Source organism: Paenibacillus sp. CF384 (assembly GCF_900106745.1).
Classification (GTDB): domain Bacteria; phylum Bacillota; class Bacilli; order Paenibacillales; family Paenibacillaceae; genus Paenibacillus_Z.
In genome coordinates this window covers 1-57,671 of sequence record NZ_FNNV01000025.1, presented here as the reverse complement: position 1 = coordinate 57,671, position 57,671 = coordinate 1, and the positions used below count along the sequence as shown (strand labels likewise).

Annotated in this window: 48 protein-coding genes, 1 rRNA gene, 1 other RNA gene, 2 riboswitches and 1 other annotated feature (1 of these 53 running past the window's edge); of the genes, 34 read left to right on the top strand and 16 right to left on the bottom strand. The window is 53.2% G+C overall.

Features of this window, described 5'->3' with window-relative positions; translation table 11 throughout:
- The 3 genes from BLW29_RS28365 to BLW29_RS28355 all read right to left on the bottom strand — a co-directional run.
- Window positions 1–31 carry the beginning of a cysteine hydrolase family protein gene (locus BLW29_RS28365; RefSeq protein WP_090986040.1) on the bottom strand. 584 nt of this gene lie to the left of the window's left edge, so 31 of the gene's 615 nt are visible here — the first part of the coding sequence; it begins with the start codon at window positions 29–31; the stop codon falls past the left edge of the window.
- A 19-nt stretch (window positions 32–50) separates the two neighbouring features.
- The gene (locus tag BLW29_RS28360) at window positions 51–1,043 is read right to left on the bottom strand and encodes an ABC transporter substrate-binding protein (protein WP_090986038.1); all 993 of its coding nucleotides are present in this window, start codon (window positions 1,041–1,043) and stop codon (window positions 51–53) included.
- Window positions 1,044–1,094: 51 nt separating this feature from the next.
- Window positions 1,095–1,230, bottom strand: a riboswitch (guanidine-I (ykkC/yxkD leader).
- 377 nt (window positions 1,231–1,607) lie between these two features.
- Complete coding sequence (locus BLW29_RS28355; protein ID WP_090986036.1) at window positions 1,608–1,931, bottom strand: 2Fe-2S iron-sulfur cluster-binding protein; 324 nt, start codon at window positions 1,929–1,931, stop codon at window positions 1,608–1,610.
- Window positions 1,932–2,101: 170 nt separating this feature from the next.
- On the opposite strand from BLW29_RS28355, the gene BLW29_RS28350 reads away from it, so the two are divergent.
- Window positions 2,102–2,602 (top strand): CYTH domain-containing protein, encoded by a 501-nt coding sequence (locus BLW29_RS28350; protein WP_090986034.1) that lies wholly within the window; start codon window positions 2,102–2,104, stop codon window positions 2,600–2,602.
- Between the two features lie 44 nt (window positions 2,603–2,646).
- Window positions 2,647–3,306, top strand: coding sequence for an HD domain-containing protein (locus BLW29_RS28345; RefSeq protein ID WP_090986032.1), 660 nt, complete (start codon window positions 2,647–2,649; stop codon window positions 3,304–3,306).
- 64 nt (window positions 3,307–3,370) lie between these two features.
- On the opposite strand, the gene BLW29_RS28340 is transcribed toward BLW29_RS28345, so the two are convergent.
- Window positions 3,371–4,153: an exodeoxyribonuclease III gene (locus BLW29_RS28340; protein ID WP_090986030.1), complete on the bottom strand. Its 783-nt coding sequence runs from the start codon at window positions 4,151–4,153 to the stop codon at window positions 3,371–3,373.
- Between the two features lie 144 nt (window positions 4,154–4,297).
- On the opposite strand from BLW29_RS28340, the gene BLW29_RS28335 reads away from it, so the two are divergent.
- The 3 genes from BLW29_RS28335 to BLW29_RS28325 all read left to right on the top strand — a co-directional run bounded on the left by BLW29_RS28335 (window position 4,298) and on the right by BLW29_RS28325 (window position 7,942).
- Window positions 4,298–5,281 (top strand): MBL fold metallo-hydrolase, encoded by a 984-nt coding sequence (locus tag BLW29_RS28335; protein WP_143044474.1) that lies wholly within the window; start codon window positions 4,298–4,300, stop codon window positions 5,279–5,281.
- Window positions 5,282–5,308: 27 nt separating this feature from the next.
- A complete protein-coding gene (locus BLW29_RS28330) occupies window positions 5,309–6,229 on the top strand; it encodes a polysaccharide deacetylase family protein (RefSeq protein WP_090986028.1) in 921 nt (306 codons plus the stop codon).
- Window positions 6,230–6,373: 144 nt separating this feature from the next.
- Window positions 6,374–7,942, top strand: a complete 1,569-nt coding sequence (locus tag BLW29_RS28325; RefSeq protein ID WP_177186850.1) for a methyl-accepting chemotaxis protein — start codon at window positions 6,374–6,376, stop codon at window positions 7,940–7,942.
- A gap of 183 nt (window positions 7,943–8,125) precedes the next feature.
- Here BLW29_RS28325 and BLW29_RS28320 read toward each other — a convergent pair whose 3' ends face one another.
- A complete protein-coding gene (locus BLW29_RS28320) occupies window positions 8,126–9,700 on the bottom strand; it encodes a methyl-accepting chemotaxis protein (RefSeq protein WP_090986024.1) in 1,575 nt (524 codons plus the stop codon).
- A 227-nt stretch (window positions 9,701–9,927) separates the two neighbouring features.
- Window positions 9,928–10,431, bottom strand: coding sequence for a DUF5946 family protein (locus BLW29_RS28315; protein WP_090986022.1), 504 nt, complete (start codon window positions 10,429–10,431; stop codon window positions 9,928–9,930).
- Between the two features lie 147 nt (window positions 10,432–10,578).
- Between BLW29_RS28315 and BLW29_RS28310 the strand changes: the two genes are divergently transcribed.
- Window positions 10,579–11,505: an alpha/beta fold hydrolase gene (locus BLW29_RS28310; protein WP_177186849.1), complete on the top strand. Its 927-nt coding sequence runs from the start codon at window positions 10,579–10,581 to the stop codon at window positions 11,503–11,505.
- Between the two features lie 214 nt (window positions 11,506–11,719).
- Here the strand turns inward: BLW29_RS28310 and BLW29_RS28305 are convergent, their stop codons facing one another.
- The 3 genes from BLW29_RS28305 to BLW29_RS28295 all read right to left on the bottom strand — a co-directional run bounded on the left by BLW29_RS28305 (window position 11,720) and on the right by BLW29_RS28295 (window position 18,822).
- Complete coding sequence (locus BLW29_RS28305) at window positions 11,720–12,682, bottom strand: acetylxylan esterase (RefSeq protein WP_371264822.1); 963 nt, start codon at window positions 12,680–12,682, stop codon at window positions 11,720–11,722.
- A 33-nt stretch (window positions 12,683–12,715) separates the two neighbouring features.
- Entirely contained in the window at window positions 12,716–13,915 is a 1,200-nt protein-coding gene (locus tag BLW29_RS28300; protein ID WP_090986018.1) for an MFS transporter, read from the bottom strand.
- A 176-nt stretch (window positions 13,916–14,091) separates the two neighbouring features.
- Window positions 14,092–18,822 (bottom strand): DEAD/DEAH box helicase, encoded by a 4,731-nt coding sequence (locus tag BLW29_RS28295; protein ID WP_090986016.1) that lies wholly within the window; start codon window positions 18,820–18,822, stop codon window positions 14,092–14,094.
- A gap of 523 nt (window positions 18,823–19,345) precedes the next feature.
- Between BLW29_RS28295 and BLW29_RS28290 the strand changes: the two genes are divergently transcribed.
- Complete coding sequence (locus BLW29_RS28290; protein WP_090986014.1) at window positions 19,346–19,765, top strand: hypothetical protein; 420 nt, start codon at window positions 19,346–19,348, stop codon at window positions 19,763–19,765.
- Between the two features lie 117 nt (window positions 19,766–19,882).
- Here the strand turns inward: BLW29_RS28290 and BLW29_RS28285 are convergent, their stop codons facing one another.
- From BLW29_RS28285 to BLW29_RS28275, 3 genes are all read right to left on the bottom strand, one after another.
- Entirely contained in the window at window positions 19,883–20,380 is a 498-nt protein-coding gene (locus BLW29_RS28285; protein WP_371264821.1) for a C40 family peptidase, read from the bottom strand.
- 4 nt (window positions 20,381–20,384) lie between these two features.
- Window positions 20,385–20,544, bottom strand: a riboswitch (cyclic di-AMP (ydaO/yuaA leader).
- Between the two features lie 306 nt (window positions 20,545–20,850).
- Complete coding sequence (locus BLW29_RS28280; protein WP_090986013.1) at window positions 20,851–21,669, bottom strand: hypothetical protein; 819 nt, start codon at window positions 21,667–21,669, stop codon at window positions 20,851–20,853.
- A gap of 36 nt (window positions 21,670–21,705) precedes the next feature.
- Window positions 21,706–23,706: a M1 family aminopeptidase gene (locus BLW29_RS28275; RefSeq protein WP_090986011.1), complete on the bottom strand. Its 2,001-nt coding sequence runs from the start codon at window positions 23,704–23,706 to the stop codon at window positions 21,706–21,708.
- Between the two features lie 153 nt (window positions 23,707–23,859).
- Here BLW29_RS28275 and BLW29_RS28270 point away from each other — a divergent pair, with 153 nt between their 5' ends.
- The 3 genes from BLW29_RS28270 (at window position 23,860) to BLW29_RS28260 (ending at window position 28,192) form a co-directional block, all read left to right on the top strand.
- Entirely contained in the window at window positions 23,860–24,384 is a 525-nt protein-coding gene (locus BLW29_RS28270) for a YwhD family protein (RefSeq protein ID WP_090986009.1), read from the top strand.
- A gap of 182 nt (window positions 24,385–24,566) precedes the next feature.
- A complete protein-coding gene (locus tag BLW29_RS28265) occupies window positions 24,567–26,327 on the top strand; it encodes an ABC transporter ATP-binding protein (RefSeq protein ID WP_090986007.1) in 1,761 nt (586 codons plus the stop codon).
- Window positions 26,324–28,192, top strand: a complete 1,869-nt coding sequence (locus BLW29_RS28260) for an ABC transporter ATP-binding protein (protein ID WP_090986005.1) — start codon at window positions 26,324–26,326, stop codon at window positions 28,190–28,192. The genes BLW29_RS28265 and BLW29_RS28260 overlap by 4 nt, the downstream gene beginning before the upstream one ends.
- Before the next feature lie 616 nt (window positions 28,193–28,808).
- On the opposite strand, the gene BLW29_RS28255 is transcribed toward BLW29_RS28260, so the two are convergent.
- From BLW29_RS28255 to BLW29_RS28240, 3 genes are all read right to left on the bottom strand, one after another.
- Entirely contained in the window at window positions 28,809–29,504 is a 696-nt protein-coding gene (locus BLW29_RS28255) for an SDR family oxidoreductase (RefSeq protein ID WP_090986003.1), read from the bottom strand.
- A gap of 15 nt (window positions 29,505–29,519) precedes the next feature.
- A complete protein-coding gene (locus BLW29_RS28250) occupies window positions 29,520–29,975 on the bottom strand; it encodes a VOC family protein (RefSeq protein ID WP_090986059.1) in 456 nt (151 codons plus the stop codon).
- A gap of 1,132 nt (window positions 29,976–31,107) precedes the next feature.
- The gene (locus BLW29_RS28240; RefSeq protein ID WP_090986057.1) at window positions 31,108–33,138 is read right to left on the bottom strand and encodes a transglycosylase domain-containing protein; all 2,031 of its coding nucleotides are present in this window, start codon (window positions 33,136–33,138) and stop codon (window positions 31,108–31,110) included.
- A 299-nt stretch (window positions 33,139–33,437) separates the two neighbouring features.
- Here BLW29_RS28240 and speE point away from each other — a divergent pair, with 299 nt between their 5' ends.
- The 7 genes from speE to argS (BLW29_RS28205) all read left to right on the top strand — a co-directional run bounded on the left by speE (window position 33,438) and on the right by argS (BLW29_RS28205) (window position 40,744).
- Entirely contained in the window at window positions 33,438–34,265 is an 828-nt protein-coding gene (speE, locus tag BLW29_RS28235) for a polyamine aminopropyltransferase (protein ID WP_090985999.1), read from the top strand.
- Between the two features lie 19 nt (window positions 34,266–34,284).
- Window positions 34,285–35,154 carry an agmatinase gene (gene speB / locus BLW29_RS28230; RefSeq protein WP_090985997.1) on the top strand — a complete coding sequence of 290 codons (870 nt, stop codon included), beginning with the start codon at window positions 34,285–34,287 and terminating at the stop codon, window positions 35,152–35,154.
- Between the two features lie 298 nt (window positions 35,155–35,452).
- Entirely contained in the window at window positions 35,453–35,704 is a 252-nt protein-coding gene (locus BLW29_RS28225) for a DUF7667 family protein (RefSeq protein ID WP_090985995.1), read from the top strand.
- A gap of 62 nt (window positions 35,705–35,766) precedes the next feature.
- Complete coding sequence (locus BLW29_RS28220; protein ID WP_090985993.1) at window positions 35,767–36,285, top strand: DNA-deoxyinosine glycosylase; 519 nt, start codon at window positions 35,767–35,769, stop codon at window positions 36,283–36,285.
- Between the two features lie 73 nt (window positions 36,286–36,358).
- Window positions 36,359–36,660: a binding site (T-box leader), on the top strand.
- Between the two features lie 69 nt (window positions 36,661–36,729).
- Complete coding sequence (argS, locus tag BLW29_RS28215) at window positions 36,730–38,472, top strand: arginine--tRNA ligase (protein WP_371264823.1); 1,743 nt, start codon at window positions 36,730–36,732, stop codon at window positions 38,470–38,472.
- A gap of 92 nt (window positions 38,473–38,564) precedes the next feature.
- Window positions 38,565–39,023, top strand: a complete 459-nt coding sequence (locus BLW29_RS28210; protein WP_090985991.1) for a YwiB family protein — start codon at window positions 38,565–38,567, stop codon at window positions 39,021–39,023.
- Window positions 39,024–39,064: 41 nt separating this feature from the next.
- Complete coding sequence (gene argS, locus BLW29_RS28205) at window positions 39,065–40,744, top strand: arginine--tRNA ligase (RefSeq protein WP_090985990.1); 1,680 nt, start codon at window positions 39,065–39,067, stop codon at window positions 40,742–40,744.
- Between the two features lie 27 nt (window positions 40,745–40,771).
- Here the strand turns inward: argS (BLW29_RS28205) and BLW29_RS28200 are convergent, their stop codons facing one another.
- On the bottom strand, window positions 40,772–41,911 hold the full coding sequence (locus tag BLW29_RS28200; protein WP_256209008.1) for a S8 family peptidase: 1,140 nt from the start codon (window positions 41,909–41,911) through the stop codon (window positions 40,772–40,774).
- A 390-nt stretch (window positions 41,912–42,301) separates the two neighbouring features.
- Here BLW29_RS28200 and rpoE point away from each other — a divergent pair, with 390 nt between their 5' ends.
- The 17 genes from rpoE to BLW29_RS28115 all read left to right on the top strand — a co-directional run.
- Entirely contained in the window at window positions 42,302–42,877 is a 576-nt protein-coding gene (gene rpoE / locus BLW29_RS28195; protein ID WP_090985988.1) for a DNA-directed RNA polymerase subunit delta, read from the top strand.
- Window positions 42,878–43,089: 212 nt separating this feature from the next.
- Window positions 43,090–44,694, top strand: coding sequence for a CTP synthase (locus BLW29_RS28190; RefSeq protein ID WP_090985987.1), 1,605 nt, complete (start codon window positions 43,090–43,092; stop codon window positions 44,692–44,694).
- 125 nt (window positions 44,695–44,819) lie between these two features.
- On the top strand, window positions 44,820–45,218 hold the full coding sequence (locus tag BLW29_RS28185; protein WP_090985985.1) for a response regulator: 399 nt from the start codon (window positions 44,820–44,822) through the stop codon (window positions 45,216–45,218).
- 256 nt (window positions 45,219–45,474) lie between these two features.
- Window positions 45,475–46,329 carry a class II fructose-1,6-bisphosphate aldolase gene (fba, locus tag BLW29_RS28180; protein ID WP_090985983.1) on the top strand — a complete coding sequence of 285 codons (855 nt, stop codon included), beginning with the start codon at window positions 45,475–45,477 and terminating at the stop codon, window positions 46,327–46,329.
- A 184-nt stretch (window positions 46,330–46,513) separates the two neighbouring features.
- Window positions 46,514–47,761 (top strand): UDP-N-acetylglucosamine 1-carboxyvinyltransferase, encoded by a 1,248-nt coding sequence (locus BLW29_RS28175; RefSeq protein WP_090985981.1) that lies wholly within the window; start codon window positions 46,514–46,516, stop codon window positions 47,759–47,761.
- 186 nt (window positions 47,762–47,947) lie between these two features.
- Window positions 47,948–49,327, top strand: coding sequence for a transcription termination factor Rho (gene rho, locus BLW29_RS28170; RefSeq protein ID WP_090985979.1), 1,380 nt, complete (start codon window positions 47,948–47,950; stop codon window positions 49,325–49,327).
- Between the two features lie 66 nt (window positions 49,328–49,393).
- Complete coding sequence (locus BLW29_RS28165) at window positions 49,394–50,650, top strand: radical SAM family protein (RefSeq protein ID WP_090985977.1); 1,257 nt, start codon at window positions 49,394–49,396, stop codon at window positions 50,648–50,650.
- Between the two features lie 139 nt (window positions 50,651–50,789).
- A complete protein-coding gene (gene rpmE, locus BLW29_RS28160; protein ID WP_090985975.1) occupies window positions 50,790–50,987 on the top strand; it encodes a 50S ribosomal protein L31 in 198 nt (65 codons plus the stop codon).
- 83 nt (window positions 50,988–51,070) lie between these two features.
- Entirely contained in the window at window positions 51,071–51,460 is a 390-nt protein-coding gene (locus BLW29_RS28155) for a hypothetical protein (protein WP_090985973.1), read from the top strand.
- Between the two features lie 88 nt (window positions 51,461–51,548).
- Window positions 51,549–51,814: signal recognition particle sRNA large type (gene ffs / locus BLW29_RS28150), an RNA gene on the top strand.
- Between the two features lie 138 nt (window positions 51,815–51,952).
- Window positions 51,953–53,410: an ATP-binding protein gene (locus tag BLW29_RS28145; protein ID WP_256209005.1), complete on the top strand. Its 1,458-nt coding sequence runs from the start codon at window positions 51,953–51,955 to the stop codon at window positions 53,408–53,410.
- A 138-nt stretch (window positions 53,411–53,548) separates the two neighbouring features.
- The gene (gene dnaX, locus BLW29_RS28140) at window positions 53,549–55,342 is read left to right on the top strand and encodes a DNA polymerase III subunit gamma/tau (protein WP_090986050.1); all 1,794 of its coding nucleotides are present in this window, start codon (window positions 53,549–53,551) and stop codon (window positions 55,340–55,342) included.
- A 58-nt stretch (window positions 55,343–55,400) separates the two neighbouring features.
- Window positions 55,401–55,712, top strand: coding sequence for a YbaB/EbfC family nucleoid-associated protein (locus BLW29_RS28135; RefSeq protein WP_090985971.1), 312 nt, complete (start codon window positions 55,401–55,403; stop codon window positions 55,710–55,712).
- A 28-nt stretch (window positions 55,713–55,740) separates the two neighbouring features.
- Window positions 55,741–56,340 carry a recombination mediator RecR gene (gene recR, locus BLW29_RS28130; RefSeq protein WP_090985970.1) on the top strand — a complete coding sequence of 200 codons (600 nt, stop codon included), beginning with the start codon at window positions 55,741–55,743 and terminating at the stop codon, window positions 56,338–56,340.
- 174 nt (window positions 56,341–56,514) lie between these two features.
- Window positions 56,515–56,793: a DUF2508 family protein gene (locus BLW29_RS28125; protein WP_090985968.1), complete on the top strand. Its 279-nt coding sequence runs from the start codon at window positions 56,515–56,517 to the stop codon at window positions 56,791–56,793.
- Entirely contained in the window at window positions 56,790–57,053 is a 264-nt protein-coding gene (locus tag BLW29_RS28120; protein WP_090985966.1) for a pro-sigmaK processing inhibitor BofA family protein, read from the top strand. Before BLW29_RS28125 ends, BLW29_RS28120 begins: the two co-directional genes overlap by 4 nt.
- 333 nt (window positions 57,054–57,386) lie before the next feature.
- A 16S ribosomal RNA gene (locus tag BLW29_RS28115) occupies window positions 57,387–57,671 on the top strand; the annotation flags it as partial.

The window sequence follows — 57,671 nt, the reverse complement described above, 5'->3', positions numbered from 1 at the left end:
TACCGACAATCGTATCGATTTTCTTCTTCATGAGTAATCACTCCCGCTAATTATTTGTATAAAAAGGAATCCAGAATGTCGTCCGCTTTGACTTCCTTGTCGATCAGCTTACGTTCAAAGAAGAAGGAGGAATACTCTTCGGCTCGCTGAGCCAGCGTGCTGTCCTTGCCCGTCAACATCGTTTTGACTTCATCTTGATTCAGTAGTTTGACGCCGCCCATCATGGCGATGACTTCGTCCTTGGTCGTTTCCAGCTTCTTGGCCGCAATGTCAGCAGCCTCATCGGTATTGGAATAATAGAATGCAGTGCCTCGATCGATGGCTCCGACTAGCTTGCGGAGCGCTTCTTCATGATCATCAATCATGGCTTGAGGAGTCATGACCCCATCGATAATGAGATCCGGTGCATCTTTGGTGGAGTAGAGCAAGTTGCCGCCTCCTGTTAAAGCCTCCGAGAGATAGGGCTCCCAGGTTACAGCTGCGTCGACTTGGCCGGCAATAAATAAGGGGCCGGTTTGTTCGGGAGAAACATTGGATAACTTCACATCCTTCTCACTCAGCCCGGCAAGCTGCAGCGCATGATTAAGCAGGAAATGATTCACGGAGCCGATCGTTGCTGCCACGGTTTTTCCTTTAAGGTCCGCGATTGTCTTAATATCCTTCGAAGCGACGATTCCGTCTGCTCCCATGGATAAATCGGTAAAGCTGAACACCTTCAAATTCTGATCATTCAGCTCATTGGTTTTTACCATTACGGCCGTATCGAGTGTCGTGAGGGCAACATCCACATTGCCGCTTATTAAGGCTTGAGTGGCTTCGGTAGGGCTTGGAAATTGGATAAGATCAACCTTCACGCCGGCTTCCTCGAAGAAACCTTTGCTTTCGGCGACGAACAGTCCCGCGCTTCCTACCCAGAGGTTGTAAGCGACCCGCAGCGTAATATCATCTTTCTCCGAACCGGATGTGGACTTGCTGCAAGCGGAAAGCGTTAAGGCAGAAGTCAGCATGATCATGAGCAGCAGAAGCGGTAATTTCATTCTCATCTCAAACCCTCCTCTAAAATAAATAAAACCCGGGAGAATAGATGGTATCTACTCTCCCGGGTTTTTATCCCTCCGTGTAGCTGATGCAGCATCAGCCGCTTCCTCTCGGACCTGACCCAATCTATTTGTTAGGTTATATGACATATAACCTAACAAATAGATTGGCGGAACCCTAGAAAGCTGGTTATCATGCAGTTTTTAGTTTGAATTGTAGCTTATGGATGAATATTGTGTCAATAAATATTACATATATTTCTTGTTTAAGGTTGATTTGATGATTAATATAACATTAATCTGACATCGTTGTTGGTCAAAGTGACAACAACCGACAACTCCACTACAATATAGACAAATTAAAGCCTTAAAGGGAGGTTAGACGTTCATGTTTGTTCATATGTCGATCCATCATCCGAAGCCGGGCAAGAGCGAGGACCTGATTGCTTCCATGCACCGTTTCGGGAGGACGCTTCGGAAGGATTTTGGCTGAGTAAGGTGTAACACGGGGGAAATAGCAAATGGCGGCGCCGGAATTGAGGCACCGCCATTGTTAGCTAGCTGATCGGATTAATCTTGCGGACGCGTTCCCGGCTCCAAACCGGTCGATGCGGCGGTCTTGAGCACATTTACTTCAAGATCCCCATGCACCCGGATTTGACAGGAGAGTCGGACATTCGGGTCTGTGATCCCCTTAGCCTGACGAACGGCGGCTTCGGCTTCGCCCATTTCCCCGGCATCCCCGGCAAGTACTTCTACGCTGCAGGTGGTGCACTTGGCATTTCCTCCGCAGCGGTGTAGAATATCAACTCCATTGTCTTCGAGCACGAGCACAAGCTTCTTGCCTTCTTCTGCTTCGAACGTACCTCTTTCTTGAACTTGAACAGTTGGCATCTTAATCCCTCCTCTACCTCATCGTTGCCATAATAGCATCGGTTATACGAAAGTTATCCTATCATAAGTTTGCGCTTGTGGTCACTCAACCGATGATGCATAGATCAACACAGACAGCTATACTAGACCTATTGGGTTCAAGGCAGATTAACAGGTAAGGAGATGTCGTGATGGCTTTAGAAATTGAACGTAAGTTTTTAGTAACGGAATTCCCAGAGGCGCAAATGGGTACCGGTGAGTTACGGAGAGTCTCAGAGCATCGAATCGAGCAGACGTATCTGGCGCTTGATGGCCCGCAGGAGCTGCGAGTCCGCAGAATCGTCGATCTGGCTACAGATGAAGTGAGCTACACGCATACTTTCAAATCAGGCCATGGTTTGGCGCGTGAGGAGATCGAATACAACATCTCGCAAGGGATTTACGAGCAGGTTATCCAAGCATTCGGCGCTGTTCCATTGACGAAGAACCGCATAACCGCACATTGGGGCGATCAAGTCGTGGAGATTGATATCTACGATCAAATTCAGCTCATGGTGCTTGAGGTGGAATTCGATTCCGAAGCAGCAGCTGTGGCGTTCGCGCCCCCGGCATGGTTCGGCAAAGATATCAGCACAGAGAAGCAATACAGCAATAAGAAGGTTTGGCGTGAGCTGCAAGAACGCGGCAACTAATACGAAGCAAGCAAGCAGATACGATGAAAAAGGAGGTTGTAAACATGAAGCGCCAACTTGGCGAGAAGCAGCACGTTATTGAAGAAGCGGAACGATTCGCCCGGGCCGAGCTGGAGCATGATGCCACCGGCCATGATTGGTGGCATGTGCACCGCGTCGTTCAGATGGCGGAGCGCCTCGCACTGCGCGAAGGTGCGGATGCGGAGATCTGCATCATTGCGGCACTGCTGCATGATGTGGCGGACGAGAAGCTGAACGAGTCTAAGGAGAGCGGCCTGCGCAAAGTGAGCGACTGGCTCGCGAGCCAGTCGCTATCGGAGGCGGAACAGGCGCATATTATGGAGATTATCGCCACGATGTCGTTTAATGGCGGCGCCAATCCGCCGATGCGGACGCTGGAAGGCAAAGTGGTGCAGGATGCAGACCGGCTGGATGCGATCGGGGCCATTGCAATTGCACGATGTTTCCTCTACGCAGGATGGAAAGGTGATCCCATCTATGACCCGAAGCTGCTGCCGCGCGATGAGATGAGCGCCGGTGAATACCGCAACGGGAAAAGCACGGCGATTAACCATTTCCACGAGAAGCTGCTTAAGCTGAAGGACCGAATTAACACGGAGTCGGCCAAGGAAATTGCCGAGGAACGGCACCTCTATATGAAGGAATATGTGGAGCGTTTCATGCAGGAGTGGAATGGAAATTAGCGAGCAGCTTGATAACTAAGAAAGCCGGGCAGTCTCCGCGATGGAGAATGCCCGGCTTTTCTAATTACTCTACTGCTGTTGTAACGCTGCTTAAGTCGCCTGTAGTCAACACCACCGGGCAATGGTCGCTGCCCAAGATGTGGCAGTCGATTTGCGCATCGAGCAGTGCCGGCGCAAGTCTGGAGGAAACAAGGAAATAGTCGATCCGCCACCCCACGTTCCGCTCTCTGACCTTCGGCATATACGACCACCACGAATAGACATCGGCAAGGTCCGGATAGAAATAGCGGAAGGAGTCGGTAAAGCCGGATGCGAGCAGATCGGTCATTTTGCCGCGTTCTTCGAGCGTGAAGCCGGAATTGCCCATATTGGGCTTAGGATGCTTCAAGTCAATCTCTTCATGGGCGACATTCAGGTCACCGCAGACGATGACCGGCTTCTTGGCATCGAGCTCCAGCAGGTAGCTGCGGAACCGATCCTCCCATTCCATTCTGTAGTCGAGCCGTGCCAGATCGCGTTTGGCATTCGGCGTGTACACGGTGACGAGGTAGAAGTCATCAAATTCCAGCGTAATAAGGCGGCCTTCAGGCTCATAATCCTCTTCCATGCCATAGCGCACGGATAGCGGTTTGATTTTCGTGAATACAGCCGTACCGGAGTAGCCCTTCTTCTCCGCATAATTCCAGTAGCTCTCGTAGCCTTCACCAAGCTCGAGCTCGATTTGGCCCGCCTGAAGCTTCGTCTCCTGCAAGCAGAAGATATCTGCGTTCATCTCCGTAAAATAATCCATAAACCCTTTGGTCACGCAAGCGCGCAGCCCATTTACATTCCATGAGACCAGTTTCATCGGCTAGTTCTTCTCCTTGCTGCTTATCGTATGAATTACTACCAGTTTAGCACAGAAGACTGCGCTCATGGTGGCTGGGTACCGCTTTGCACTATAATGGGAATAACAAGGAAGATTTGGACAATAGAAGGGGCATGATCGCGAATGGCTTCCACCCGGCAAAATAATAAATTCGTCAACGCCATAGAAACAAAGATGGATATGAGTTTCAAGGCGATCGTCAGCATGCTTCGGGATCAGTTCAAAGGCAGTCCGAACCGTCAGCCGGCTCAGGCGATTCCGTATAAGAAGCTGACACTGCCAGCTCAGCCTCAGGCAGAAGGCATTCAAGTTACCTGGTTCGGGCACTCCGCATTTCTGCTAGAGATTGAGGGGAAAAGGCTGCTGTTTGACCCGATGTTCGCGGATTCGCCGTCACCGGTATCGTTCTTTGGCGGCAAGCGCTACAGCGGGGGGATTCCGCTGCAGGCGGAGGATTTTCCGAAGATTGATGCCATTATTCAGTCGCATGACCATTTCGACCATCTGCACGAAGGCACCATTCGCAAGATGAAGGATAAAGCAGCGCGTTTTATCGTGCCTCTAGGTGTAGCGAAACGGCTGCGTAAGTGGGGCGTAGATCCGGCGAAGATATCCGAGCTTGATTGGGGCGATGAGGTGCGGCTGGCAGGGCTTACGCTTGCCTGTATGCCGGCAAGGCATTTCTCGGGCAGAGGCTTGTTCGACCGAAACTCGACGCTGTGGTGCTCGTGGGTAATCGCCGGTGAGCGCAATCGGGTGTTCTACAGCGGGGACAGCGGCTACGGACCGCATTTCAAAGAGATCGGCACGAAGTACGGGCCGTTTGATCTGACGCTGATGGAATGCGGTCAATATGATGAGCGCTGGTCGTCCATTCATATGATGCCGGAGGAAACGGTGAAGGCGCATGTGGATGTGCGGGGAAGCCTGCTGATGCCGGTTCACTGGGGTGCTTTTACGCTGGCCTACCACGATTGGACGGATCCGGTTGAGCGTGCGGTAGAGGCGGCACATAAACAGGGAGTTGCAATTGCAACACCGCAGATTGGAGAAACCGTTACGGCAGGCAGTGAGGAGTATCCTACTGCAGCTTGGTGGCAGGGGTAGCCCGAGAGAGGGAGGGGAGTGCGCGTAATGAAGGGGAATGGGAAGTATCTCATCATCAATTGTGATGACTTTGGCCAAAGCGCCCCGATGAATGCGGCCATTATGCATTTGCTGGAGGAATCGCGCGTGTCGTCGGCGACGATCATGGCGCCGGCGCCGGGCTTCGAGGAAGCGGCCGCATGGTGCAAGAAACGCGGGCAGTCCAATATTGGGCTGCACCTGACGCTGACTAGTGAATTCGATGCGCTGCGGTGGGAGAGTTTGACCGGTCATCCTTCCCTGCATGATGCAAGCGGGCATATGTATCAGACTGTAGAGGCGTTCGAACGAGGTGCCAATACTGCAGCGGTCGTGCAGGAGCTGGATGCTCAGTATGAGCGGGTGCGCCAAGCGGGCATCGTCATTACGCATGCAGACAACCATATGGGCAGTCTGTATGGAATTGCGACAGGCCGCAGTCACATTCCGCAAGTCTTGATGAAATGCGCCAAGTGGAAGGTGCCGTTTCGACTGTTCCGCCACGTTCATCCGGAGGATATGATGGCCGCGGTTCCCGGCGTGGAACGTGCAGTAGGCAAGGCTTCGGCGCTCGCGGGTACACTCGGCGTAGCGATACCGGACTATCTGTTGTCGCATCCTTTCGAGATCGAAGAGGGGGAGACGTACGAGTCCTTCAAACAATCCATCATCGCCAAAATGTATCGCCTGCCCGAGGGCATCAGCGAGACGTACATTCATCCCGCTGTAGAGGATGCCGCGATGCTGGCGGCGATCCCCCACTGGGAGAAACGGGTATGGGAATACCGGCTCATGCTCGATGATGATTTGCACGCTGCATGCAAGGACGCCGGCGTCACGCTGACGGACTATAATTTCATTCGGCAGCATGGCCGCGCATCGCGCCTTCGCTCCGTTTGGGCGCTGGGTGCGGAGCTGCTGCGCAAGTAGTTTGTTTGACGGATAAACAAATACTCTGCAAATAATTAGCTTCGATTTAGACGGTACTAACATTAATCAAATGACTGGCCCCATAATCCTTTAATGACTATTTGCTATGATTGGGCAAATAAGGTCATTAGGGGTGAAATTAGCGTGCAAATCGCAAAGATGCTCAAATTTATCAGTGTATTGTTCATGGTGCTCTCCGTATTCCTCGTCGCATCCGTCATCCTGCTAAGCAAGAACTACGAGAACGTGAAAGAAGCGACGCATCGCCAAGCAGAATTCAAACAATTAGGTATTGATTTGGCCAATTCCTCGGTGCTGCTGAGTAATGAAGCGCGTCAATATGTTCAATTCGGTGACCGTACGCACTATGACAACTACTGGCGGGAAGTGAAAGAAACCAAGACGGGAGACCACGTCGTCGCCAGGCTCAAGGAAATGGATGCTCCTCAGAGCGAGCTCGATCTCATCCAGCAAGCAAAGGATAACTCCGATGCGCTGATCGCGACAGAAGAGGCAGCGATGAAGGCGGTAGAGGCAGGCGATTTCGAATCGGCCAGACACTTGATGTTCGACGCCAAGTACGAAGCCAATCAGAAAATCATCATGGATCCGATTAAGCAGTTCCAGGACAGGATGAACACGCGGGCTGAGAATGAGAGCGCTGCTGCCGAAAGCAAAATGTACACCTACATTTACCTTGTCACGGCCAGCATCATTATTGTTTCACTGACCATGCTGGGATCGGTGTTCATTCTGATTCGCAAGATCCGCCCGCTTAAGTTAATCGTATCGAAGCTGCATGAACTGGCTGATAATAAAGGGGATTTGACTGCACGATTACCAGAGGGCAGCAAGGATGAAATCGGACAGCTCGCCGCGTCCTTCAACCTCATGCTGGAGAATTACCGCCAATTCGTCAGCGGGCTGCTGATTTCCGCGCGCAATATGGCTGAAGTCGCCAGACATACGACGAAAACATCGGAAGAGATTGCCGCCGGAAGCGACAGCCAAGCCGCAGCTTCGCAGGATATCAGCACGCTTATGCAGGAGCTTACCGCAGCGATGGAGTCGGTGGCCTATAATGCCGAGAGCGCAGCTGATCTAACGGAAGAGGCAACCGGGCTTGCGAATAACGGCAACGTCATTATTGCCAACTCTCTGGATGGCATGAACCGGCTTAACGAACGGGTATCCATCTTGGTTGACGATTCCGTCAAAATCAATCAGATCATTGAAGTGATCGATGATATTGCGGAGCAAACGAATTTGCTGGCGCTGAACGCAGCCATTGAGGCGGCACGTGCAGGCGACCAAGGCAGAGGCTTCGCAGTCGTAGCCGAGGAAGTGCGGAAGCTGGCAGAACGAAGCGGCGCGGCAACCAAGGATATTTCCGTCATCATTAAATCGATGCAGAACAACATGGCCTTAAGTGTGGAAGCAGCGAAGGAAAGTGCGGCTGTGGCAGTCGAGAGCGGTACAACGTTCAAAGCCATCGTGAAGCAAATCGGCAGTGTATCCGCCAAGGTGACTGAGATTGCGGCGGCGACCGAAGAGCAGAGCGCGCAGTCGAGCAATATTTTGGACTCGGTGCAGACCATAGCCGCAGGCAGCCAGCAGTCTGCGGCAGGCAGCCAGGAAGCCGTAGCCTTGATGCGCCGAATGAGTGACATCGCCTCCAAGCTGGAGCAGTCTGTTTCAACCTTTAAGCTGTAGCGATAGTGTAACCTTGCAAGAATCTCAGTCAGGAGCCGTCCCGAGAGTATGACTTTTGGGACGGCTTTTTGTATTGTTATGCATGGAGCCATGCTGCGCAAACGGCAACATTTCCTCTAGGTAGAGGACGAGATGAGAAAAGGCGTCACAGCTAGGAAACCTAGCTGTGACGCCTCATATAACTTAGATGCGGAATCGCTTTACCATCGTATTAAGCTGATAAGCGAGCGAACCGAGCGACTGGGAGGAGCTTGCCGTCTGCTGTGCAGCGGCGGCTGCTTCTTCGCTGATGGAAGCAATGGATTCAATCTGTTTCATGACTTCCTGCGATTGTGAAGCTTGGCTGACGCTCGCAGAGGCGATTTCTTCTGTCTGCTCCGCGACCTCGCCGACCCGGCGCACGATAATGCCAAGCGCATCACCGGCTTGTTGATAGAGTTTTTCGGTGGTCGTCATGGCCTTCACACTCTCTTGCGTACTATGCTGCATGCCTTTAATAATGTTGGCAATCTGCTTCGTGGCTTCGCCGCTTCGTTCCGCCAGTTTGCGTACCTCGTCTGCCACGACCGCGAAGCCTCTCCCTTGGTCGCCGGCCCGCGCCGCTTCGATTGCGGCGTTCAGTGCCAGCAAATTGGTTTGCTCGGCAATGTCGTCGATTACACCGATAATGTTGCCGATCTGATTCGAATCCTTCTCCAATTCATTCATTCGCTGCGAGAGTAGATTCATGCTGCTGAGTGATTCTTGTACGGTATTGCCGCAAGCGATCGCATCTTTGTTGGTGTTGATGGTGAGATGCGTCGCTTCCTTGGCGCGCTGCGATACGGTACGCACGCCTTCTGAAAGCTTCGTAACGACCTCTGAAGCGGTCTGTGCCGACTCCGCTTGATACAAGTTGCCTCTGGCAACTTCATCGGTTGTTGCGGAGATTTCTGCGGCTGCCGTTGTGACGGCTTCTGCAGATACCAATACTTTGCTAATCAGTTCCCGAAGTCCGTTTGCCATGACATCTATGGATTCTGAGATTGTACCGAGCTCGTCCTTATAGTGAGCAGCTTGGCCTTCATTCAGCAGATTACCTTCTGAAACCTGCCTTACTCGATGCAAAATATGATCCACAGACTTCGTGATGCGACGAATGATACCAAAACCGGTGATGCCAATAACCAGCGCGCATAAGGCGATGATGATATAAATGAACCAATGCATGCTTACATTGTTTTTCTGAATCAGTTCTGCTTGTTGAACAGCGGTAGCATCAAGAAACTCGCCCAGCTCATTCAAGCTCTCTCTAGCCGTGTCAAAATCTGCGATATCGCTTGTGCCTGCAGCTGTCTTATCGGACCATGAGGCAAAATGGGTTTGGAATCGATCGAGGTTCTGCTGTACGGTTATTTGGGTCTTCTCGTGCTTCTCAGCAAGAAGCCCGTTCTCAGTCATAATGTCGCGGGCCTTGCCGACACGTTCCATAATTTGCCCGATATTGTCGCTCAAGTCCTGCTTCTGCTGCTGCAGCTCAGCACCGGACAATTGGCTGTTTCCGATCGTTTGGTAAGCAATCTGGGCTTGATACATGTCACGGTCTGCATTAAGAATGAGTGAAGTGGTTTGTGCGCTGACGTCGTACATCATGGTTTTCATGTGACTCAAATCGGCATTGTTTCTCTGAATCAAATATAGACAAACGACAACAAAGAGCAGCAACGGAATGGCGAGCAGGCCACTCAACTTCTTTTTTAACGAAATATTATTAAGCATCCGGACAACCCCTTTAGTCTTGGTGCAAGCCAGCTTTGTCAGCTTTGGAGCCCATTATAAAGGAAAGATGTTTAGGAAGTTTTACAGTAAATGTTTAAATTGTGTTTGATTTTGAGCAGTACGCTAATAAACGGTCGTATATTTGAGCGTGGACACACAGAAAATAGTAGAACAGTGAAAGAAAGGGTCCCTTCTAAGCAGCAGCTGCTTGGAAAGGACCCTTCTGGCTATTCGGCAGGAAGGAGATGCTGAGCGGCTTCCTTCACCCAATGATGGGCATGTGCCCAGCTGCTCCAAACCTCGCGAACCCATTGGCGAATCATCGCATCCCGAGGCTCACCGGCTTCCGCTTGAAGCACTTCTTGAATGGTAATGGCGGAGCTCGTTTGCGGTGGGGTGAGCGCGGGCCAAGTGATCTTAGCACGACCTAACTCCATATGCGCTTGTTGCACTTGTTTGCCTGTAAATCCATGCTCTACGACCAGATAGAGACCGATCAGCGAGAAGGCGGTCGTAATGGAACGCGTGAACCCGCCTGAATGCTGCGCACCGTAGGCGTCTAATGCCAGCTGATGAATAAATTCGGGCTGTCCATGTGATACCGTGTAGTAAGATAACTGATTAAACAGCTCCATGCATTCGCCGGACGCATGAAAACGCGAGGGCTCCGAAAAGTACTGATTGGGCAGCATCAGACCGCACCCGGGACATTTGACGATCGATTGTTTCATGGATCTTCCGCCTCCTCTATTAGATTAACTGCGTCCGCTGCAACTTCAAGCTTCGGCAAAATGAATCTCATTCATCTGAATAATCGGCCATACGACGGACCTCACAACCTACAACACTACAAGATGCGCCGCAGAGGAGGGCACAGGTTGAAGAACAAGAAAAGCTATACCCTTCACAGCATCGTCTCCAAGGATGGAACGGTCATCGGTTACCGACAGTCGGGCCATGGCCCCGGTCTTGTCATCATTCATGGCGCCTTCGTCTCCGGACATGAGTATGAGAAGCTGGCACAGGAGCTCTCTGACACGTTTACCGTGTATGTCGTCGATCGACGCGGGCGTCTTTACAGCGGTCCGCAAGGCATGCAGTACAGCATAGAGAAGGAGTGCGAGGATGCCTTGGCTGTTCTACAGGCAACGGGGGCTCCTTATGTGTTTGGCCACAGCTTTGGCGGGCTGATTGGGCTGGAGCTTGCGCGGACGCCCTGGTCGGCGATGGAGAAGCTAGCCGTGTATGAACCGGCCGTCTCGGTCGACGACGAGTTTCCTTCGGATTGGATGCCTGCCTATAAGCGCCAGATGGAGAAAGGGAAGGACCTGGATGCTTTTGTTACCTTCCTCAAAGGAGTAGGCGTATCAGAGCAGATGGTTAAGCTGCCGCGCTGGCTGATCAAGCTGATGCTGCTTCCTTCCTTGCTGTTCCGGGAAGGGCGTAAGCTGCGTGAGAAGCTGCCGACACTCATTAAAGAGATGGATGAGGTGTTCCGCCTCGACTCCACTGTACACAACTACAGTGCCATTCGAGTAGAAACTCTCATTATGGCCGGAAGCACCAGCCCGGCATTTCTGCTGAAGGGAGCCAGGGCAGCAGCGGCGGTCATTCCGAACGCTTCCTACTCCGTGATAGAAGGACTTGGTCATAATGCGCCGGATTTGTTCAACCAGAAGGAAATTGCGCAGCGGCTGAAGCGGTATTTTGCCGGAGAAGGGGCTGCCTTTGAACAAAAAGAACCTCGGCAGCTCGCTGTGAAAGGCGCAGCGGGTGACAGAGGTTCTTCCGGGCAGCCCGGTTGAACCCGGGCATTATGGCATATTCGAGTATGGCTCTGGCAAAGCCAGACCGCCTGTAAAGAGAGACAGGGACGTATGACGCGCCACGATTGCAGGTGTACAAACGAGAGGCGAGTTGGATCGGATCATTCTGCTCACTCCTTTAGATAACCGCAGTCAGACTTACCTAAATTATAGCGGATTGAGGCCATGCGTCTATCGCTACTTTTGGCGGATTTTAGCGAAACTGCCTCTGCAGAAAAAGAATCCGTTCCCGATTGTGGTATTCCCCGATTTCATGACCGCTGAAAGGGTAATCGAAGATCACTTTCTCCGATGCAATCCGGTTGTAAACCGCATAGATCGTCTCAGGCAGACAGACGCCGTCTTTCCAACCGACCGACATCAAGACAGGAACCTTGATGCGCGAGGCCAGATTCAGCATGTCGTAGTGGGCCAGCGTATGTAGAACAGGCTCCAGCTGCTCGGGATAACGCTTGAGATGCTGCGCAACCTCCGATAAGGAGCTGCTGGAATGGAGCACCCCATGATCCATATTGCACATATTCGGAATGTCGGCGATGACGGCCGTTACTTTGGGGTTCAGCGCTGCCGAGATCAAAGCGAGACCGCCGCCTTGGCTGCCGCCAACTGATGCCAGCCTCGCAGGATCAACCTCCGGCTGCGCTGCAGCGGCATCAATGGCACGAACGACATCGAGCGTAAGCGCATGGTAGTACGAGCCTTCCGGCTGAAGCAGATTGCTGGAGACCCAGCCTTTCACTGAGCCTGTGAGCTCCGGCATGTAATTGCCGGTCTCGCCGCCTTGGCCTCTTACATCAACAGCGAATACGGCGTAGCCGAGAAGCAGCCAGCTTGCGTAACGTTCGGGATAACCGCGGTCATCGGTATAGCCGGGGAAGGTTACGATACATGGAAGCTTCGCATCGGCGCTTGCCGCTGTTTGCGGCACGATAAACCAGCCGTGAATCGGTGTGTCATCGTAGCCTTTATAGGTGATTTTATCGACCGTTATGCCTGGGAAAGGGGAGTCCTCGCGCTCGCGTAGGAGCTCAAGCGGAATATCGTCATAGCTGCGCAGCACCTTATCCCAGAAGTTATGAAGTTGATCAGGATCCATTGTCAGCTCAGCTGTGTAATTCATGAGCTCGCGCTTGCGGCGAGAAATCGCATCGTTCACAGTGGTACGCCTCCTCCAAGTTGGTATTGCGTATTATTTGTGCATCGTCATGAGCACTGAAGCAGATCGACGTGATGAAAGAGATGCCCAGAGAATAACAAGCAGCATCAAGGCCGCCGTACCTGCAAATAGCCAGCGAACTGCTTCCGGGCCATGCTGGTCGAGGAACCAGCCGGTTCCCTTGGGCAGCAGCGCGCCGCCAATACCGCCGCAAGCCATGAGCAGGCTGGTCGTCCGCTCGGTTCTGCCAGGCGTTGCCCGGTTGGCAAATACAAGTGCGATCGCGAACATGCCTGACATCGTCAGTCCAACGGCAAAAGCAAGCACGAATGCCGGTAATGCGCCGGTGAACAAGGTCATGAGAATGAATAGAACGGCCGTGATGATACAAGTCCCGATTAAGTAGACTGAGCCGCCGACTCGATCGGCAATTTGTCCGGCAACCAAGCGGCCGATGACCATCGCGCCCCAGAAGAGACTGAGCGCCAATGTAGCTGACGACTCCACCAGGCCGTTCGTTTGAACAAGCAGCGATGGGAGATAGTGGATATAGCTCATTTCGAGGCCAACATAAACCACGAAGAATACAGCACATGCTATAAGAATAACGAGAGAACGCGATGTGAGCTTTGGCGCAGCTCCCGCATGGGCTTCATGATCGGCGGTTCCCGCCGAAGAAGCGGGTTGATCCAGAACGGATGGCCACCAGATCGACCATAATAAGAAGGTGATAGCGCCGAGCACGCCGACGATTCCGAAGGACAATTTCCAATAACCAGCCTCGATTAAGGCTGCGCCCGCGAACGGAATAAGCAAAGCGCCGACGCCGAAAAAGGTTTCCACGCGGCTCATCGCCGTGTTGGCTTTGGCTCCCGATGCCCCGATAATAAAGGACCCCACAACGGCTTCCGTCATGCCGAGGCCGACCCCTGCAAAAGGCGCAATCGTGAGCATCAACCACCATGGCGGCAGCATGGTGTATAGAAATTCAGCTATGGTCATGAAGCCGATGGCGGACAACAGCACCGCTTTTTTGCCAATCTTCCCAATGAGCCACGGTGCGAACAGAATACCCACCATACCCCCGAGAAATTGATGCATGACGAGCTGGCCGCCATCGCCATATTGTACGCCATAGGCGTGAACCATCGGTTCCATGATAGCGCCGATGACCAATTGACCGAGCCCGACAACCAGATAAGCGAAACAACCCAGATAGACTAACCGAGACATGTATTCCAGTGCTCCTCACGTGATAGATTATGTCCACCATAACATATATGGGAGAGAGGAACGATATGAAAATATGACCGATTTCCATAACAAAATGACCTCTTCTCCTGCAGTAGGTTTGCAGGAAGAGAGGTTGTTTATGTTTAGCCCCACGGGAAAAAGAGAAGCTGCTTGAGTTATCGGAGGTTGCTCGGCCACAGCACAAGGGAGCGGTTGTCGCGCTCGGCGCCCATGGCGCGCAGCATCTCTTGGGCGGCTGCCGATTCGGTTATCGGCTCCCCGTTCCAGCGGTCGATCTTGATCTTGCTGAGTCCGTGCTGGCGGAGCAGCATGCGGAAGATTTCTTTGAGCTCGGCAGCGCCTACGGCGTTGCCAGTTGGCGAGGCCTCGTCAGACGGAGTCGATAAAGCAGACAGGTCGACGATGTGGCGTCCGTTATTTTCGAGCCAGAAGCGCCATTGCCCGTGCTGCAGCACGAGGTAGTTGCCGCTCTTGCGAGCGAATCCGGTGCCGCGGACGCTCGGCCAATCGGCGGCCAGGCCGAACGGGTTGGCCGGGTCCGTCGCGGCGAGTACCGTGACAGCGGCATTGTCCTGTCCGGGCAGCGGCTGGCGGACCGAAGCGATTCCCTCGCGGCGCGCGAACTGCAAGGTTTGCACGCCCTGCACCAGCAGGCCGCGGGTTACGACGCCCCACTGCTCCAACTGCTTGAGCATCGGCAGCAGCTCCTCCCAGCTGAATGGCGAGAGCTGGGCGACGAGGTCCTTGGACACGATGCCGTAGCTGTCCAGCAGATGCTGCGTCCAGTGGAGCGCCGACTCCGACAGCTCGGAGGAAACGGAGCGCAGCTGGGCGGCGTCGATTGGGGCGGCGATGCCGGTTGGCTCGGCGGTCTGGCCGGGCTGGTCGAGCGGAACTGGTGAGACGGACAGTCCGGTCTGGCCGGGTTGAGCAGCTATAGCGGACGGTCGCAGATCGGGTTGCTCGCTGAGCGGTCCAGTCCAGTACCAGCGCCCAAGGCCGGAGCCGGTGCGGGCGAGCTGCTTGCCCTTGGTCTGCAGCTGCAGCCGGAGCGGCGCGAACTGGTCGTTCGAGACCGTGCCCTCCCAGATTAGATCGAGCAAGTCTGTCAGCAGCTCGGACGGCACTTTGCCGTAATCGCGGCTCAGCTTGGTCAGGAAGCTGGCTCCGCCTTCCTGCAGCAGCGACAGCAGGCGGGGATGCTTGGTGCTGCTCGCAGCTTGGACAGCTCGTGCGATTTCCGGCGCATAAAGCGGCTTGGATTCGGAGAGGAAGAAGGCAATTTTGCCTTCCTTCTCATTCTCTTCTTTGCGGCCGATCCAGATGATTTCACCGGAGGCGCAGAGCAAATCCAGGTCATCCTTGCGATAGCCGATCACTCGGGACGGGAACAGGACGGATTCCCAGTGCGAAGCGGGCAAGAAGAAGCCTTGCAGCCGTTCAATAACCATGCGCAGGCCGTCGATTCCGCTTAGCTGCGAACCCGAGAGAGCGTGCTGGAGCATGGACATATGCGTGCACCAACGTATGGGGTCGATTGGCTCGGCTTGTTTTCGCGCTTGCTCCATTGTCAGGCGAATCAGTCGTTTGGCTACGGTGCGGCTCGTCCAAATTCGCTCTTCCTCACCATCGGCGAAAGGAGCGGCCTCGATTCGATCCAGCTGCAGCAGCACCTCAGGGATATGAGCGGCCTGGGCAGGCGAAAGATCGGGATAGTGCTCACGCAGCTCAACCTCGGTGAAAGAAAGCCGGTGGTCTGCGAAGCGACCGGCAATAAAAGCAATGGCGCTGTCGCTCTTGGGGAACGCGTTGTACATGTCCTGCTCCTCCGCACAGATCCATCGGCGCTGTCCGCGGCCGAACGGTTGCTCCGCGATACGACCTGCATCGCGTAGAGTTTGCAGCCAGCCCGGTACGGCTTCACCGGCAATGGCAGTCAGCTCCTCAGTCGACAGATCGCCGCGCTGTTTGAGCAGCATATACAGTTCCACGGCGTTTGCCGGGACTTGTCGGCCGCCGGTTTCCAGTCGCTCCTGCTCCTGCTGTGCAATGCCGGGATCGACCGCCCGTTGAACGGCCTCTTCACCGAAGAGCTGCCCTGCCAGCGACTTGCTCACACTAAGCAGTTGGAGCTGTGTCGCTTCGCTCAGTCCATCGCCTTCATAGAGCATCATATTGGCGTAGTCGGAGAGGAATTGAACGGCAAACGGCGATGGTGCATGCGATTCCTTGACCAACACCTCGATTTGACCTGCGGTGATGGACTCTAGCAGTTGTTTTAAACCATTCGTATCGAGGTAGTCATGCAGACACTCCCGCATAGCCTCCTCAAGGTAAGGGAACTGTTCGGCATAAGGGAGCGATTGCTTCAACAATTCTTCGCAGCGCAGACGTTTCTGCCACATCGGCGTACGCGTGAAGCTGCGGGAGAGGAGAAGCGACGTCTCCGCGATACGACGGAAGGATAAACCGAGAAACGGCGAGCCCGTAATCGCCTCTGTGAGGAGTGACTCTACGCTGTCGGCAGTAATTTGCCATAACGTCTGCAGCCAGGAAGCGTCCCAATCGGGCACGACGAGCTCGATGCCGTTGTCTTTGGCGTTGCCGTACATCGAGTAGGGCAGGAGCCGCTGAAATTGCCGCTCGATGGCGAGCAGCCATGTTCGGTTAATGCGCCTGCCGAACGGATTATGGATAATGATACGGGTCTGGTTCATCAGATCGCGATAATGCTCGATGATGATCCGCCGCTCGGTCGGCAGCCCAAGCGTATGATGCTGGGATTGGACGAGCCCGATCAGCTCGGAAGCTGCATAATGATCGAGTCCATATTCCGCATCGAGCCAGGCAATGGTGATGTCTTCCCGTTTCTTTGACAGCTCGGAATCGCTTTTGTTCGTTGGGTCATCCAGAGCCAGCTTTGCGGATAGCTGCTCCAGAAAATGACCAAGCTGAATGCCGACCTCCACGCTTCGGCTGGCGTTCTCCGCCTGCCAGAACGGGATCTCGCTGAAGCGATTCGGCGCTTCTTGAACATATACGCGGTCGTTCTCGATGCTGCTGATCATCCAAGAGCTGGTTCCAAGCTGAAAGACGTCTCCGACACGGCTTTCTGCTATATAAGTTTCATCAAGCTCGCCTAAGTGAGTACGGCTGTCTGCGTGATGAACGGGATAGGCGGAGCTTTGCGGAATCGTACCGGCGCCGGTAATAGCGGCCATGGATGTATTGGCCCTTTTGCGGAGCGTGTCAGTAGCTCGATCCCATTCCATAAGAGGTCGCGCGAACGGATAAAATCCCGACAGCACCTTGAGCGCAGCCTCCAATCGCGTTCGTGGGAAGCCTCGGAAACATTCGCTTTGTATGATCAGCCTGTACAATGCATCGATCGTGATATCTTCCGCCGCAACGATGGAAGTCATATGCTGCGACAAGACGTCGAGCGGCTCTCGCGGCAGAGTGATCGCTTCGATGTCGCGCCGCCCGATGTTGCGGCAGAGCACCGCCGCTTCAGGCAGCTCGCTGCGCGATCGCGCGATGATAAAGCCGCGGCTCACATCGCCGACGGCGTGGCCGGCGCGGCCGATCCGCTGAATGCCGGCGGCTGCCGCCTTGGGCGAGTCGACCTGGATCACGAGGTCGACATGGCCTACGTCAATGCCGAGCTCTAGCGAAGAGGTGGCGACGAGGCAGCGCAGCTCGCCGGCCTTGAGCATGCGCTCGACCTCAAGCCGCCGCTCGCGCGAGAGGCTGCCGTGATGCGCGCGCGCCAGCTCGTAGCCCGCGTGCTCGTTGAGCCGCAGCACGAGACGCTCGCACATGCGGCGGCTGTTCACGAACAGCAGCACGGAGCGTGCGCCTTCCATCAGCGCCATCATCCGCTCGATGATGGGCTGCCAAACGCCATAGCGCGTGCGAGCAGGGCGGCTGAGGTCCGGCATCGTGACCCGGACCTCGATGGACTTGGTCATCGTACTTTCGACGATGACCACCCGGCGCTGCGCGTAGCCGAGCGGATGCACCGGCTCCGCCTCCGGCGCGGCAAGCTGCCCCGGGCCGCCGTCCGCGCCCGCGCGAAGCCCACCCTGCAGAGCCGCTGCGCTTTCGCTTGCATCCGCGCGAAGCTGGCCCTGCCTATCCGCCGCGCCGTCGCCCGCATCCGCGCTAAACCCCGCGCCTGCCTGCGGCTCCCAGCCGCCAAGAAACCGCGCGACCCGCGACAGCGGCTTCTGCGTCGCAGACACGCCGATCCGCTGCACCGGCTGCGCCGCGAGCGCGGATAGCCGCTCCAGCGAGAGCGACAAATGCGCGCCGCGCTTGTCGCCGGCAAGGCTGTGGATCTCGTCGACGATGACGGTCTCGACGGTTCCGAGCATTGTGCGACCTTTGTCCGAGGTGAGCAGCAGGTAGAGGGATTCCGGCGTCGTCACCAGCACATCGGGAGGGCGCCGGGCCATGCGCGCCCGTTCGCTGGAAGGCGTATCGCCGGTCCGCACCGCCGAGCGGATGCCCGGCCATGCCTCAGTGGCATCGCCGTCGTCGCCGCTCTCAAATCGTTCAATATCCTCCATGAACCCGACCAAATGATGCTGGATATCATTATTGAGCGCCTTAAGCGGCGTAATATATAGCACACGCACACCGGGTGGCAGTGCTTTCCCCCGTGCAGCAGCAACCAGCTTGCGCTGAGCAAGGCGATTCAAACATGGCAGCAGCGCAGCCAATGTTTTGCCCGAACCGGTTGGCGCGGCAATCAGCGTATGACGGCCTTCCACTATGGCGGCCCATGCTTCGAGCTGGACAGGGGTAGGATCGCCGAATGTTTGATCGAACCAACCGGCCAGTGTTTTATGAAATCCCGCAAGCGCGGGGGATGAAAGTGACATAGCGGAAGCTCCTTTTCTATGAAAAACTCGAAATGTATAGATTCCGTCTCCAGAGGACGGCGATGACAAATTCTAACGAACCACACAGGTCTTATTTCGACCGAATAACTCGGTTTGAAATTCTAACGAACCCTACAGGTCTTATTTAGCTCGAACATGCCCATTCTCGACCCATTTTCTCAAAATAACCCCCCACGGTTCTTTAGAATTACGAGCTAGCTATTTTACCCCAAATAAGGCCTCTACGGTTCGTTAGCGCGCCACGCATCCCGGCCCCGCCACTCGTGCATCTCACGCCTCACTCCTCGGTCGCGCCCGGGGCTTTCCGCGCCTAGTGCGACTCGCGCCTTTCGCGCCTAGCGTCACGGCATCGTCGCATCCCGGCCCCAACAACCCTATCATCCTACTATTCATCATGAGTCAATCGATTCCTCTTTAGACAGTCCACGTCGCCCTAACCTGCTAAAAATCGGTCATTTGTTAAGCTTCGTCACATAAGCTTAGAAAAAAGGAGGAATCCGGGATGGCAGGATGGCGGGACAGCATAGAGAGTCGGCGAGCAGAGTGGAAGAAGCTTGAGGTTGGTTTAACGGATACGCTCGCGGGACGGCGCGTACTGCGGGTGAGTGGACCGAGAACGCCGCGCCTGACGACGCCGGTGACGAAGGCGGTCCTTCAAGAGGAACTCAAGGCGGTGGCCGATACGTTCGATGCGGGGTTGGCTTGTTTCTGCCTCGGCGAGCTGCCGGCAGGGGAGCGTCAGCGCTTCCTCGAGGCCTGGCATGAGCGGCTTGCCTCTGGTGCGATCGTCGTCATGGCCGACCGCCGAAGCGAGGGCTGTGCGACCCCAATCGAGCTGCATGATCTGTTTGCGCCGCTCGGGAGCAAGCTCGATGTCCAGGTTGGCCGAACGTTCTGGTGGGTGCGCTACTTAAGGCGGTAATGGCGCCTGTTCCTTCGAAAAGAACAAAAGAAGCCGCAGGTGCTTGTCCCGAAGGACGAACAGCTGCGGCTTCTTTTGTGCTCACACAGGCACCTGAGGCAGGTGCAATAATTAATCTTACTCGTCGTCGCCACCGTCGGCTACGTCAGAAGGCTCGTCCGCATATTTCTCATACGTTTCCGGGCTCATCACGCGGCGCGATGTAACATAACGTTTGGAATAGTAGGAATCGCTCAGTGCGCTGATGGTTACACCTTTGCTGGTGGAGGAGTGTGCAAACTTGCCTTCGCCAACATAGACGCCAACATGCGAGATTCCTTTTCCTGTCGTATTAAAGAATACGAGGTCGCCGGGAATCAAATCCGCTTTCGCGATTTTCTTGCCCAGCTGTGCTTGCGAACGGGATGCATGCGGGATATCCACGCCGAGTTTATTAAACACGTACATGGTGAATCCGGAGCAGTCAAACCCTTTCGTTGTGGTGCCGGTGTACACGTAAGGTGTACCGATCAGATCTGAGATGACCCCATCCATTTTGGATTGCGCGAAAACGCTTCCTGTTTGAAAAAGTAGAAGCATCGCCAGTCCGATCAAAAGTGCAGAAAGCTTTTTCAAAACGGGAAACTCCTTCCAGTGCCTACGAGGTTAGCTGTGGGGTTCGGTTGAAGGCTCCCTATGATCACCTCTGGCATGCCGCGCCTTGCTTTGCGGATGTCGGGATCAATTCACCCAAGATGGTTCCCCCGTTTCCCGTGATGGGAATTCGGCAAAATTTTCATTTCTAGGCATAATTATTCGATCATTTTCTTCCTTCTCCTTCCTAGTTCACAACTTGTTCACAAATTAAAATTATTAGAATGCAACCTTTTATCTCTCATATTCGTATAACAGCGGCTGGTTTCGGCGATTTTAGGAGCCCGCCCGCAATCATTCCACTGTGCAAAGCATGTCTCTTCTTGAATTAAAGCGCATGTCAAAAAAACCCGCTCTACCGAGGGGTTTGTCTTTAATATGCCAGTTATTAGTTAAAAAGGAGGCCGTCCCAATGTCTCAACATGACATGATGGGCGGCCTCCCCGCATGGATTAGACCTGTTTCGACTGCCAAGCATCGTACTGGGCGGCTACCGTCCACACCTTCATGATGGTTCGGATCAACTGGTAGCCTTGATGCAGGATGAGCGCCAGCAGACCTGCCCATATCAGCGAAACGGAGGCAATAGTCATACTGAGCGCGGCTCCGATCGCCCACATGAGAAGCGAAATACCGGCGAAAGGCAGGAAGTTCGCAATGCATGTCCATAAGGAGCGGAGTGCGCCGGTTCCGGCGACGGCTCCGAACTGCATGGAGAGGAAGAGCAGGTGGATCAGAACCGCCCAAGCGAGCCAAGCGCCCGCCCATGGACCGGCTTGCTGCGCAAATTCCAGCAGCGAGTTGCTTCCTAATAGTTTCGTTAATGCCCGCGGCAGCAGCCAAATGGCCGGCAGGAGCGTGAGTGTTGTTTCCACCAAGTAGAGCAGGGCTACCGGCTTCCAAGCAGCGCGAATGCCTTTGAGAAATTTCGTGCCGTTCTCGTCCGTTACATGATGGAGGGAGTGGAACAGTCCTGCATTCAGGAAAGGGGTGATCACGATGCGCCCGGCCAGCAGCCCGCAGAAGAGCCAGACATAGGGGCGGATCAGATCGGTCTTGATGAGCTGGAACTGTGCCTCCGTCATGAAGAGCTGAACGGCTGTACCGCTGCTGCCGATGCTGTCCGGGAATCTTTTTAGAAGCGGCACGGTTATCCCTTCAATGGTTCGATAGAGGAAGAAGCCCCATATCAGCTCATATAGAAACAGCATAATGATAATGTAGAAGTGCTTAACGGTCAGTCGCCAGCCTTGCTTCAGATGCGTTCTCATGTATCATCACCTCCCAGAAAGTGTTTGCTAAGCTCGTCACCATGCGATGGAAGCAAAAATGCTCTCAATCAGCTTGGAAACACCGACGCTCCAGCGCGTGCGCGATTTCTCTGCGAGCTCGGCTTTCATAAAGTTGTTGATGTGTTTGTTGTCGAGCACGTTGTCGTTATGCGGATCGACGGCGGCCCACAGCAGCTTGGAGGGGTGGACGATTTTATATTGAATGTGGGTTTCTTGGCCGTCCCACACTTTAGGCATCAGCGTACCGTCGGCAAAATGGAACACGACCGACACCGGCCCGGAGCTGCCGCCTGTCTTCTTGATGAGTACGACCGATTCGTACTGCGTCTCGTTGCCTTGCTTCACGGGGCGTACATGAATGGAAGCGACCGAGTAATCGGACATGGCATCCCCGTACACGAAATGGCTGAAGTAGTCGTTCCACTTGGTTTTCGTAACGGATTCCACGACACGCTGGAAGTCGGCGGTGGAAGGATGCTTGAATTTATACTTTTGAAAATAAGTCCGCATAATCTTACGCATCGTCTGGGCGCCGACCTGTTTCTCGATGCCGAATAGCACAAGCTTCGCGCGCATGTACACATTTTCCGCATAGTGATTGTTGCTGTGGTAGGACCAGGAAAGCTGCTTCAGCGGTGCGGGGTTCGTCATGTAGCTTGCTTCCACCGGCAAATTCGGCTCCACGCCGTATTCGCTCTCCATCACTTTGTCCTCGGCATAGGAGGTGAAACCTTCGTCGAGCCAAGCCTCTTCGAATTCATTGGAGGCGACCATGCCGTACCAATATTGATGGCCGATCTCGTGGACGACCGTTCGCTCAAGATCGTAGCCGGGATTCTCGTTCTCTGCGGCGAATGCGGTAATGAGTGTCGGATATTCCATCCCGCCTGCGCCGTTGCCACCTTTAGGCGGAACTACGACAGAGAGGGTGGTATAGGGGTATGCGCCGTACCATTGTGCATATTTGGCGAGTGCGGATTTGGCTGCGTGCATGTAGCGATCCTTGAACTTGGCGTGCAGCGGATCCAAATACAGCTTGATACGAACACCCGGTACGCCGTCTGTGGAGAAAGGCTCCTCTGTATATACGAAATCCGGTGACGCCGACCAGCCAAAATCATGCACGTCATCGGCGTAGTATTGGTAGGTTTTGCGTCCGGCTGCTACGACGGAAGGTTTGGTTTGGAAGCCGGTTGCCGCTACTTTATAGCTGTCCGGGACGTTGATTTTCACACTGTAGATGCCGAAGTCGCTGTAGAATTCCGAGTTGCCGTGATACTGGTGAATGTTCCAGCCCTCGGCGGCTCGGCCGCGTGTGCCTGCTGTTTCGTACACGGCAAGCTTCGGAAACCACTGGCCTGCCATAATGAAGTTGCCGGAGTAGCCCATCCGGGCGAACACTTCCGGGAGCTTGACCTCAAATTTAATACGAAGCGTGACGCTTTTGCCCGGTGCGACAGCTTGCGGCAGTCGCAGCTTGGCCAGCGTTAAATCATGCGGATTGCTGTCATCGGGCTGCACGTAATGCAGGCGCGGAAGAAGGCTGTAGCCTTCGGTCGTCTCTAGCGAGAGCAGGTTCATATAGCCGATGCTGTCCGAAGTCGCTTTGTCATTGCGGAGCTGACCGCCGGATTCTTTCATGAAGGTCGTGTCTTTGGAGCGGAAGGCGTTCGGGTACAGATGAAAATACATCTCGGACACCTGCTGCCTGCCGGGGTTTGTCCAAGTGACAGACTGCTCCCCGACCAACATATGCGTATCCTCCTGAAGTTTCACATCGATGTGGTACTCCGTAACCCTTTTGCTGAGCGCTACCGGCTTTGGCTGCATCACAATATCGGGCTCCGGCGCGGAGGACGGAGCAGTTGGTTTCGGCGCCGTGTCTTTCTTGGCAGGAGCGGAGGCGTATGTATATTGCGAAACCCAGGCATCTCCGAACCCTTGCCTTGCCGTTAAGCCCAGAATCACGGCGACGAGGGCAAAGAGTAGAAAACGTTTGGCGTGACGTGGATTCATTGAAAGATTCCCTCCCGTTGACAAGCATCTAAAGCATGTATATGTTTGCTTTTCCGAGATTATTAGCTAAAATGGAATTAATGTGCGGACAGGCGCTAAAACCGCGCCGGACGTGGAATCGAAGGGTTTTTGAGATGGGAGTTGAAGCGTAAGATGAGTGATCAGGAGAAAGATCAACAGCCGGTTGAGAAGAAAGAGAAGAAGTCTCTCTCTTTGAACGTGGTGAGCAATAAGGAACATAAAGGCTTTGGTGCGGGGACGATTGACCTCAGCAGCGTATCCTGCGTCATGATCGATAACGGCGAGGCTTACATTGATGTAGGCGCGATGCATGCGAAGAGCAAGATCGAGAAGGGGATTAAATTCAGCACGAACAAGGAAGATGTGCCTAACGGCCGTCTTTGCTGGATCGTCTGGGTTGCCGTTGACCGCAATGAAGAAGGGTCGTTCTATGCAGGGGCAACCGCTTGCCCGATGCTGGTGGACACGGAAGCACGCAGAGGCTGGAAGATCCTTGCGCAGCACGTGAATAACCTGGATTATGCGATCAAACGCCGGTTCGTGCTCGACGAGCTTGGAACGGAAGAGAGAGCGGCGCTCAAGAAGCTGCTCGTCACCAACAACCAGGAGTGGTGGGACCGCTCGCCGGATAAGTTGAAGGAAGCGCTGAACGTATAATGGATGACGTGTAACGCATAACGTATAATAAAGCACTTTTGCTATGGATTAAGCCGTTTTGCCTTCTCTAATGTGGAGAAGGGTGAAGCGGCTTTTTATTATTTTATTCGGTTTCGAAGTGCATCCTAATTATGGTATAGTCGTAGGACAGAACATTTGTTCTAAAATTAGGGGGAACTGGAATGAATTTACCGCGCGTATCGCGCAATCAATATTCGGAGCTGCTCCGGCGCTATCTGCTCCCGCAGAAGCGGACATTAATTGGTCTTGCCGTATTGCTTTTCCTATCGATTGGCTTGCAGCTCGTCAACCCGCAAATTATTCGCTTCTTTATTGATACCGCACAATCGGAAAGCAGTATGAAGCCGCTTCTTATCGCAGCTTGTTTGTTTATTGGATTCTCCCTTGCGCAAGGGGCGGTATCGGTCGCAGCTACCTACTTCAGTGAGAACGTAGGCTGGAAAACTACCAATGTGCTGCGAGGCGACTTGGCTGCTCACTGCTTGTCGCTGGATATGCCGTTTCATAAGACGCATACGTCTGGAGCTATTATTGAACGGGTAGACGGTGATGTGAATGCGCTGGCGAATTTCTTCTCCAGTATGATCATCAATCTGGTCGGTAATTTCTTGCTGATGGTCGGCATCTTGGTTCTGCTGTTTCGGGAGAGCTGGCTGATCGGCACAGGCATGACGGTGTTTGTGTTTCTGGCCATTTTGGTCATTCAGCGTATACGGAAGATGGCAGCACCGCTGTGGAAGGATTGGCGACAAGCGAATGCCGATATGTACGGGTTCATCGGCGAGCAGCTGGAAGGAACGGAGGATATTCGAGCGAACGGGGCTTCCGGGTTCGTCATGAATCGCTTCTACGGCATGCTGCAGCGGATGCTGCCGCTTCGCGTGAAGGCTTTTCTTGGCTTTGGCGCGATGTGGAGTACGACCATCGTTGTTTTTGCTTTAGGGAATGCGATGGCCTTCGCGATTAGTGCGTATCTATGGAAGGCGGGCTCTATTTCAATCGGTACGGTATATTTGATTTTCTACTATACGGAGCTACTCGCAAAGCCGATTGAGAAGATTCGCACGCAGATGGAGGATTTGCAGAAAGCGGATGCCAGCATATCGCGTATTCGCTCTTTATTCGAGACGCGCTCTGCTCTTGTGGATGGACCTGGTGCAACGCTTCCCACGGGCGCGCTTGGAGTGAAGTTTGATGAAGTCACTTTCAGCTACGAGGATGGTACGGGCGAGCCTACGCTTGATCGATTGGTTCTGGACCTGAAGCCCGGCGAGGTGCTGGGCCTGCTCGGCCGGACGGGGAGCGGGAAGTCGACGCTTGCTCGGCTGCTGCTTCGGTTCTATGATCCGCAGGAAGGAAGCGTCTCCTTGAGTGGGACGGATATTCGTGAGCTGAAGCTAAGTCAGCTTCGCAATCGTGTGGCCATGGTTACGCAGACGATTGAAATTATGGAGGGTACGATTCGTGATAATCTGACCTTCTATGATGACTCGATACCGGATGATCGGATTATTGAGGTATTACATCAGCTTGGGTTAACAAGCTGGTATGAGGCGATGCCGGAGGGGCTCGATACCCGGCTCGCTTCCGGTGGCGGAAGTCTCTCTGCGGGGGAAGCGCAGCTGCTCGCTTTTGCCCGCGTGTTTCTGACGAACCCGGGTCTTGTCATTATGGATGAGGCGTCGTCGCGGTTAGACCCGATGACGGAGCAGCGCATTGAGCAGGCTATTAGCACGCTGCTTGCGAACCGTTCTTGTATTATCATTGCGCATCGATTAGCCACCGTACAACGTGCCGACAGCATCTTGATTCTCGAGAACGGCCGCGTCATCGAAGCAGGCAGCCGAACGGCGCTTGCAGCCGATCCGGCATCGCGTTTCAGTGCCATGCTGGCAACCGGCCTTGAGGAGGTGCTCGTATGACGACTTTTCGATTTCTGATGGGGCTTATTACGTACCGGACATGGCGTTATGTCATCAATGCGACTGCCTGGACGGTCATATACATGGTGCCTATTATACCGGGACTTATTACGAAGGAGTTCTTCGATTCGCTCACGGGTGACGCTTCGCTGAAGATGGGCACTTGGGGAATCATCGCGCTGCTGCTCGCTGCGGCGCTCGCACGTGTTGTTCTCATCATTGTCGGCTTTATCACCGACGTTAATTTTCGCTTCCGCATGGGGATGATGCTGCGGCGCAATATGCTGAAGCATGTGCTGAAGCAGCCCGGTGCTCGGGCGATTCCCTGTTCACCGGGAGAAGCGATCAGCTATTTCCGTGATGACGTGGAACAGTCCGAGGAAGCGGCCAGCTGGTCGGTCGATGTGTTCGGCATGACCTGCTTCGCCTTGGTTTCCAGCTACATTCTGATTGGGATCGATGCTCAAATGACCTTGCTGGTTTTCGTGCCGCTCGTTATCGTAATTGCGGTGGCGCAGCTATCGACTTCCAGATTGCAGAAGTACCGCGCGGCGAGTCGCGAAGCGACCTCTCATGTGACGGGGGCGATTAGCGAGATGTTCGGCAATGTGCAGGCCATTCAGATTGCAGGTGCTGAGGAACGCGTCATTGAGCGGTTCCGGAAGTTTAACGATACGAGGCGCCAAACGATGCTGAAGGATAAGCTGATGGGCGAGGTGCTGGATTCTATCTTTACGAATTCCGTGAACCTCGGCATCGGACTCATTCTCTTATTGGCTGGCCAGAAGCTGCGGGGAGGGACCTTCACCGTCGGTGATTTCTCGTTGTTTGTCTACTACTTGACGTTCGTTACCTCGATCATTACGAATGTGGGCAAGTTCATTACATATTTCAAGCAAATGGGTGTGGCGCTGGATCGGCTAAAGGGGCTGCTTCAAGGCGCGCCGGCTGGTGTGCTTATCTTGAAGGAAGGCCTGCGGCTTGGTAAAGGGAGCGCAATGAAGGAGAATGCGGGAGCGGCAGCGGCAACTTCGGCAGCGGCAGCGGCGGTAAAGGTGGAGGTTGATAAGGCTGATAAGGCTGCTAGTGAGCCACTGCGTATTTTGGAGGTCGAAGGGTTAACCTACCGGTTTCCGGAGACGGGCAGAGGGATCGAGGACATTCGGCTCGCGCTGAAAGGCGGATCGTTCACCGTGGTGACCGGCGCAATCGGTTCCGGGAAGACCACACTTGTCCGCACGTTGCTGGGGCTGCTGCCGAAGGATGAAGGGACGATTAGGTGGAATGGGAAGCCGGTTTACGATTCGGGGACCTTCTTCACCCCGGCGAACAGTGCGTATTCGGCCCAAATTCCTCGTATGTACAGCGATACGCTGCGCAACAATATTTTGCTCGGTCAGCAGGAGCAAGGGGATGACTTGCAGCAGGCGATTCATACGGCCGTGATGGAGTACGACCTCGAGCATTTGCAGAATGGCCTCGAGACGATGATCGGCCCGCGCGGCGTGAAGCTCTCCGGCGGCCAGATGCAGCGGACGGCAGCCGCGCGCATGCTCGTGCGGGACGCACAGCTTTATGTGTTCGACGACGTATCGAGCGCGCTCGACGTCGAGACGGAACAGAAGCTGTGGGAGCGGTTGTTCCAGAGCAGGGGCGACGCGACCTGCTTGGTCGTCTCGCACCGCAGAGCGGCATTGACGCATGCCGATCATATTATCGTCATGAAGGACGGCCGCATCGAAGCGGAAGGAACAGCCGAAGAGCTGCTCCGCACAAGCGCGACCTTCCAGGAGCTATGGAGCGGCGACGAACGAACGGCGGATAGCGCTTTGCCCGCCGACGCTGAAGGCGCCGTGAAAACATAAGAAAAGCCTCTGCAGCCGGTAATTTGCCGGGACTGCAGAGGCTTTTCTTATGTGCGGCTCGTCGCGCTGGACGGCGCCTGCGGCAACTCCCGCGTGAAAGCTCGTCGCGCTTGGCGCCGCCTGCGGCAACTCCCGCGTGAAAGCTCGTCGCGCTGGCTGTCGCCTGCGGCAACTCCCGCGTGAAAGCTCGTCGCGCTGGCTGTCGCCTGCGGCAACTCCCGCGTGAAAGCTCGTCGCGCTGGTGTCGCCTGCGGCAACTCCCGCGTGAAAGCTCGTTGCGCTGGCTGCCGCACGCGGCAACTCTCGCGTGAAAGCTCGTCGCGCTAGGCACCGTACGCGGCAACTCTCGCCGCGCAACCCGCGTCGAAGCCGCTGCACTTGCCGCCAACTCCCGCCCACGCCACAATTGTTGCTCAAAATGCAACTATTGTTGCTCAAAATGCAACATTTCATGGATTTATGCCCGAATAAGCCTGCTCATGCGGCCGAATCTTGCTTTTCGAGCAGCATTTCATGAAATCAGCTTCATACGGAGCATTAATGCTGCATATTTTGCAACATTATCCTCATAATGGGGTTGGCTGATGATGCGAGCAGCCCCGCATCGGTCCGCCGACTAGATCGGCATTTCCTTGCCGGTGTAGTCCACGAATTGAAACCGGAGCTCTTCCGGGACTATGCGACGCTCCAATAAGTCCACGATGCCGCGGGCACTGGCACGCGGGTCGGTTGGGGCGTTTTCGCCGCCCATATCGGTTTTCATCCAGCCGGGGTGAATGCTGAGCACCTGGATTTGACGATCCTTCAAGTAACGGTGAAGCTGCTGCGAGAACATATTGAGCGCCGTCTTCGAGATGCTGTAGGGATAGTCGCCAGGATAGGCGTTCGTAATGCTGCCTGCTTCGGACGAGATGTTCAGAAGAGCACCATTCTCCTCCGTAAGCAGAGGCAGCAAATGCTTCACGATCCGCATAGGCCCATACAAATTCACCTCAAATGCTAACTCGACTTCGTTCATATCGAGCTCTTCTATATGAGTATTGCGCGCATTGAGAATGGCTGCGTTGTTGATGATCGCGCCGAGTGTTCGGCCTTCGCGCTTCAATGTGGAAGCCAACTGAGCCACACTCTCTTCGCTGGCAACATCGAGCTGTTTAATCGTCAGTCGATCCCCGTACGCCTCGCTAAGCACAGCAAGTTTCTCGCTGCCGACATCGCGAACCCCGGCAATAACGGCATGTCCGCGCTCTAGTGCTTCGGCGGCAATCGCTAAACCAAGTCCACGGCTGGCGCCAGTTAGTAGTATATTCATGCTCATTAATCTCCCCTATTTATCGTTCTCGAGCAGCTCCACGAGCACCTTCAGTGCCGGAATGGTATCGATATAAGCATATCGTCCACCTGTATATTCACCCTTCTGTTGAAGCGGGAAACCCTTGCCCTCCAGCAGCATGATTTTCTCTTTCATGCCTTCGATTTCGAAAGCGATATGATGAGGCCCTTCGCCATGCTCATTCAAATAATTCCGCCACGTGCTCGGATGCTCGTCCGGTTCAATCAGTTCAAGCTGCAAGGAGCCCATATCGATAAAAGCAAGCTTAGCCCGAGCAAGAGTAGGAGCACCGTTAAATTCCGTCTGCGCTTTATCCAGCGTGTCCGTAATGATGGCCTGCGGTTTCTCAATCCCGAAGAAATCCGCATAAGCCTGACTCACTTTGTCGATATCGTTAACGAGTATGCCGATTTGCGTAATGACTTTATTGCCGAGTAGTCCTGACAACAGCGAACACATCCTCTCCATAGTGGTGAATCAGACGTAGACTCTTACACAATTTTCCACAACCCTTACTCAGCTATCTTATCCAATCGGCAAAATGAGTGTCAATCCGCACAACCGCTCACTTTCGCACTTAGCTTGCTGGGGAAACGAAAGAAAAATCACGAGAGAGTAGTCCCTAGAACCACACATTAGCGAGAAAACCCCGAAAGTAGCCCAAGAGTAGCACCCAGAACCACACATTAGCGAGAAAACCCCGAAAGTAGCCCAAGAGTAGCCCCCAGAGCCACACATTAGTGAGAAAACACCATAAGTAGCGCAAGAGTAGCCCCCAGAGCCACACATTAGCGAGAAAACATCGAAAGTAGCCCAAGAGTAGCCCCCAGAGCCACACATTAGCGAGAAAACATCGAAAGTAGCCCAAGAGTAGCCCCCAGAGCCACACATTAGCGAGAAAACACCAATAGTGGCCCAAGAGTAGTCCTCAGAGCCACACATTAGTGGGAGCAATCGAAATGTGAGGTACCAGTTACCGTTCATTGGACAAAATAGAGCCATTTAGTTTGAAGAGCGGTACTGGGTACCGATCATTGAGCGGAAATCGACGAATTTGGCTTATGTGGGGTACTGGATACCGCTCATAGAATATTGGAAATTAGTAAGAGGAGTTGTAGGTGGCTTTATGCGAGCAAAATGCGGGGCATCGAGCTAAGAAGCGAATGAGGAGGTCTACACGCGAGCCAAATACGAGTATTCGAGCTAAGAAGCGAACGAGGAAGTCTACATGCGAGCAGAATATGAGTATTCGAGCTAAGAAGCGAACGAGGAAGTCTACATGCGAGCAGAATATGAGTATTCGAGCTAAGAAGCGAACGAGGATGTCTACATGCGAGCCAAATGCGAGTTTTCGAACCAAGAAGCGAACGAGGAAGTCTACATACGAGCGCGCCGCCTGAATTCGCACGAAGATGCGTGCGACATGCACCCAAAAGTGCTGACAGTAAAAAAGGGCTGCATCACACCATCCGAGAACTCGGATGACGAAGCAACCCTTTTTCACCGCGTCTAGCCCCCGCGCTGCAACGCCGCGGCCCCTAAAACCCGCGGCTAGCGCCCATCGCAGCGCGAGCGCCAAGCGCTAATTCGACCACCAGCGCTTGAGGTGCTTCCACCAGTGGCGCGTCTGCTCGGCTTGTGCGCCTTCGTCCGCTGAACCCGAAGCGTCGCCTTCGCTGTGAACGCCGCACACCTCTACCGGCTCGGTGCCGCTGACGAAGGATTCAAGCCGCCGGTCCGGGCAGGACTTCCCGGCGAGCTTGCCGCTTTGCGGATCGATGTAGACGGATACGACGCCATCGGGCAGCGGGAAGATCTTCGGCGGAATGGCGGACAGCGCCGCTTCCGTGTAGGAGGCGAAGATCGGCGCGGCACGGCGCGCTTCCACAGGCGTCAGCTTGCGGCCTTTGTCGTAGCCGACCCATACCGCGGTAGCCAGCTCCGGCGTATAGCCGACCAGCCAAGCGTCCGTTGCGGTCGTGCCGGTTTTGCCGGCGACAGGGCGTTTGATCATCGCCGATACGCGGTTGCCGGTGCCGCCGGTTTCGAACACGCTCTCCATTAGGCTAGTGAGCACATAAGCATGCGCGGCATCTACAACGGTGGAGGAGGCGGGCTGCGCTTCATACAGCACCTCGCCTTTGGCGTCCTCAATGCGCAGGATCGCCGTTGGCTCCATGCGTACACCGCCATTAGCAAATGCGCTGAAGGCCGATGCCATCTCAAACGGACTTACAGGGAAGGTGCCGAGCGCTAAGGAAGGCACCGGCTTCATCGGACTCTCGATGCCCAGCTTCCGAGCCATGGCGATGACCTTCTCCGGTCCGACGGTCATGATGGAATTGACCGCGTAGATGTTGTCGGAGCTCGCGATAGCCTGGCGCATATTAATGAAATCGCCGACGTATTTGCTGTTGTAATTGCTCGGCGAATACGTCTTACGGCCTTCATCATACGTGAAGATCGTTGGCGTGCTTTTATACTGCGAAACAGGTGTCAGCACACCTTCCTGCAAGGCGGTTAAATACAAAACAGGTTTAAAAGCCGACCCCGGCTGTCGCGTCTTGGCAAAAACCCGATTATACTGATTGGTCCTATAATCGCGGCCGCCGACCATCGCCTTAATGTAGCCGGTACGTGGATCTACGGAGACAAGCGCAGCCTGCTGCTCGGAATCCGCCGGAATTCCTGCAGCGACCGACTCTTCCGCCGCTCGCTGCGCATCGGGATCCAGCGTCGTATAGATGCGAATGCCGCCCTCGCTCATCGTCCGCTCATCGATGCCAAGCTTATCGACCGCCATATACCGCACATAATCGCGGAAGTAAGGCGCAGTCCCGGCTTGCTTGCTCGCTCCGAGCGGCACGAACCGAAGCAGCTCGGCGCCTGCCGCTTCGGCATCAGGCTGCAGCAGAATGCCTTGATCCACCATCGTTTGGAGGATGGTACGCTGCCTGTCCTTCGCGTTCTTCATATCCATATAGGGCGAGTAGTATTTGGGGCCTTTCGGAATACCCGCAAGCATCGCGCTTTCGGCTAACGTGAGCTCGGACGCGTGTTTCCCGTAATACAGCTCAGCTGCGGCTTCTGCGCCATAGGCACCGTGACCGTAATAGATTTGGTTCAAATAGAGCGCCAAAATCTCATCCTTGGAGTAATGCATCTCCAGCTGAATCGTATACATCGCTTCCTTCAGCTTGCGCGACCAGGTCCGCTCATGCGTCAAATACAGGTTGCGAGCGAGCTGCTGGGTCAGCGTGCTGGCCCCTTGCTTGCGCGACATATTCTCGACATTGACGACCGCCGCGCGGGCCATCCCTTTCATATCGAAGCCGAGGTGATCGTAGAAACGCTGGTCTTCGATGGCGAGCGTCGCCTCAACAAGATAGGGAGAGATTTGCTTCAAAGGCACCGATTGGCGGTTCTCGCCGGCATGAAACGTGTCGATGATATGGCCTTGCGCGTCGAGCATCTGCGAGGTTTGGCTGATCGCCGAAGCGGGGAGCGCCTGTTCCCGCAAATAATAGAGGAAGCCGAAGGCGCATATAAACAGCACCAGCAGTGCAGCGCCTGAATAAATCAGCCACCGTTTCACATGCTTCAGCAACGGCATCCATCGTTCCAATTGAATAGAAACAGGCAGTCGACGCTTCAATGCGCCGCCCTGCCTGAATAGAGGTTTCAACCATCTTTTCATGTGCAAGTCTCCTAACCGAAAGAAAGTCCGCTTTATCCAACTAGTATGGAAAACAATGGGACACCCTATTCAGGAAGAGCAATTGCTTAATATGAAATTTTTGTGCGGAGCTGGCAAAAGGTTGCTTTTTCCCCCCGTTAACTTATAATACAGATTGAAACATTGGACCATATGATCAATAGCATCACTACATAAACGAAAGTAGGGACTTAACAATGGAATTGTGGTACACGGAGAAACAGACCCCGACTTATGGGATTACGATGAAAGTAAAAGAAACGTATGTAAGCGAGCAAACAGAATTCCAACAGCTCGATATGATCGAGACGGAAGAGTTCGGCACGATGCTCGTTCTGGACGGCATGGTAATGACAACGGATAAAGACGAGTGGGTTTATCACGAAATGGTCGCTCACCCTGTTCTATACACGCACCCGAATCCGCGCAAAGTACTTGTTGTCGGCGGCGGCGACGGCGGCGTAATCCGTGAAATCCTGAAGCACCCGAACGTAGAGAAGGCTGTTCTGGTTGATATCGATGGCAAAGTCATCGAGTACTCCAAGAAGTACCTTCCGCAAATCGCTTGCGGTCTGGAAGACCCGCGCGTAGAAGTGATCGTGAACGACGGCTTCATGCATATCCATGATCATAAGAACGAGTACGATGTCGTTATGGTTGACTCCACGGAGCCGGTTGGCCCAGCAGTAAACCTGTTTACACGCGGCTTCTACCAAGGGATCTACGATGCACTGAAAGAAGACGGTATCTTCGTCGCTCAAACGGACAACCCGTGGTTCACGCCTGAGCTGATCTCGAACGTAAACCGCGATGTGAAAGAAGTATTCCCGATCGTTCGCGTATTCTGGGCTAACGTACCAACGTACCCGAGCGGCCTGTGGACATTCACAATGGGAAGCAAGAAATACGATCCGCTTGAAGTGGACGAGTCCAGCATCCCTGAGATCGACACTAAATATTACTCCCCACGTCTGCACAAAGCGGCTTTCGTTCTGCCGAAATTTGTGGAAGACCTGGTGAAGTAAGAGGAGACCTACACAACCTATGAAACTCGATCAAAAATATTCCGGCAATGTCTTTATCCTTAGCTCGGATGACTATAGCACGTCCAAAGCCGTTATTTACGGTATGCCGATGGACTTTACCGTATCGTTCCGCCCAGGCTCCCGTTTCGGCCCTCCGCGTATTCGCGAGGTGTCGATCGGTCTGGAAGAGTACAGCCCTTACCTGGATCGCAGCTTGGAAGATATCGAGTATTTCGACGCAGGCGATTTGCTGCTGCCTTTCGGCAACGCGGCTCGCTCGCTTGAAGTGATCGGTGAATTCGTTCGCGGTGTATTGGATGACGGCAAAATGCCTGTAGGACTCGGCGGCGAGCATCTCGTTTCGTGGCCGATTTTCCAAGAGGTATACAAGAAGTACCCGGACATGGCGATCATTCACTTTGATGCCCACGCGGATCTGCGCGAGTCGTACGAAGGCGAGCCGCTTTCGCACTCCACGCCGCTTCGCAAAGCAGCCGGCCTAATTGGCGGCAAGAACGTCTACCAATTCGGTATCCGTTCCGGCTCCCGCGAAGAGTGGCAGTATGCGCGCGAGAATATCAATTTCCACCCGTTCGAAGTGCTTGAGCCGCTGAAGAAAGTATTGCCTGAGCTTGAAGGCCGTCCTGTCTATCTGACGATCGACATCGACGTGCTGGATCCATCGGCAGCACCGGGAACAGGTACGGCGGAAGCCGGCGGCATCACGTCGAAGGAATTGATCGACGCGGTTCACGCGATCGCTCGTTCCGGCGTTAACGTTGTAGGCTGTGACCTCGTTGAGGTAGCACCGGCTTACGACCCAACCGAACAAACACAGATCGTCGCGGCGAAAGTCATCCGCGAAATGCTGCTTGGCTTTATTAAATAATAGCGAAGGATGGGAGCGCGATGCTCCCGTCCTTTTTTGTTGTTCGGGATATGCAAAAAAATCTAACGAGCCGTACAGGCGGTTCGTTAGATTTTCGCGGCAAGCGGAGAAGCAGCGAGCAGGCTCCCAAATCAGGCTTCTTCTTTTTCGAAGGTCAAGTTTCAGAGTGCCGGAATCGGCTATAAAATAACAATAAAGCAGCTCTCGTTAGAGTACTACCGTATGCCCACCGCTTAGGGCTTCATTTTTTGGTCATAATGAATAGTAGTAGTCTAACAATTGAGGGGGCGAGCAAGTTATGAGCTTATTGCCAATTCACGAGCGGCTCGCGGAGCTGTGGACGGTACGAAGCAAGAGGCAGCTCTCGGCGGAAGAGCTGGCGGATTTCGAGCATTGCTTGGCGGTGAACGCGATGATTTGCCGACAAGTTGCGAATTTGTACAATCTCTCGCTGCTGGCTTCGATGACAGGCGATACGGAGTGGCAGCACGATATATGCCGTAAGATAGAACGGCTGACGGGAACACCGCCGGCATCGCCTCAGCTCTAGATGGGGCTTGATTAATACGTCTCTTTCTGTTTTCCTATGGAGAAGAGGGGAGGGACTGCTTCATGACCGTACATTCATTTCCGCCGGAGATCGGCGCTTGTGCGCGGGTGCTTGTCCTTGGCAGCATGCCGGGAACGGCTTCGCTTGCGAAGCATCAATATTACGCTCATCCGCGCAATCATCTATGGCCGGTGGTGTATGGCTTGTTCGGCCAAACGCCGGCTGAAGATTACGAGGAGCGGCTCGCTTTTGCCAAGGCTCGGGGAATTGCGCTCTGGGACGTCATTGCTTCCTGCCAGCGGGAGGGAAGTCTCGATGCGAACATTCGCGAGGAACAACCCAATGATATTCCCGGTTTGCTTGCGGAGTATCCGGATATTCAATGCATCGTGTGCAACGGCGCCAAGTCGCATGACACGTTCTTAAAGTATTTCCGGAACTTGCCAGAACGCAGTGGCATCACGCTGCTCAAGCTGCCGTCGACCAGTCCGATACCAACGGCTGCGATGCGCACGACTGCAGATCGGATCGAAGCTTGGCGCATTTTGCTGCCATACTTAATTCCGCTCGAGCAGACCTAGGCAAACCTTATAAAGAGGCTTGCTTTTTTGGCGAGGTTGCATATAATAGGGGAAATACAGTCAGTTATAACAGCTACATACGATGAACGGGACAGTACCTTGCAGATCGGTGCTAGCAGCGAGCCGGGCTGGATGAGCGAATCATCCTTGGTGAAAGCCGGCGCAGCGGCGTAAGGGAAGCGGACCCGGGAGTAGATCCATTGAACATGCAGGGGGCTCGGTGAAGTGCGCCTCTGTAAGTAGATGAATCCGGTCACCCCGTTATCGTGCTTGAGAGGTTTTCGGCATGGCCGCCGCCGTTAGATATTCGTTGTTTGCGCAGCCATAATGAAAACCAGAAGAGTGGTACCGCGGAAATCAACCTCCGTCTCTTTATTAGAGACGGGGGTTTTATTTGTCTCTAGAGGGTTGTGACCATATTCGGGGAGGATGATCATGATGAACCTGTTATTGCAGTGGACCGCTGCACAGCTGCAGCCGCATGTACCGACGCTGACTTACGAAGACATCGTATCGCTGCTGGAGCTCCCGCCTAATCCGGAGCTTGGTGATGTCGCATTCCCTTGCTTTGCCCTATCGCGTGAACTGAAACGTGCGCCGGCGGCAATAGCCGCAGAGCTCGCGAAGCAGATCGGCGATGACAGTGCCGGCACGAGCGTGTCACCGACTATTCGCGCTGAAGCCAAAGGCCCTTACTTGAATCTCTTCCTTGTACGGGAAGAGTGGGCACCGAAGCTCCTTGCGCCGCTGCTGCTTGCCGACTTCGGGCAATCGCAGATCGGGGCAGGTCAGCGCGTCATCATGGATATGTCCTCCCCGAATATTGCGAAACCTTTCGGCGTCGGTCACCTGCGCTCTACGATGATCGGCAATGCGCTCGCTCAGATGTACCGCAGCTGCGGCTATGAGGTCGTCACCGTCAACCATATCGGCGACTGGGGTACGCAATTCGGCAAGCTGATGGAAGCCTATATGCGCTGGGGCGACGAAGCGAAGCTCAAGGAAGAGCCGATTCGCGAGAGCTTGCGTTTGTACGTCAAGTTCCATGAGGAAGCGGAGAAGGACCCGACTTTGGAAGACAAGGCGCGCCACTGGTTCTGGAAGCTGGAGAACGATGATGAGGAAGCGCATCGGTTATGGCGTTATTTTGTATCGTTCAGCATGGAGGAATTTGACCGTGTGTACAGCCGTCTTGGTGTGCAATTCGACTATACGCTGGGTGAGAGCTTCTATAACGACAAGATGGCTGCTGTCGTCTCGCGCTTGCAAGAGCTAGAGCTCCTTGAAGAAAGCAACGGTGCGCAGGTGGTCCGTTTGGAAGAGGAAGGCTTGCCGCCATGCCTCATCCTGAAGTCGGACGGCACGACCATTTACCCAACGCGTGATCTCGCTACGGCGCTCTATCGGAAGAAGGAGATGGGCGGGGATTTGCTGCTGTATGTGGTAGGCGCGGAACAGAAGCTGCATTTTCAACAAGTGTTCGCCGTCTTGAAGTGCATGGGTGAAGAAGTGGCAGACCAGTGCCGCCATCTGGCATTTGGGCTGATGAAATTCGAAGGCCGTAAAATGTCCACGCGCAGAGGTCAGGTTATCTTCCTGGATGAGGTGCTGGACGAGGCGGTATCCAAGGCTGCGGCGATTATTGCAGAGAAGAATCCCGATCTCGCGGATGCGCAGGAGACCGCCGAGGCTGTCGGCATTGGCGCAATTGTGTTCGGCGATTTGCTTCACCATCGGATGCTGGAGGTGGATTTCTCGCTGGATGAAGCGCTTCGCTTCGAAGGGGAAACCGGTCCCTATGTGCAGTACACCGCGGCTAGAGCCTTCAAGCTGCTGGCCAAAGGAAAGCTGACGCTGGCGGAAACCGAATCGCGCAGTTTATCTGGAGCAGTTACCGGCAGCGAGCTGGCGGGCTATCTCTCGGGGCCGGCGGCATGGGAGTGCATGAAGCTGCTGGCTGCCTATCCCGAAGCGATAGCCGGCGCGCTTCGCCAGAATGAACCGGCGGTTGTAGCGCGTTTCCTGCTCGATGCGGCCAAACGCTTCAATCGTTTCTACCACCAGGAGCGCATTCTTACGGAAGACTCCGCGGAAACCGAAGCGAAGCTGCTGCTGACTGCTGCGGTTGCAGGCGTACTGCGTTCGGGGCTTGCCCTGCTCGGGTTACGGACGCCTGAACAGATCTAGAAGCGCTCGGCTATAGGCGCGGGCATTGAAATTAGGGGTGCTCCTGTATATGATGAGGACATAAGCATTTCAGGCGACGGGAGACCGTGATCATGACAGACAGAGCGAATGTAACGATATCACTGAGAAGCGACATCGATGGGGAAGTGGAACAGAATACGTTTAGCGGTGAATGGTTTCGCAAGGGCTCCTCTGTATTTGTCCGATACGAGGAAACGAGCGAGGGTGAAGGCGACAGCGTCGTGCGGACGATCATTCGCTATCGGGACGGCGAGCTTAGTGTCACGCGCCGCGGCGATGTAGAGTCGCTGCAGACATTTGTCGCCGGCACCAAGCGTACCGGTCATTATGAATCGGCGCATGCCGCCTTTCATTTGGAGACGGAGACGAAGCTGCTTTGGGTTCAGTTTGGCGATTTAACCAAGACCGGACCGAGCGACGGCCAGTTAAAGCCGGATCTGCCGATGCTGCTCGAATGGCATTATACACTGCTAGTTAACGATGAACCGACAGGAGAGTTCCAGCTTCGGCTGCAGGCGGAAGAGCTATAACTTACAGATTGATAAGCGAACCAGGGGGATTGAAGACTTACATGACAACGAATGTGATAGTACAGCTGCACGAGCAGGTGAAACAAGCGATCGCGGATGCGGTCGTAACGGCAGGGCTGGCAGCCCGTGAAGAGCTTCCGGTATTTGTGCTGGAAGTACCGAAGGATAAGGCGCATGGCGATCTCGCCACCAATGCGGCGATGCAGCTGACGAAGCTGGCGAAGAAGAACCCGCGTCAAATCGCTGAAGCGATCATTGCGAATCTGGATATGAAGAAGGCTTCGATTCAAGGCGCAGAGATTGCAGGTCCCGGCTTCATCAACTTCCGGATGGACCGCAGCTACTTGTATCCGGTAGTGGGTCAAGTGCTTGAGCAAGGTGCGGACTACGGACGTATCGATACCGGAGCGGGTGAGACCGTGCAAGTGGAATTCGTCAGCGCTAACCCGACAGGCAGCCTGCATTTGGGTCATGCTCGCGGTGCAGCAGTTGGTGACGCACTATGTAATGTACTTGATTTTGCAGGGTACAAGGTTACGAGAGAGTACTACATTAACGATGCGGGCAATCAGGTTGCTAATCTGGCGCTTTCAATTGAGGCTCGTTACAAGCAGGCGCTTGGGAAAGATGCGGCAATGCCGGAAGACGGTTACCACGGCGAAGACATCAAGGGCTTCGCGAAGGAACTTGCCGATTCCGAAGGCGACCGCCTGCTGTCGCTGTCGGACGAAGAGCGGTTCACCTTCTTCCGTGACTACGGCTTGGAGCGCGAGCTGAATAAGATCAAGCGCGATCTCGGCGACTTCCGCGTGGAATTCGACGTATGGTTCAGCGAAACTTCGCTCTACCAATCCGGCCAAGTCGAGCAGGCGCTGGCAGCGCTTCGCGAGCGTGGTCAAGTATTCGAAGAAGGCGGCGCTACGTGGCTGAACACGATGGCTTACGGAGACGACAAGAATCGCGTGCTTGTGAAGAATGACGGCTCGTATACTTATTTGACGCCGGACATCGCTTACCACCGCGACAAATTCGGCCGCGGCTTCGACAAAATGATCAACATCTGGGGCGCCGACCACCACGGCTACATTCCGCGCGTGAAAGCGGCTATGGAAGCACTGGGCAACGATCCTCAGAAGCTTGTTGTCTTGATCGCGCAGATGGTGAGCTTGTTCCAGAACGGCGAGAAGGTCAAGATGTCCAAGCGGACAGGTAAAGCCGTGACGATGGAAGACCTGCGCGAGGAAGTGGGTATCGATGCGATTCGTTACTTCTTCACGATGCGTTCGATGGACTCCCATCTTGATTTTGATATGGATCTCGCGATCTCGACTTCCAATGAGAATCCGGTATTCTATGTGCAATACGCGCATGCGCGGATCTGCAGCATTTTCCGTCAGGCCGAAGAGCAAGGCATTGCGATCCTGCCGCTTGCGGAAGTGGATCTGAGCCAGCTGACTACGGAGCATGAATTCGATCTTCTCCGCAAAATCGGCGAGCTGCCGCAGGAAATCGCGGATGCCGCTTCGCTATACGCACCACATCGCCTGATTCGCTACGTTTACGAGCTGGCGTCGCAGTTCCACAGCTACTACCGCGCAGATCGCGTCATTACAGAAGACGCGGCTCAAACGCAAGCTCGCTTCGCCCTGCTTGGTGCGACTCGTACAGCTATTGCGAACGTTCTGCGCCTTGTCGGCGTTTCCGCGCCGGAGCGCATGTAGCCCATTAAACAATCAAGGCCGCGAACCTTATCGGTCCCCGGCCTGAAGCATTCGCATTACATCGAGCTCTCCGGTTATCCGGGGAGCTTTTGTGCCCCTTAAAGGCAGCATGGATCGTTTGACGACAGCCTTGATGTCATTTGGCGATAACCCCGGACGGTGAGCAAGAAGCAAAGCGATGGCGCCGCTCACATGTGAGGTGGCCATGGAGGTGCCGCTCATTTCGTTGTATTTGCCTCGCAGCCAAGAGGAGAGAATCTTGTCGCCCGGGGCGTACACGTCGATATACAGTCCGCGGTTGCTGAACGGGGCGATCCTTCGCAGCCGGTTCGTTGCACCGACGGCAATGGTTTGCGGGTAACGTGCCGGGTAGTCAATTGACTTCCGTTTGCCATCGTTGCCGGAAGACGCGACGATAATGACGCCTGCATTGTAAGCGTTGGTTACGGCGGTCAGCAGCGACTTGCTCCGTGTTTTCATGCCGAAGCTCATATTCACGATATCCATATTGTTGCGCACGCACCAATCGATGCCGAGTACGATATCAGAGACAAAGGCGCTTCCGTTCTGATCGAATGCTTTCACGGGATAGACCGTGGCACGCGGAGCGACGCCGATCATGCCATGCATTTGATTGGCCGCAGCGATGGTGCCGGCAATATGGGTGCCGTGTCCATTGTCATCATGCGGAAGCGACCCGCGATTAAGCAGGTTGATGCCCCGGCCCAGCGATTGCTTCAAATCCGGATGACTGAAATCCACGCCGGTATCAATGACGCCCACCTTCACGCGGTGCCCGGTGGTTGTACTCCAAGCAAGCGGCGCTTTGATTTCCTGCACGCCCCAAGGGATCCCTTTCTCACGGAGTACAGGTTTATATATGGAGGAGGAATGCACCGATAGGAGCGGGTCATTCTCGATCCAAATTCCGTCATGGGTATGAGAGCGAAGTACGTCATTCGGCACGCGCAAAGAAAAGCCTTGAATGAATGGCAAATGACGGATGGCGCCGGCCGCATTCGCCACGGTTTTGTCGATATTCGACCATTCTTGAAGGAAGCGCTCATAGTCGCTCTTTTGCCGAAAGCGGACGATTCGTCGCTTGGCGGCTGACGTGGTATGAGTTAATGCGCTGTGCAGCAGGCGGAGAACTGCGGATCTGTCCAAGTTGGCTTCCCCTCCATGGCGAATCATGCTGCAGTATTGTATGAACGAGCGCAACAAGCTGTATGAGCAACTTGCCTTTTTTCACATAATTAGGCTGCAAACCGTGTCATTCGCCGTACGGGCACATAGAATAGACCAAGAGTCATTAACGGGCTCTTATACCGGAAACAGCGGCAACGCCTCATCCGGAAGGATACAGTCAAAGCGAAGGCGCCTCCTTCGCTTTTTCTTTTTGCTCTCATAGGCGGGGGGCGCTTGCTTTTTCCAAAGAAATAGGTTTTACTATAATTTGATAATGGATTGCTAACGCGCAAAACGATTTCTCCTGCTAGGACAGCGAAGTCGGTTTTCTAGCGTTCAAGCAGTTTGACATGAGAGGAAGTGTCCGAAATGAGCAGCGAGATTGTCTTGAAAATCGATTCTGAGCGCATCAAGGAAATGCCGATGGTTGATTTGGCATTTGAATTGCTTAAAGCGGCGAATACGCCGTTTTACTATCGCGACCTAATGATGGAGATTGCCAAAGTTCGGGGCTTTTCCCAAGATCAAATCAACCAAGTGATTGCGCAAGTATATACGGAAATTAATATCGACGGTCGTTTCGCGTGCGTCGGAAGCAATATGTGGGGATTGAAACGCTGGTATCCGGTTGAGAAGAACGAGGATCCGGTCGGCAATGCGAAGCGTTCCCGTATCATCAATGATGAAGAGGACGACGACGATCTCTATCCGGACGAGGAAGAGGAAACTTACGCTGCTGAAGAGGACGACTTCGATTCTTATGATGAGGATCAAGAACTCTTCGACGAAGCGGAAGAAGAAGCGGAAGGCGACGAAGAAGTTGTCATCGACGATGAAGAGCTTGAAGAAGACGGCATTGAAGACGGAGAAGGCGCAGATGGTGCGGCTGACGAAGAAGATGCTGAGGATGACTTCGACGACGAGGAAGACGAAGAAGACAAATAGATTCGAATCTGCGGGACCCCTGCGTCTCTTGACATGGGGTATCTGCGCAGAGTAAACTATTGCATGGGCTTCAAGTTCGGACATGCAGGCAATAAGCCAAAAACAGAAAGTGCCCCGTTTATACGGGTGTCACTTTTTTCTTTTTTATCGACCATTTTTCTTCGGAAATTGGAGAACCTATACTTAACATACAGGCGTGGAGGGTATCATCAGTGACTAAGTACATTTTCGTAACAGGCGGTGTCGTATCATCGCTGGGCAAAGGGATCACGGCCGCATCTCTCGGACGTTTGCTCAAGAATCGCGGTCTGAAAGTAACGATCCAGAAGTTCGACCCGTACATCAACGTGGACCCGGGAACGATGAGTCCATACCAGCACGGTGAAGTTTTCGTAACGGACGATGGTGCCGAGACGGATTTGGATTTGGGTCACTATGAGCGTTTCATTGACATCAATTTGTCGAAGAACAGCAACGTGACAACGGGCAAAATCTACTCCACCGTTATTTCGAAAGAACGTCGCGGCGAGTATTTGGGCGGAACGGTTCAAGTTATTCCCCACATCACGAACGAGATCAAGGATCGCGTATTCCGTGCAGGGAAAGAAACAGGTGCGGATGTCGTTATTACGGAGATCGGCGGTACAGTAGGCGATATCGAGAGCCTTCCGTTCTTGGAAGCGATTCGTCAAATTAAGAGCGATATCGGTCGTGATAACGTGATGTACATTCACGTTACGCTGATTCCGTTCATTAAAGCAGCAGGCGAAGTAAAGACCAAGCCGACACAGCATAGCGTGAAGGAACTGAGAAGCATCGGGATTCAGCCGAATGTGATCGTTTGTCGTACGGAGCATGAGCTGGCAGACGATTTGAAACGCAAAATCGCGCTGTTCTGCGACATTGATGCGAATGCCGTTGTGGAATGCCGTGATGCATCGACACTCTACGAAGTGCCGCTGAATCTACGAGAGCAAGGCCTCGATGATATCGTTGTGAATCACTTGAAGCTGACAACCACGCCTCCTGATATGACGGAATGGGAAGCACTCGTTCGCCGCGTGAAGCAGCTTAGCCGCACAACTGAGATCGCGATTGTCGGTAAGTACGTTGCGCTTCATGATGCTTACTTGAGCATCGTGGAATCGCTGAGCCACGCAGGCTTCGACGCAGATGCGGATGTGAAGTTGCGCTGGGTGAATGCAGAAGAATTGACTGATCAGAACGTAGCGGATAAATTGCACGGCGTGCACGGCGTCTTGGTACCGGGCGGCTTCGGCGATCGCGGTATCGAAGGTAAAATCATCGCGATTCGTTATGCGCGTGAGAACGCAGTGCCGTTCTTCGGTATTTGCTTGGGCATGCAAGTAGCCGTCATTGAATATGCACGAAATGTATCGGGATTGAAGGATGCGAACAGCTCCGAGATCAACCCGCTTACGCAATATCCGGTTATTGACCTGCTTCCGGAGCAGAAGGACATTGAAGATATGGGTGGCACGATGCGCCTTGGACTATATCCTTGTAAGCTGACGCCGGGCTCTTTGTCCGCGCGTGAGTACGATGATGAGCTTGTATACGAGCGTCACCGCCACCGTTATGAGTTCAACAATGAATACCGTGAAACGATCGAATCCGCAGGTCTGCGCATTACGGGTACATCCCCGGATGGCCGTCTTGTTGAGATGGTTGAGCTTCCGGGACACCCGTGGTTCCTGGCTGTTCAATTCCATCCTGAGTTTACTTCCCGTCCGAACAGACCACAGCCATTGTTCCGTGGTTTCGTAAGAGCGGCGCTAGAGAAAGCAGAGAATTAATCGTCTTGAAGTTTTTTTCCAGCAAAAGCAGGAATATGAGTGCTGTGGCTCGAAATCATTAACGAATATGGAATACAAATCCAATCGTGACGATGGTTGTCGTACATTCATAGGAGGGTTTCAAGTTGGAAAACAAGAAAGTCTTAATTGTCGATGATCAGAATGGTATTCGTATATTGCTGATGGAAGTGTTCAGCAGCGAGGGCTACACAACGTTCCAAGCGCCTAACGGCAAGATCGCATTGGAAATTGTGAGAAACGAAGCACCGGATCTCGTTTTGCTTGATATGAAAATTCCGGGTATGGACGGATTGGAAATATTAAAGCATGTCAAAGCGATCAACAAAGACATTAAAGTCATCATGATGACCGCTTATGGCGAGCTTGACATGATTAAAGAAGCGACTGATCACGGCGCGCTTATGCATTTCACTAAGCCGTTCGATATTGATGAGATGCGAATGGCGGTTAACTTACAACTGCGCAGCGAAGAAGCTGGCGGCTGGTATGCAGTAGGATCCTAAGCACAAGGGTCCTGCTGCTTTTTTTTGTCCGCATTCAGCTGCGCGCTGCATCGATTTCCAAGACTTGTACCAAACGATTCATGATTGTGTTATAATCATTTGGTGCGATATTTGAAGCGTGTTTTCGTTATATAAGCGCATGTCTTCAATGCCGGTTGTCGGCACTCGTGCTGAGGCGGTTTTGCGAAGCGTCGCATATCAAAGACAAATTTATGAAGCGCTATGCTTCATAAAACACTAGGAGGAGTAGAGAACCATGCCACTCGTTTCGATGAATGAATTCCTGCCAAAGGCAAAAGCAAACAAATTCGCGGTCGGTCAGTTCAATATGAACAACCTGGAGTTCGCGCAAGCGATCACAGAAGCCGCAATGGAAGAAAACGCGCCATTTATTTTTGGTGTATCTGAAGGCGCCCTTAAATATATGGGTATCGAGTACACAGTTGCTATTGCAGAAGCAGCAGCGAAGAAATCCGGTTTGCCAATCGCACTTCACCTGGATCACGGCAGCAGCTTTGAAGTTGCGATGAAATGTATCCGTGCAGGATTCTCTTCCGTTATGTTTGACGGTTCCCACTACGGACTAGAAGAAAATATCGAATTGACTAAACAAGTGGTTAAAGCGGCTCGCGCTATGGGCGTATCCGTTGAAGGCGAGCTTGGCACAATCGGCGGCGTTGAGGATGATATCAGCGTTGACGAAGAAGATGCATCGCTTGCTAAGCCGGCAGAAGCAATCCGTTTCTACGAAGAAACAGGCGTTGACTGCTTGGCTATTGCTGTTGGTACAGCTCACGGTATGTACAAAGGCGAACCTAAAATTCATTATGATATCATTCAAAAAGTATCGGATGCTATTCCAGTACCGGTTGTATTGCACGGCGGTTCCGGCGTACCAGACGAAGCGATTCGTTTGTCCATCGCTGCAGGCGTAGGCAAAATCAACGTAAATACAGAGAACCAAGTGGCTTGCACGAACGCGATCCGCGAAGTGCTTAGCGCAAGTTCATCGGTTTACGATCCGCGTAAATACTTGGTACCAGCTCGTTCCGCAATGAAAGCAGTCGTTCAAGAGAAAATCCGGTTGTTCGGCAGCAGCAACCAGGCTTAACTTCCGAAAGCTATAGAATCGAACAGCCGCGTTTAGCGCGAATCAGAAGCAGGCGCTCCCGTCCGTCAAGAAATCTCTTGATAGAAGGAGCGCTTGCTTTGTGGCATATAGGGTTTATGTTATGTACTGGATAGCGGCTGCTCGTTTTGTTGCTCTCTTCCGGATGGGAGGATAATAAGAACTGATGGATAAATTAATGATCCGCGGCGGACGTCCGCTGCGCGGCACCGTGCAAATCAGCGGCGCGAAGAATAGTGCAGTTGCCTTACTACCTGCGGCAATATTGGCAGAATCTACGGTCACGCTTGATAATTTGCCTCACCTTAGCGATGTCGCCGTATACAGTGAAATCTTAGAAGAGCTTGGTGGACATGTACATTGGAGTGGAGACTCTATCGTCATTGATCCTTCCGCCATGCAATCCATTCCGATGCCCAACGGGAAAGTAAAGCTGCTTCGTGCATCGTATTACTTGATGGGTGCGCTGCTTGGCCGATTTGGCGAAGCGACAATCGGTTTGCCGGGCGGCTGTAATTTCGAGCCTCGCCCAATCGATCAGCATATTAAAGGCTTTGAAGCGCTTGGTGCACAAGTGACCAACGACCACGGCTCCGTACGGATTGTGGCGAAGGAACTGCGCGGCGCGAAGATTTACCTCGATGTTGTAAGTGTCGGGGCGACAATTAATATTATGCTTGCGGCCTCCCGGGCCAAGGGCTCTACCATTATCGAAAACGCGGCAAAAGAGCCTGAAATCATAGATGTAGCTACGCTTCTTAGCGCGATGGGTGCCAAGATCAAAGGTGCCGGAACAGAAACGATTCGTATTGAAGGTGTTGAACGGCTGCATGGCTGCAGGCACTCCATCATACCTGACCGAATTCAAGCAGGCACGTACATGATTGCCGCTGCGGCAACGCGCGGTGACGTATTAATTGATAATGTCATTCCGAAGCATATGGAAGCAGTAACGGCTAAGTTGCAAGAGATGGGTGTTCATGTCTATGAAATGGACGAGTCCATTCGTATTGTAGGACAACCGAAGTATGAAGCAATTGATGTGAAAGCCCTTGTGTACCCCGGCTTCGCCACGGATTTGCAATCCCCTATGACCAGTCTGTTGACTCAGACTTCGGGAGTAAGTATTCTAAGTGACTATGTTTATAGCAATCGCTTCAAGCATGTCCCGGAATTAACGCGAATGGGCGCTAACATTCGGGTGGAAGGCCGTTCGGCTATTGTCGAAGGCGGTGCACTGAATGCGGCGAAAGTACGTGCTGCTGATTTGCGTGCAGGCGCGGCGCTTGTCGTGGCGGCATTAACGGTGAGCGAAGGCGTTACGGAGATCACAGGCGTGGAATATATTGATCGTGGTTATGACAATTTAGTCGAGAATTTACGGATGCTCGGCGCAGACGTTTGGCGCGAGTAGGTGGAATGGGGTAATAGCAGGATGCTATTCTATTCTGCTATAGGAATCAGCCGCTGGAATAGAGTAGGCTGATTCCGGCAATGATGGATGAGGCTTGGAAATATTTGTGCGGAGTGAAATGCGCTGCGCCGCCATTAGGACGGCGATAGCCGTTTCACCTTGAACCTTGATAAAAGTGGTGATACTATGTCTGAACTTCAGATCACGGATCTTGAAGTGATGAAGCTCACGGAGCTTTATAAACTGGCCAAACAGCATCAAATTCAGGGCTATGGCCAGCTGAAGAAGAGAGAATTGATTTTTGCAATACTGCGCGCGCAAGCAGAGCAGAGCGGACTTATGTTTATGCAAGGTGTACTTGAGATTTTACCGGAAGGTTTCGGCTTTCTACGACCGATTAACTACTTGCCAAGTCCAGAGGACATCTACATCTCAGCCTCTCAAATCCGCAAGTTTGACCTCCGCACAGGAGATTTAGTTTCTGGCAAATGCCGTGCTCCCAAAGAAAACGAACGCTTTTTTGGATTACTTCAAGTAAATGCCGTTAATGGAGAAAGCCCCGAACATGCTGCAGAACGCCTTCATTTTCCAGCCCTTACTCCTCTCTATCCCGAAAAGAAACTAGTTCTCGAAACCGCCCAGCCTAAATTATCTACTCGGATTATGGATTTACTTGCGCCTGTTGGCCTTGGCCAGCGCGGACTTATCGTAGCACCGCCTAAAGCGGGGAAAACATTGCTGCTTAAAGAAATTGCCAACAGCATTTCCACCAACAATCCGGAAATCGAATTATTTGTACTGCTCATTGACGAACGCCCGGAAGAAGTAACGGATATGTCTCGTTCAGTGAAAGGCGAGGTTGTCGCTTCGACGTTCGATGAATTGCCGGAAAATCATATTAAAGTAGCGGAATTGGTGCTGGAGCGTGCTTTGCGGCTTGTGGAGCATAAGAAAGATGTCGTTATTTTGCTGGATAGCATCACGCGTCTTGCTCGTGCATACAACTTGGTTGTGCCAGCTTCAGGTCGTACGCTTAGCGGAGGTATTGATCCGGCGGCATTCCACCGTCCGAAACGGTTTTTCGGTTCTGCGCGTAATGTGGAGGAAGGCGGCAGCTTGACAATTCTGGCAACTGCGCTTATCGAGACGGGCTCGCGTATGGATGATATTATTTATGAAGAATTTAAAGGTACGGGCAACATGGAGCTTCATCTGGATCGTAAGCTTGCAGAACGCCGTATTTTCCCTGCGCTCGATATGCGCCGCTCGGGAACGCGCCGTGAAGAGATGCTCTTGACCAAAGAGCAGTTGGATAAAGTATGGGCGATTCGCAAGAACATGAACGATTCCATGGAGTTTGTAGATGGCTTCTTGAAGAAGCTTGCCGATACGAAGGATAACGAGGAGTTCCTGGCCTCACTGGACACTTCTGCTGTAACGCCGCCACCTGCGCCGAGAAACAGACCCAGCACAAGCTCTAGTGGCAGCAGACCGAGCTCCGGCTCGAGCAACAGTGCCACAAGCGCATCGCGAAGACCGTCAACACGCACGACACCTGTAACATAGAATGGAAGTCGTTTTGCTCACGCAGCCTTACATGAAGCGTGCGGCAAAACTTTTAGGAGGTACACCATGAATCTCGTTTACGCAGACGAACACGGTAATTTGTTCGATCATCCCGATTGGACGGGCCTTGGCCGCAGTGGCGATATGATTGTTGAGCTGATGGAGGATGAACTGATTCCTCTTCCTGAAGGCGCAACGATGGTCGGACTGCCGCATACGCGGCCGATCGGCATTCATAATGCATCCGGTGAGATGCGTCCGCTGCCAGGTAATGTGCAGGCGGTTGGAGCGCTTTTGCCGCAGGGCTATACTCGTTTATGCATCCCGGGCTATATGAAGAGTGACAAAACGCAGAAGCTGCCGCTCTTTGGTTATTCTGCTGTCGTTTGGAAGGAAGACGGCTTCTATGTGACCGCGCAGAAATCCGACGATCCGGAACGCTGGAATCCGCTTAACTGCGATACGACTGAACTCAATGTCGGAGTCGAGCGACTGCTTGCCAAATATCCGGAGAACCGGCTCTACAAGCATCTGTCGAATTGCGCGCTTGGCTATGAGTGCCTAACGGCATCCAATACGTTCTTGCAGCGCTGGGAAGGTGCAGTTCCTGTTTCCTTCTCCTGTAATGCCGGCTGTTATGGCTGTATCTCGGAGCAACCCGACGATAGCGGCTTCGTAGCACCGCAAACGCGCATGAACTTTAAGCCGACGGTCGATGAGATCGTCGATGTGATGATGGAGCATCTCAATTCGCCGGAATCCATCATCAGCTTCGGACAAGGCTGCGAAGGCGAGCCGTCGACGCAAGCCAGAATTATTATCGACGCTATGCGCGAAGTCCGCAAACGGACCTCGATGGGCTATATTAATATCAACACCAATGCGGGGCTGACGGATCACATCCGCGGCATCGTGGATGCGGGTCTTAATCTGATGCGTGTCAGTACCATCAGTGCGCTCGATGATCACTATAACGCGTATTACAAGCCTCGTGGCTACAACTTGGCGAATGTCGAGAAATCTCTTCGCTACGCAACGGATAAAGGAGTTTACACTTCCATTAACTATCTCATTTTCCCTGGTGTTACGGATCGGGAGGAAGAAATCGAAGCGATGCTCGGTTTCGTCAAACGCACAGGCTTGAAGCTCATCCAAATGCGGAATTTGAATATCGATCCGGAAAGCTACCTGGAGCTTATTCCGAAAGCGCAAGGGGAGATCTACGGCATGAAGCAAATGCTTGAAATCTTCGCGGATGAACTGCCCGATGTTGTGATTGGCTCTTATACCCACGTACCTCCTGCGCCTGTAAAGCAGTCCTAACAGAGCTCGCTTTGCTTGGTAAGCAGTGGGTGACCGACAAAAGCATTGCTTTTCAGAAGACGGCCATGCTATACTCTTCATATGTTTGTAACACACTCTGGATCCACATGTTGATTCAGGGCAGAAAGAGGTGAACGAGATGAAACAAGGTATTCATCCGACATACCACATCACAACGGTAACTTGCGCTTGTGGCAATAGCTTCGAGTCTGGTTCGATCAAACAGAACCTGCGCGTAGAGATTTGCTCCAACTGTCACCCATTCTTCACGGGTAAACAGAAGTTCCTGGATGCTGGCGGCCGCGTCGACAAATTCAAAAAGAAATACGGTATCTAAGCCTTATTGGCCGGGATTTCCGGAAATTAGCAGAATACAAGAACCTCCCTCAGCCATCCTATTGGTTAAAGGGAGGTTTTTTTATGCGAAAGAAGCATGTTCTGCTTTGCGCGCTAACACTCATGACTGCGATTTCGATTTCCGCATGCGGACACAATAAAGACGCGACCAACAATTATAATTCGAACTCGTATGGTCATGATGGCTACATGGGGCTCTCCAACAGCAACCCCCATCTGCCCAACCGCAACGGTCAATTCTTGAATTATGATAGCGACGGGGATTTTGCGCAGCGGCAGCTGAAGAAGGTCAGTGGCATTGAAAGAACCAACATTATGTTCCAAGGACCTGAAATGTACGTGAATATCAAGGCGAAACCTGGTGTAGATAAAGAGAAGCTGCGGGTAAAATCACTTGCCGTATTGCGGGATAATTTCCCTCGCTATAAGGTGCATGTCCGAATGGCGGGGTAGCAGCAGGTTGACCCCAATGACAACCCAGTGACAACTTCCACCAATAGGCGGTTGCACTTTGAGATAGAACAAGCTATACTTATTTTTGCCGTGCTAGACGGGGAGGTAGCGGTGCCCTGTAGCTCGCAATCCGCTGTAGCGAGGTTGAATCCCTTTTCTGAGGTTATGCTGATGTGGGGCTGGTGTTCATGAACAGTGTTGACGGTTGGGTCCTCCGCAATGGGCGCTTGTGAACGGGTCAGGTCCGGAAGGAAGCAGCCATAAGCAGGTTAGCTCATGTGCCGGAGGAGTGCTTGACCAGAGCTGGGAGTGGAAGTGCCGTCCATGTTACATCAATCGAAGTTAGGTGCACGGTCCTAACAACAACAAACGACATCCTTGTTTGACTCTTAATGAGTCAATAAGGATGTTTTTTTCTGTTCTGGCAGGATTATCAACTTTTGTGGACGAAAGGAATAGAGACGGATTGGATCTACGTAAAGGGGATAACGCATGTACGATATACCATCTGCTTCTATTGTTCACTTGAGTCTACAGGCGCTTGATAATTATTGTGCTCAGTTCGCCGGCACGATGATTGTTGTGTTGGATGAGTCCGCCCGCATGGTCCATGTTAATACACAGTTCTTGAAAGAAACGGGCTATACGGAATCGGACTTGCTTCATACCGCTTTCCGCGGCATTGCAGAGAGCAAGCTCTTTCGTTCTGAACCTGAACAATCTATAGAAGCAATCGTGAAACATCTGCTTCTTCCTTCTCGAGATTCCATATCGATCCATATACGCAAAGCAGGCGGTACTGTTATGCACACTACAGCCGCGCCTATAGTCGCACAAACAGAGCAGGGAATTCGTTGTCTGCTCTTCATATATAATCAAGAAGCCGGACCAGGCACAAGTCTCATTGAGCGTTTCGGGGAAACCATGCTGCAGGATGAGCATATCGGCGTGATCCTGCTTCATCCGGAGACGCTGCAAATTTTCGATATCAGTCCTCTTGCTTGTCAATTGCTTGGCGTTGCGAAGTCAGCGCTCGTCAATGAACAGCTGTCGTCATTTTTCGCAAGCGGGGAGAAGGAATATGCACTTATTTGTCAGGCACTGGAGAGTGGGGAGCCGGTTCGGAACTATCCGATTACTTGGATTCACGACGAGAAGCGAAGCGATCTGCTCATGGATGTTGGCCTGCTTCGCAGTTGTGGAGAAGGCGGAGAAGGTGCCTACATCATATTCAAGGATGTCACCAATTTGCGGTCGCTCGAGACGCAGGTGCAGCGAAGCGATCGACTCGCCATGATTGGCCAAATTGCGGCGGGGGCTGCGCACGAGATCCGAAACCCGCTGACGGCGATTCGGGGCTTCCTGCAAATGTTCCGCAAAACGATGATTGAACGCGAAATGAACAAAGAAAAAGAATACACGGAAATCATGTTGGGCGAGCTGGATCGGATCAATCATCTTGTTGGCGAGTTTCTTCTGCTGAGTAAACCGAAGGAAGTCATGACTAGCTCTGTGCAAGTGGGCTCAGTGCTGCGCGATATTATGCCTGTTGTTGCAAGCGAGGCGCTCCTTCATAATGTAAACGTTATCTGGGACGAGGAGCTGGAGCTGCCCAGGGTGCTGGCAGATGCCGAAATGCTTAAGCAGGTGTTTCTGAACTTATGCAAGAACGGCATTGAAGCGATGACGGCCGGCGGTACGCTCTCGGTAAGGGGATCCGTTGTGCGGACGGGCGGGAAATCGCAGCTGCTTATTGAAATTGAAGATACAGGTCCGGGCATACCGGCTGTTCTGATTGATAAAATATTCGATCCTTTCGTTACGACGAAACAGAACGGAACGGGGCTTGGGCTGTCGGTTTGCCAGCGAATTATGCATGACTTTGGCGGAAGTGTTACAGCAGCGGCCAGACAGACGGGGGCACTTCTGCAGGTTGTGCTTCCTTGCTAAACCTCACTTTGAGTGCCTTCTGCGAGGGGGAAGGAAGAAACGTGCAGGAGAACGGTTTTTTTGGCTGGCGGCATCGTGTATAATAGAAGGGCTGGCATTTCAGCCCTACGAAAGAAGCAGCCGAAAGGAACGGAACGTATGTCACATATCGCCTTATATCGTGCCTGGCGTCCGCAGACGTTCCAGGACATGGTCGGCCAGCAGCATATCATTCAAACTTTGCAGAATGCGATACGCGAGGATCGTGTGTCGCATGCCTATTTATTTAACGGTCCAAGAGGAACGGGGAAAACAACCGCGGCTAAAGTTTTGGCCAAAGCCATCAACTGTGAACGTGGACCGACGACCGAGCCTTGTAACGTCTGTGATGCGTGCCGGGGCATAACCGCCGGAACCATTATGGACGTTGTGGAGATCGATGCGGCATCCAACCGCGGTATAGACGAAATCAGGGATATTCGGGACAAGGTTCGCTATGCACCTTCGGAAGTACGCTTCAAAGTGTATATTATCGATGAAGTGCACATGCTGACCACCGAAGCATTCAATGCCTTGCTGAAGACACTCGAGGAGCCGCCGGCTCATGTCATCTTCATCTTGGCGACGACGGAGCCGCATAAGCTGCCGGCTACAATTATTTCACGCTGTCAGCGGTTCGATTTCCGTCAAGTCTCTTTGCCGGAGCAGACAGAACGTCTCCGCCAAATTTGTACCGAAGAAGGCATCGAAGCCGAAGACGATGCAATCGCTTATATTGCGAGACTGTCGGACGGCGGGATGCGGGATGCAATCAGCTTGCTCGAGCAGGTGTCGGCTTATAGCGGCGAACGAATTACGTTGAACGATGCCGTCGATGTAACCGGTGGACTAGCTGCGGAACAGTTCGAACAACTAGCGGATGCCATCAGAGCACGTGATGCCGGGGCGGTCATGCCCTTGGTGGAAGGGCTCATGCAAGCCGGCAAGAGTGCAGATAAGTGTCTGGAGAACTTAATATACTATTTCAGAGACCTGCTCGTGTTGAAGCTTGCTCCACAAGGGAAAGCCGCAACAGAGCGGATCGTCGATCAGGCCAAATACCGTGAGGTTGCCGAAGCCTTCAGCGCTGAGCTGCTGTTTCGCATGATAGACGTGCTTAACGGCTATCAGCTTGAGATCAAGCATGCCGCGCTGCCGCAGACGATATTCGAGATCGCACTGATGAAAATCTGCACGATGCAGGAGGCGGGTGGCGCTCAGGTTGCGGTTTCTGCGTCTGTTGCCTCTGAATCTGCCACAGGCGGTGCTCCTGCCGGAGAAGTGCAGCGTCTGCAGCAGCGTATTGATGCACTGGAGCGCAAGATTGAGCAGCTCGTGGCCAGCGGCGTGCGTCCTGAGGCTGGTGCTGCGGCAAGCGGCGATCAGGCCGGATCAGCGCAGCGCGGCGCGCGAGGTGCTTCGAACTTCGGCAAGGGCGGTGCAGCCGGCGGGGGCGCAAGCTCGATAGCCCGCGTCAAGCTGGATCCATTCCTTGCTGCAGCGGAGAGCCAGGCGACAGGGCAGGTGCGCATGAGATGGAGCGACATTCTGCAGCGTGTGAAAGGGAATAATATTTCGACACATGCTTGGTTTGTGAATGGCGATCCCGTCTCGGCTGCTGATAATACAATCCTTGTTGCATTCAAGAACTCCATCCACCGGGAAACGACAGAGAAGCCTGCCAATCGCGAGGTTATCGAACGGGCTCTGCATGAGGCGTTCAACCGGCCGATCCGTCTTGCTACCGTCATGATGAAAGAATGGCAGACGGCAACCGAGAACGGACCTGCGCCTGCAGGTGAGCTGCTCATGCTTCAGCAAGATGAGACTGGGGCGGCGCCGCCGGAACCCGAATGGGTTGAGGAGGCTGTGAAGCTGTTTGGCGAAGATCTTGTCGTCATTGAAGACAACTGATGTTATCCAAAGCAAATGGGTATACCAATCTAACTATAATTGAGGAGTGACTTTCACGATGAACAACATGAACCAGATGATGAAGCAAGTTAAGAAAATGCAGGAGCAAATGCTTAAAGCACAAGAGGAGCTTGGAACGAAGCTGATCGAAGGTTCTGCAGGCGGCGGTGTCGTTACGGTACAAATAAACGGACATAAGAACGTACAAAGCATCATCATCAAGCCGGAAGCTGTAGATCCAGACGATATCGAAATGCTGCAAGATCTTGTCCTGACAGCGGTTAACGATGCACTGACTAAAGCAGATGAGCTGGCAAACAAAGATATGGGCAAATTTACGGGCGGCATGAAGATCCCGGGCCTATTCTAACGTTCCAAACGAGTAGAGGAGCTGCGCCTTGTATTATCCCGAACCGATAGCCAAACTTATTGATGCCTTCAGCCGATTGCCGGGCATCGGTCCCAAGACGGCGGCCAGACTGGCTTTTCATGTGTTGAAAATGAAGGAAGACGATGTCATAGATTTCGCGAAGGCGCTGGTCAGCGTCAAGCGCAACCTGCATTACTGCTCTGTATGCTGCAACATTACCGATACCGATCCTTGCCGAATTTGCCAGGACAAGAGCAGAGATAACTCTATTATCTGTGTCGTTCAGGAATCGCGGGATTTGGTTGCCATGGAGCGCACGAAGGAGTTTCAGGGACAATATCATGTCCTCCAAGGAGCGATATCGCCGATGGAGGGCATTGGCCCGGATGAGATCCGCATTGCTGAACTATTGAGACGATTGAGCGACGAACAGGTGCAAGAGATGATTCTCGCCACGAATCCCAATATTGAAGGCGAAGCGACAGCGATGTACTTATCGCGGCTAGTCAAACCGTTTGGCATCAAAGTAACCCGTATCGCGCATGGGCTTCCGGTCGGAGGCGATTTGGAATATGCCGATGAGGTTACTTTGTCCAAGGCGCTTGAAGGCCGCAGGGAATTAGGATAACTGTGTTGTAAGAAAGCCCCGTGAGAGATCGCTCTCACGGGGCTTTTGAAATATAAGAAGTATAAACGCGGCATGGAAAGCTTGTTCTAATTCTCTTTCTCTTTCATACATTTCAACTATATGCCGTGCCAATTGCGAGCTATAAGGGAAACAGATGAGCGAGGAGTGATTGCGATGTGGGCCAAATGGCTGCGTACGAAGAAACAGGCTGCCGCGCTGAAGTTGAAGAAGAGTGAGCAGGACGAGCAGGTGGAGCTTTATGCAGAGATTAAGACAGCGAAGCAGGAGTGGGATAATGCATACCGGTACTTCGACAATGCACTCGGCAAAGATCAAATTGACTACGCCATATTTGCAATAGGGGCGGCTGAGAAGCGATACGAAATGCTGATCAGAAAAGCGAAACGATTGCCAGTCGAATGGTCGGCCTTAAAAGGAGGACTTAGTGGATGAAAAACATTTGGCTGGTTAGTCTAATTGTATCTTCCTTGCTCCTAATTACTGTGATGCTGAGGCATCGATTGCCGCTGCAGTGGGTGAGGCGATTTGCTTTGCATCTCATTGCGGCAGCATTGACGTTGTACGTTCTGAATTATTCGGGATTGATCTCGGGGCTGGAAGTGCCGCTGAATCCGGTAACGATCGGGACAACGGTGCTGCTCGGAATCCCTGGCATAGCTTTAATATTAGGGCTGCAAATGACATTGTTGTGAGTGGATCAAATTAGTAAACGATAAATATAAAAGAACACTTGACCGGGAGCCCGCGTATATGTTAAATTAGTTCTCGCGTCACTCGAAGGTACATGAGTTGCAAAAACAATTTTAAAAAAAGTGCTTGCAATTGAATGGCCGAATGTGATATATTAATCAAGTCGCCGCTGAGACATGGGCGCACAAACATGAAGTACTTGTTCCTTGAAAACTGAACAATGAGCGACCAGTCAAATGGTCATAAATCGCGAAATTAACGTTTCGCAAAGCTAGTTTTTTGAATGAGCTAACAAGCGAATTCTTAAAAATGGCCAAGCCTTCGGGCTTACCACTTTTATGGAGAGTTTGATCCTGGCTCAGGACGAACGCTGGCGGCGTGCCTAATACATGCAAGTCGAGCGGAGTCGGATGGAAGCTTGCTTCCATCCTGCTTAGCGGCGGACGGGTGAGTAACACGTAGGCAACCTGCCTGTAAGACCGGGATAACATTCGGAAACGAATGCTAATACCGGATATGCAATTCAGCTGCATGGCTGAATTGGGAAAGACGGTGCAAGCTGTCACTTACAGATGGGCCTGCGGTGCATTAGCTAGTTGGTGGGGTAACGGCTCACCAAG

Coding starts and splice junctions, on each gene's coding strand:
- BLW29_RS28360 (WP_090986038.1), bottom strand. CDS start 1,043: ATGAGAATGAAATTACCGCTTCTGCTGCTCATGATCATGCTGACTTCT.
- BLW29_RS28355 (WP_090986036.1), bottom strand. CDS start 1,931: ATGCCAACTGTTCAAGTTCAAGAAAGAGGTACGTTCGAAGCAGAAGAA.
- BLW29_RS28350 (WP_090986034.1), top strand. CDS start 2,102: ATGGCTTTAGAAATTGAACGTAAGTTTTTAGTAACGGAATTCCCAGAG.
- BLW29_RS28345 (WP_090986032.1), top strand. CDS start 2,647: ATGAAGCGCCAACTTGGCGAGAAGCAGCACGTTATTGAAGAAGCGGAA.
- BLW29_RS28340 (WP_090986030.1), bottom strand. CDS start 4,153: ATGAAACTGGTCTCATGGAATGTAAATGGGCTGCGCGCTTGCGTGACC.
- BLW29_RS28335 (WP_143044474.1), top strand. CDS start 4,298: ATGGCTTCCACCCGGCAAAATAATAAATTCGTCAACGCCATAGAAACA.
- BLW29_RS28330 (WP_090986028.1), top strand. CDS start 5,309: ATGAAGGGGAATGGGAAGTATCTCATCATCAATTGTGATGACTTTGGC.
- BLW29_RS28320 (WP_090986024.1), bottom strand. CDS start 9,700: ATGCTTAATAATATTTCGTTAAAAAAGAAGTTGAGTGGCCTGCTCGCC.
- BLW29_RS28315 (WP_090986022.1), bottom strand. CDS start 10,431: ATGAAACAATCGATCGTCAAATGTCCCGGGTGCGGTCTGATGCTGCCC.
- BLW29_RS28300 (WP_090986018.1), bottom strand. CDS start 13,915: ATGTCTCGGTTAGTCTATCTGGGTTGTTTCGCTTATCTGGTTGTCGGG.
- BLW29_RS28295 (WP_090986016.1), bottom strand. CDS start 18,822: ATGTCACTTTCATCCCCCGCGCTTGCGGGATTTCATAAAACACTGGCC.
- BLW29_RS28290 (WP_090986014.1), top strand. CDS start 19,346: ATGGCAGGATGGCGGGACAGCATAGAGAGTCGGCGAGCAGAGTGGAAG.
- BLW29_RS28280 (WP_090986013.1), bottom strand. CDS start 21,669: ATGAGAACGCATCTGAAGCAAGGCTGGCGACTGACCGTTAAGCACTTC.
- BLW29_RS28275 (WP_090986011.1), bottom strand. CDS start 23,706: ATGAATCCACGTCACGCCAAACGTTTTCTACTCTTTGCCCTCGTCGCC.
- BLW29_RS28270 (WP_090986009.1), top strand. CDS start 23,860: ATGAGTGATCAGGAGAAAGATCAACAGCCGGTTGAGAAGAAAGAGAAG.
- BLW29_RS28265 (WP_090986007.1), top strand. CDS start 24,567: ATGAATTTACCGCGCGTATCGCGCAATCAATATTCGGAGCTGCTCCGG.
- BLW29_RS28260 (WP_090986005.1), top strand. CDS start 26,324: ATGACGACTTTTCGATTTCTGATGGGGCTTATTACGTACCGGACATGG.
- BLW29_RS28255 (WP_090986003.1), bottom strand. CDS start 29,504: ATGAATATACTACTAACTGGCGCCAGCCGTGGACTTGGTTTAGCGATT.
- BLW29_RS28240 (WP_090986057.1), bottom strand. CDS start 33,138: ATGCCGTTGCTGAAGCATGTGAAACGGTGGCTGATTTATTCAGGCGCT.
- speE (WP_090985999.1), top strand. CDS start 33,438: ATGGAATTGTGGTACACGGAGAAACAGACCCCGACTTATGGGATTACG.
- speB (WP_090985997.1), top strand. CDS start 34,285: ATGAAACTCGATCAAAAATATTCCGGCAATGTCTTTATCCTTAGCTCG.
- BLW29_RS28225 (WP_090985995.1), top strand. CDS start 35,453: ATGAGCTTATTGCCAATTCACGAGCGGCTCGCGGAGCTGTGGACGGTA.
- BLW29_RS28220 (WP_090985993.1), top strand. CDS start 35,767: ATGACCGTACATTCATTTCCGCCGGAGATCGGCGCTTGTGCGCGGGTG.
- BLW29_RS28210 (WP_090985991.1), top strand. CDS start 38,565: ATGACAGACAGAGCGAATGTAACGATATCACTGAGAAGCGACATCGAT.
- argS (WP_090985990.1), top strand. CDS start 39,065: ATGACAACGAATGTGATAGTACAGCTGCACGAGCAGGTGAAACAAGCG.
- rpoE (WP_090985988.1), top strand. CDS start 42,302: ATGAGCAGCGAGATTGTCTTGAAAATCGATTCTGAGCGCATCAAGGAA.
- fba (WP_090985983.1), top strand. CDS start 45,475: ATGCCACTCGTTTCGATGAATGAATTCCTGCCAAAGGCAAAAGCAAAC.
- BLW29_RS28175 (WP_090985981.1), top strand. CDS start 46,514: ATGGATAAATTAATGATCCGCGGCGGACGTCCGCTGCGCGGCACCGTG.
- rho (WP_090985979.1), top strand. CDS start 47,948: ATGTCTGAACTTCAGATCACGGATCTTGAAGTGATGAAGCTCACGGAG.
- BLW29_RS28165 (WP_090985977.1), top strand. CDS start 49,394: ATGAATCTCGTTTACGCAGACGAACACGGTAATTTGTTCGATCATCCC.
- rpmE (WP_090985975.1), top strand. CDS start 50,790: ATGAAACAAGGTATTCATCCGACATACCACATCACAACGGTAACTTGC.
- BLW29_RS28155 (WP_090985973.1), top strand. CDS start 51,071: ATGCGAAAGAAGCATGTTCTGCTTTGCGCGCTAACACTCATGACTGCG.
- BLW29_RS28145 (WP_256209005.1), top strand. CDS start 51,953: ATGTACGATATACCATCTGCTTCTATTGTTCACTTGAGTCTACAGGCG.
- dnaX (WP_090986050.1), top strand. CDS start 53,549: ATGTCACATATCGCCTTATATCGTGCCTGGCGTCCGCAGACGTTCCAG.
- BLW29_RS28135 (WP_090985971.1), top strand. CDS start 55,401: ATGAACAACATGAACCAGATGATGAAGCAAGTTAAGAAAATGCAGGAG.
- BLW29_RS28125 (WP_090985968.1), top strand. CDS start 56,515: ATGTGGGCCAAATGGCTGCGTACGAAGAAACAGGCTGCCGCGCTGAAG.
- BLW29_RS28120 (WP_090985966.1), top strand. CDS start 56,790: ATGAAAAACATTTGGCTGGTTAGTCTAATTGTATCTTCCTTGCTCCTA.